Raw genomic sequence first — 49,558 nt, forward strand, 5'->3', positions numbered from 1 at the left:
CGGAGTTGTCGCAGAAGGGGGTACTCTTCTCCGGCACAGGACGTGGAGCCACAGTTAAGTCGCGAGCGGCCAAGGTCTCTCGCGCACATGGCAACGAAGCGTCAAAAAAGACACGGCAGAGGCGTGTAGGCTTTGCCGTAGAAGCCTTACCCCTTTAGGGGGAGGTAGATCACCCTGTGGCCCGAGCAGAACGTCCTTTGGGTGGAAATTGGGATGACATATATTGGGATGACATATCATAAGAGCCAGTGGATGCGGTCCCGAGATATACAGCTGGAGTGCAACGGATGCAGATAGCAATCATCGGCAGTGGAATGGCAGGCCTCGTTGCAGGGTATTTGTGTCGTCAGGCCGGTCACGATGTCACCGTATTTGAATCCGCCGCCTCCCGTGGCATGGACGCTCATACTCTAGAGATCGCGCGTGAAGTCTCGAACGGCGCCGGTAGTGGCTGGGTCGATGTTCCTTTGCGTATCATGAGCTCCGAGGCCTGGCGCACGGTCCTGACACTCTGCCGGCAACTCAAGGTCCCCACGTTTGATATCGACGTCGACCTTTCGTTTAGTTCGCTTGCAGGCGCCACCTGGCTGTCGACAGGGAGATTCATGCGCGGTGATCGTGTGGTGCCGCTGGTTGGGTCGTGGCGTTATTTCAATCTCGATGCACTGACGGTATTTCGGAGCATGCTGCGCCTAAGGCGGGATATCAAAGACAGCAATTTGCTCGCTAGTATCGGTGATATGTCGATCAATGAGTTTTTTACCTCGCGGCGTTATCCACCGCGGTTCTGGAAGGGCTGCCTCCTGCCGGTGCTGGGTACCATCACAACTTGTAGCCGCGAGCATTTGGGGTCCTATCCCGCGCGCGATCTGCTGGCATCCGTCTGGCAGATGATGTACGGCGATAAGCTGCGGCGGCTGTCAGCCGGGACGAGAGATCTGGCGCAGAAGCTCACTCCTGGCCTGCGTTTTATTTCAGGAGCAAAAGTAGTGTCAGTTGAGGCCGCAGGTCAAGGCTTGCGGATCCGCAATGCTGCTGGTGCAGAGCTGCTCGCTGATCACGTTGTAGTGGCAACGCAGGCGAATCAGATCGATTTCCTCCGCGGCGAGGTTGCAGATCTAGAGCACAATGTGCTGCAGGATCTCACTTTTGATGAGGGTGAGTTACTGGTGCACACGGATGAACGCTCGATGCCGCGGCGGCGCAGCGATTGGAAGGCGCTTAATTTTTTGATGGATGACGCGCTCGATCACGACATGTTTACAGTTTGGGTCAATCAGGTTGAGCCCTCGATTAAGCACGAGCCCCCAATATTCCAAACTTGGAATCCGATCGTTCCCATCGATCCCATTAAGATCCTCAGTCGCGTGACCATGCAGCGCTCAGTCGTGACGCCCAAAAGTCGCCACGCCTGGCAGGCACTTGCCGACCTCAGTAAAAAGCCCGGACGGCGTGTTCACTACTGTGGTTCGTGGTCATTTCCCGGTGTGCCATTACTGGAATCGGCAGCAAGGTCAGCGATTAGGGCTGCGGGCGAAATCGGTGTGCAGTGGCAAACTTAAAGGCCGATGCCTTTGATGTCGACACGACGTTGCTTGACGGTTGCGGCCAGTGGGCCAATCTTGGTGATTGGCGTGATGCCGGCTCCTATGATGAGGCTTGCATCGCACTAGCGCGTCGCGTGGGTGAGGCCGCTGCCTTGGCACCGCCGATGTCGGTGCTTGATGTTGCCTGCGGCTACGGTGGAAGTGTGCGGCTTTGGGTTAATGCATTCGGTGTGAGTGTAGTGGACGCTGTTGATCTCAGGCCCGCATGCATCACAGCGCTGCGTGAAGCATCACCGCCAGGCCTGCGTCATGTGTTTACTGCGCATGTTTCGGAGACATTGGAGCTACCAGCCACGGTCCGCTACGACGCTGTCGTGTCGGTCGATGCCGCCTATCACTTTGCTAGTGCCCTCGATCTCGGGCGATTAGCAAGGCGATGCCTATGCCCAGGTGGACGTCTAGCCTATACTACTCTAATCTGGGGGAATCCTGATGCTGCGCGCCCCAATTGGTGGTGCAAATTATTTCTCCAAACGGCGCTTATACCGCAGGCAGCTGTGATGACACCCGGGGCATTGGGGGCTGCACTCGCGGATCTCGGATTTAGTGAAATGCAGATCTCCTACTTAGACGATGAAGTCTTGAGCGGATTTGCACGTTATGTGACCCAGCTCAGCTCTAAACTGAGTTTGGCTCACCGCCTCCGTCCAGCTTGGTGGAAGATTTGGCTCACCGCTCAGGCCTGTCGGCAGCTTCGAGCTTGGGGCCTGCGTTATGCATTAGTGCGGGGAGTGCTTGGAGCCCAGTGATTTACAATTCTGTCATTAGCTCACGATAGTCAATGGATCGGCGTCGCACTCGCTCAGCATAAACAACGTCTCCTTATGCAGATCCTTGAGCCTATTCATAAGTGGCGTGAGAGCCTGTCGCTCGCTACAGGAGTGCCGCGTCACGATCACGGTAAGACCAGCAGCCGCGGCGGCAAGGGCGTCATGGTGACGCAGCTCACCGCAGACTAAGGCATCGGCGCCCACTCTAATGGCCAGGCGCAGGAGGTCGCTAGCGGCGCCGGCGGCGACAGCTACTTTTTTAATGACCACGCCCTCGGTAGGACCCGCGACGAGTACATGGCTGAGACCAAGCTGTGCCTTGACGCGGGCGATCAACTCTTGTGCCGTGGTGGGTGCCACATGACCTACACGTCCCATGCCGACACCTAGAAAGTCACTTTTCGTCCCGGCAACTTCTTTAAACGGCTTAATGGGGATCCGGTCCGTGAGTCCTACGGCGTCTGCTAGTACGTCATTTGTACCACCAATGGCAGCATCTAGGGCCGTGTGCGGTGAGTAGAAGGCGATCCCGTGCCTGAGAGCAACACCCACTGCCGCGCGCGCATCGATTCTCTTCAGTCCGTTGAATATCGGTGGATGATACGCAATGATGAGCCCGGAGCGATGCTGGATCGCTTCGTGGACCACCGGCAATGTCATGTCTATGGTAAGCAGCACCCGGTCGATATCGTCATCAGGATCACCCGCCAAAAGTCCCACATTGTCCCACTCCTCGGCAAACTTCAGAGGAGCGATGGTTTCAAGTGTGCGTACAATTTGGTGAACCTTCATAACTGGTCTACTTAATTGTTGGTGGAGGCGCCGAACCTCCCAGTTTTACTGGTGAATTAGTCGATAAGCGCGGCAACTTCCGTCGCCGTTCTGTAACAGTCTAGGACAATTATTAAATTTGTCATCTACCAACAATTAAGTAGACCAGTTTCAGCGCATTTCATCCAAAGGCTCCCGCGTCAGCAACCAGACCCCCGTCAGCAGGCTGGCGACGAACACGAAGCCAAGATCCATGGTGATGCTGATTTGGCAGTCATTACTGGTAATGGCCCCGAGCATCCTGCGAAGTAGGTCCATGGCATTCTTGCTGGGATTAGTGCCGATCATTGACGCTGTTTGAGCAGTGACTGTGACGAAAATGGCGACCGCCAGAATTTTCAGCCAAGTCCACAGTGTGATGCTACGTTTTGCAAGTACCTCTGGCGTGGGGAGCAGAGCTACGACCAGGAGTAGATGCACGGCGAGCAGGATGGCCGCGTATGCTACCGAATTGACATCAAACCAAGGCACAGCAGCGATTAGAACCACAGTCAGCGAAATGGCTGTGGCTGGTATGAGGCCCATCGTCAGGCGTTCTACACGCAGTAAGGGATTGATCCAGGGATTCTCCTCGTCGTCCTCGTCCTCGTCAAATGGCAGCTGCGTTTGACAAATCAGGTAAGCGATAAAAAAGGCGAGCGACACGCTGATGGCGCCCAGAAATCCCAGTAGTGCCCACCATAGAGCTTCACGGCCAAAGGCGCTTCTGAGAATACTGACATAGCCGCAGGCGAAGAGCAGGAGCTGCGACGACCAAAACCACTGCTCCGGCGTTTGACTCACTAGGCGATAGGCCTGGACAAAAAGATCGGCGTTGGCCACCCACTCGTGCCAATTGCCGGCGGACTGAGTTGTGTAGGTCCAGACAAAGAACTTAACGACATAGAGCCACGTGCCCACTCCCGCCACGGCGCCCGTCGCAATGAGCATGGTGGCGACGGCGAAGGCCACCTTTTCTGTCGGAAACGCTCCCGAGAGGCGCCTTAGCACGCGCAGATAGGGCGCCAAGGTACGGGATCCGACATGCCACAGGGCGTACCCAAGAGCGCCGAAGTAGACGAGCATGGATACATAGCCGATGAGAATACGCAGAGTCATAAACCTCCTCTGATGGCCAACGCAACCTTGAGGGTGGCCAGGAGTGGGGATGGTTTTGGCTTGCAAAACAACTAATTAGTAATAGTAGCAGATTAAATGAGAAGGCGTGAGCTCGTACGGCAAGAGATAAGACAAACAAAAAACCCTACCGCGAAAGAGTCGAGTAGGGTCTTGTATAAAAAGTGGCGGGAGCGAATGGACGATTTTAGAACCTGGTGCCGCGAGGGTATTGGCGAGGTTTGAAATCTGGTTCAACTTGTGTCCATGCGCGTGACATAAAAAAGGTTCGCAAATACAGTATGTTGATTGCATTTGTAAAGTTAAATATAGAAAATTCCGATAATTAAATTGACAATACGAAGGTAGGTGGCGTATCACGCCGCTTAGGAGTCTCACTATGGCGCGCCCCACCATCTCTCTAAAAATTGATCCGAAGGCATTAAGAGCAGCTATAGACGCTCGGAAAATGTCCATGACTGATCTTGCTACCGCGCTTGGAGTCGAGCGTGCGACGCTACACGGGTGGGTAAGTAAGGGCTCGATTCCACCTAACCGACTCTCGTCTTTGGCCAGATCCTTGAGCCTTACCGGCGCCGAGGTTGAGTCATTCAAACCTCGCAAGCAAATTGATGTCCGATTCCGCACACTGCGAAACCTCGAAGTCGAGACCGGTATAGTGAATCAGGTCACCGATCTGGCGCGCACCGTATTCCGGCTCGAGGAACATTTTGGCGCACCGCATATCGATAGTTACAAAAAGCTGCCTAAAGTCGGGTATGAGCACCCACGGAACGTCGCTGAATTCCTTCTGAAGCAGTTCCAGCTTCCCTCTTATCCCTTGTCACTTGAACAGCTAACTCGTGCCTTATTGGTTCGCGGTATTCCTGTCGTCTTCTTGCCTTTTTGGGAAGAGGTCCGTGCAGCCAAAGTTAAGGCATTCACAGCATATCAAGATAGGCTAGGCCTGATTTTCATCGACTCAAACTCTGCCTTTGAAGATGTGCCCTGGTTGATCATTCACGAGTTGACTCACATTGTTAAAAATGACGGTGGCCACGTCACCGCGGCAGAGGAAAAATTTTGTAACCAAGTAGCCATCGAAGTCTGCACTCCTTCTGAATTTTTCGATTCCCGGAAGGATGAATTACGCAATCTATTGACAGGGGTGAGCTTGCCTGCGGCTGTTAACATCGTGCGTGAAATCGCAGATCTACTGGGTGCGAGCTTCAGGGGGGTAGTGCTCAGGGCGAAGGATGCCGGGATTTTTGATTCAAAATCAGGGGTGTGTCGTTACCTGATGACCGCAGCTAGAAACAGCGAATCTCGTCGTGTACTAATTTCTGATTTAATTTGTCCTAAAAACACAGATGATGCGTGTGACTGGGACGCCCTTCTCAAAGACCCCTCCAAGGGGTACCTTATGCATCTGCAAGCATTGGTTAGAGATGGGCTGTTCCAGGGCAAGATTTCTCAAGGTAAGGCCGCTGAGATGCTTGGCATCGATGAGTCCGTGATCGCTGCACTATACGAACGTTGGATGCCAGCAGAAGATGATTCAGCTCCTCTCTGATACCTGTTCCGTCATCAAGTTGCTCGCACCTGGTCTCGACTTGTTTAGGCCGGGTCTTCTCACTGTTGGAGATCTGGTCGTTCACCCTCTTTTGCATCAAGAGGTGAAAAAATGGTGCAAGGAGAAAAAGCAGCGATTGAAGGTCGAGATCGACAGGATCAAGGCGATGCGAGCGCCACCGGGTATCCGGCTGGATAAATTGGCCTTGGATGCGCAATGTGCCATCATTCGATTGGTAGAAGTTCACCTCGATCTTGATATTGGCCACAAAGACCGCGAGTATCTAGCGACTGTCCTTTGTAACGATCAGATGGAGCTCGTCACGAACGATGTCGCGTCGCTGGGTGCGGTAGCCAAAGAGCTAGATGTCAATATTCGATGCGCTGAGGAAATTCTTGTGATTGCTCACCGCGAGGGTGTGGTTAGTAAAAAGCTTATGAATGCTACTATCTCCCATTGGCTCGCTATCCGCGAAATACCTTCGCGGAAAGGTCGCGCGATACTGGCGATGGCTGGCTTTCGGATCTAATTTGCCTTGCGAGATATTTAAAAATATTATTGTTAATTTAAGTGCAGTAGCGCAATAAATAATAAATAGATAGCGATATTGATTTTTTTGTCTTTGCCTCGACCATTATCCGGCTGGTGTCACGACCTAGCTCTTTAGTCACCTCCAGGGAAACGAGACTGTTAGTGTTCGACCACCACGCGATAAAATTTTGGTGACTTCTGCTTCCGAAATTGTTTGACGCATCTATCAAGTGCTGATCATTAAAGATTTTGCAGTCGGTTCAATGGTCAAATAAAATTTGATCATTGCGTCGGCAATATCACTCTTAATTCCCATATCAATTGTACTTTTTCGGCTCTGGCTTACAATAATGTAGTCCTCCGCGTTATTGGAAGTTACGCGTGAAAGCATTGGTTTTTCTCATTCCAAAAGCTTGTATTCATATGCGGGGGATTTAGATAACCGCGAGATTGGTACACAGTTGGTCGACCTGCTAGACTGAATAGAGGGACTCTACGATGCAGTTGATCTTAATTACGTCATTCCCATCGACAGCCTCCAGCTCCTGGTACATCGTCTGTGTGTCTGGGCCGACCTTGGGGATGCCGAAAAGATACATGTCATTCTTGTTGAGCTGAGTGTTGGAGCTCACTATCTGAAAATACCTCTCAAAAAGATCGCTCCGCATGATGCGGTAAAAAACTTTTAAAGACGGCGCCGTCGGCGATGGCTTCTTAGCGACGATGTAGTTCAATCCGTTTTCCAGAAAAAATCCGTTCGGGAGTTCTGATGAAAGGTAGATTCCAACGAATCTACGTTTGTCGCCTTTGTGGCTCCGCCTCCGGCAAATGATGATCTCTTTGAAGCGGTTGCAGTAGGTTTCAATGCTCGACTCAGTCGCGGCATAGCCCTTTTGGGTCCGTCTGCCGTCAAAGTTCTTCCGACCTTTCGTAGTGGCGTAAGGAAAGCGATCTTTTTTAACAGCGACCTCTTGCTGAAACGAGTACCTATCGCCTTCGTTTAAAATGTCATGGCCATAGATAATGCGATAACAGCCAGGCGCACTCTCAGCTTTGAGATAGTCCTTAACACGGTGGAGTACTAACTGACCCGTCGAGAAGGCTAATCCATGCTCCTCGAAATTTGGAAATGCTGAGATCTTCTTAATCCAGCCGAACTCTTGCTGATTCCTGGCTAGCAACATCATCAGGTCGTGGTGACTGAAGAGGTCGGTTTGTCGCACCTGAAACGCTGATCCATCGTGGAAGTCGTCGATGTCCACACATGGCAGGCACGACACGAGATGGTCTTCTGCGGGGGGCAATTTCTCCAGGGAAATGACAACGATCTCTTGGAGGACATCGCCACCGTAGAATTCCTGATTGCGGTTCGTGTAGTAGGAGATCTTCTGGATGCTCGTTTCCTTGCTTAAAAGCTCTCGGAGCCTAAAAAAGTAACGTCCGCCGGTGAAGCTGCGAGGGACAATATACGAAAGTGCGCCCCCAGCTTTAAGAAAGTTAACGCCCTGGATGACGAATGCGCCGTACAAATTGGACACGGAGTAGATTTCTTGGACGGCTTCCTTTATCCGGTCAGGAAGCCTCTTTACTTCGACCCATGGAGGATTGCCGATTACGTAATCGAACTTGCCGCCAAAAGCATCGGTGGCTTTCTCGTCTTCCAGATCGAGGGAGTCTATTTCGTGAAATACAGGAGGGCGGATCTTCCCGCCGAACTTCTGTTCGAAGTTGAGACAAGCAGCTCGGAGAAGTACAGGGTCAATTTCTGCACCTGCTAGATTCGGGATCACCTTCTCGTTGACAGAATTGATTGCTTCCTCCGGAGGGAGACCCTTTTCCTGGAAGAAGGCAATGGCCCTCTCGACAACGTGAATCAGAAAGTTCGCAGTCCCGCAGGACGGGTCAAGGAGCTTGGCGCCGCTAGCGATCCGTTCGATAAAGTTAATTGGAAGGCTGTCGAGAACGATGTCGACGATGTTCTCCTTGGTATGGAACTGCCCAAGGGTCCCCTGCTTTACGTCGAGATCCTCAAGCAGACTAGGATACACAGCGAGGAAGTCATCTGCACATTTCAGTGAGGCTTCCGCCTTCGCGTTAAAGTCGAGGACTTTAGGCAGCACTAAAGCCTGGTCAAAAAAGTCCGAAAAACCAATCGCCATCTGTCGTATCCCCGGTTCTGGATGCGTATGAAGATGGGATTCTAGCACAAACCGCTAGAAGGTTCAATAAAATCGGAGTCTTAAAATGACGCGCGCAAGGACGCCATCCGAGCGAAAACACGAGCAATACTTCGAGCACCTCGTGGCTGAGGGAGAGCGGCCCCCTGCGCGACCGGGTGGGGTAGCGAAGGACACGATCGCTAAGGCCCTGGGCATCATCGCGTTTGACCAGCCAGATCTGATCGACGTGGTCGCCTGCCTGCTGGATACTTCGTTTCCTAGCCTCCTCGTGAAGGATTCCACTCTGGGTCTCACTCTTGCGGATGGGGCGACGACAGCTCACATCGGTTGCTACGTTGGTATGTATATGCGCCATGGCAACAAACTCGATAGAGAAGGCCGTGACTACTGGATCAAGCCGCTTGTCCAAGTCGGAGTTATCCAGCTGGTTACATTTAGACCTGAGAGAGGTGTATTTGTCGATGGCCATCTTCACGCGAAGTCGCCTTACTCTGCGTACAGACTCGAGGCACGCTTCGTAGCGCTACTTTATAGAGCCGACTTCGTCGGCTTACGAAATTTCTTCATTGAGTCGGAAACAGCTAAGCGCCTGACTCTCCATGCTGAGTTGACTCGTCGGTCTATAGCTACCCACGGCTCCAGTCCTCACACCGAGCTAATTCGTCTGGCGTGCGAGAATTACGTTCCGCACTTTCTCCCTGGATACGAAATAGTCTTCGTCGATGATGCAGACGGCGAGCGAGTGTCAGACGAAGAAAAGGAAAAACTCGGGACGCATGGTCTCACCCTTACAATCGAACACTCTTTCCCCGACGTATTACTAATCAATCCTAGCCAATCGGCTCTTTGGTTTATCGAGGCTGTAGTTTCCGATGGCGAAGTCGATGTTACAAAAGTCGAGCGTTTCGTTGTCTATTGCATTCGGCATGGCAAATTGTACGGAGGAGCGACGACCTGCTACCATTCGTGGAAGGCATGTGCAGCGCGCCAGGCAGCTCACAAGAACGCAGCGATTGATTCCAACATCTGGATTGCTGACGACCCTTCTCGACAGATGATTGTGAAAAAAGGGGCGTCCTAGGACTTAATGCGTGTCCAAGTTCTTCCACACATTCTCTGTGGTGGATTTCACCGAAACTGACCAATTGTTATCTACTAAATTAAACTCATTTCACCGCCGCAAGCGAGCTAATTTAAGGGATTTACCTCATGACGCATACGGGCTACTTTTTGACTGCTGAAGACGTCCGCGAACTGGAGGTCATTCGAAGAAATGCTTGAAGAGCCACTTAACCCATATTCTGATGACAACAAGCACGGCAATTGCTGCGATTAGCGCCGCCGCGAATTCGCCGATCGCTAAGGCCATGTTGGGTGGCGCAAAGTCCTTAATAGTCAGGCAGAGACCCTCGTCCGTCAGCAGGTACCCTTCCCCTGTTAGGCAGGTTTCCCAGTCATCGGGGTTGGATTCAGAAGGTCTAGGTGTCTTTTCGTTATTGGCGCTGTTTTGCCCGCCCTTCGTTTTAACGGCAGTAGCAACATTTGCTTGAGCCGTCGTTCCCGTAGCAACGCGTCCGCTACTGACGCCGACGGCGGCGAGCTCGTCCTTAGCCGGTGGCACTGATAGATTCTTTTGGCTTTCGCTGGCTGCTACAGCGTTGCTGTAACGCTGAGCTTGCCTCTTTTCTCTATGAATAGTCACGTCATAAGAGGCGACGGCGACAGTTACTAGGGCCACTACGGCGCCCGAAAAGTAGAGCTTGTCCAGTGTCACGAGGATCTTTCGGGTTGCCGGTTTCACCATGCTTATTGCCTAGTCTTTTTGCCTACAGGTCCGATCTACTTGGTGATCGGAAACTTATGTCTAATCTTTAGAGGGTTCATTTCAGTTCGAGCGTCCGGTGGGCCGACATGGCAGATTTGAGCTACTTTTTAATGGGGGACCCGCAGTCCCCCCACCCCGCACACATGACAACGGCATCCTAAAGCACCTCCACCGCCAACGGGACTCGGTCAATTTCTAAAAAATTATAACTATTCGTATTTACAGGACATTATCAAATCAAATCCCATGCAACAATGCGAAAGATAGTGTAATTCTGCGGGGTAAACCCTTTTAGAGGTGCTAACCCATTGAAGTCATTGAAGCCCCCATTGAGAGAGAACAAGCTGGCAGCACTTTTTATCCCAGGCCCAACCGATACGGATGCCCTGAAGTGGCGATTGTGGCTGATTAAGAAATGGCGTCCCGCGGATTGCGAGCAACTTATAAATTTACTCAAGGCAGGGAAAAAAGATTGGCAGCCTAAGCATGCGCGGATGGCAGAGTCTCTTGCTGATTCGATAGTGATCGACGAAGTTGATCGCGTTGAAATGCTAGCTGGACATATGATCAAGGATGCTGAAAACCTACCCACCAAATCCGTGCAGTATATGCATCGGAATTCGGGTTTATTCGTGAATCCCAAAGACCCCAATCCAGAACTGACCGTGAAGAACTTCCGTGCTAATTTGGTCGACCTACGGGATTCAATTTTCACAGAGTATCTCCCGCGTATTCGCGCAAAATTCGCTGTGCTTGAAGTATTGGCGATTTTGCCCATGAGGCCCACCATCATCAGACTCATCCAGGAAGATCTGACCTATTTGGGCTCAGGTTTTGTTATCAATTGGATCAAAGCCAACCAATATCTTGTGCAGCACGGCAGCAAATCCGAGCAAATTCGGGCTAAGTCAGCCCTTGATAGGCTTGCGAGCGTGATAACCGTTGACCAAAGGAGGCGTATCAAAGGGACAGTAAACCAATGGTTCGTCTATTTTCGGTTCCTTAGAATGTGTGAAGAACTAGATGCCTCTCGGCGCGGTTATCGTCAAACGCTTACGATTGCCCATCGTAGAGCCAAACTGCCAGCCTATGATCGAAAGTATTTTGACAAGTTTTGTGAGGTATTCCGGATCGGTAAAATGCACCAAAATCGGGTACTGAGCCGCCCACCGTCCCACGGAATCAAAGAAATTGTGATCGATTGCCTAATCGAGGACGGCTTGGTGGCCTCCCCCAAAGCTTTTCGTGTTCTTTACACTAAACTAGGTAAACTAGCGAAAAATCACGACTGGATTGGTATCTCTGTCATCGAGAGTTTGCTTGATGCTCGGAGGGTTGCACCCAAAATCAAAATGGTGCCCACTGGAGAAGTGTTTAAATTCATCAATTAAAACAGATAGTTGATGGATTCGCTTTTGCCTACCTAAATCGTCATTTAGCCCGGGAAGATTTTTGAGCCGCTGCAGGTTTCAATACCTGCATGATGATTACTTACACTTGCACAATGTGTGGATTAAAAGGTCCTGGATGCGGATGCCTGGATGGCGTGACCGCATTTTTTGAGATCATGCTGAAGGCGAGTCAGGCCGTATCAAGTACGAAACTTGCGTCAAATCATGTCGGGCCAGATCGGGCTGAAGGTTGTTTAGATAAGCTGATACTGCTGTCGAAAGTAGCCGTGCCACGCGAGAACTTAGAGCGTCGTTTGGCCGAGTCGGGTGTCACGCCACGAGTCTGTACTCTCAAAGATCGCAAGTGGTATTTATTGGGCCGAGACGGAGTCCAGTTTTATCTCGGCCATCCTGAAAATACTCGGATCCACAAAATCATTACCCGTCCCAGCGCCTTCGTAAGCTGGGATGCGTATATTAAGCATCTGAAAGATCTTTGCGGCGACGCTGCCCTTAGCGCCAAGATCCAAAGAATCGATCTGACGGTCGACTACCATACCCCTTTCGCAAATATGCTGCGTTGCTTGGATGTTACCCATAAGCGCATACGTACAGAATATCAGGAGCATTCCGGGATCAAGACGGGCCTTTTGATTGGAGCTGGCGCCAATAAAATCGTTGTTTACGACAAATCTAAAGAACGTGGTGAGCAGTTAGACAGGAGCCGAATCGAAATTCAATTATCAGGAAATGCCGCGCCCAAGGTAACTATCGACGATCTGCCTAGGGCTTTGATCGTGCCTGAATTCAGGCCGTTTAAGTCGCTAAGACTCAGCGATGTGCGGATCGATGTATCTGCAGCCACCCATCCCGAAGCGGTGGTTCACCGCATGGCGGAGTTTGAAACGTTATGGCGTCACAACGGTTTCTACGGTGCGCGCAAGGCGCTGAATGGGTCGCGCAACTTCCAGCGTGATGTGCAGCAACTGCTGACTTTGCAACGTTGGTCTATAGAACCGGATGACGTGTTACGTGAATCATTGAACCGATTTTTTAATCAGGGAGTAAGCCGATGAAGGCGAAGGAGATGCCGAAGATGTCACCGCAGCAAAAGCCCAAGCACAGTTATTTTGCAGGATTGAAAACGGAGTACGATGCGCTTGAATTAGAAGACGTGTACCAGGAGCTTGAGGGGGAGTTTAGCCCAGCGACATTCACGGGCAGAGTCCTACTTCAGCAACTCAGCCTTGATATAGTCCGACTCGGGAGGCTTCAGCGATATGAGGCTGAGGCTTTGCGAGAGGAGTTAAATCCGAGGCGGTATTTTGACGCCGCAGAGTTTGCCGCTGACTGCTCGCGGATTGTGATGGAGGAGGGAGTAAAGGCCCAAGTGTCCGAAAACTTTCTAAAAAAAGTGGACTTAATTTACACCCGCTATGAAACGAACGTTTTCAATCGGATTTTACGGCTCCTTGAAATCCTTAAAGCTCTTCAAATTTGACTGCTTTGACTAGGTCACAATCTGCAAAAGCATAACCATTACTGGGGTTTCAGTATGTTGAATAATGTTGAGGCAAACCGTGCTAAAAACAGGTCCCTTGTCCAGATCAAGGAGGCCGCGAAGTGCCTGGGGATCCATCCCGATACTTTGCGACGCTGGGTAGCTACGGGCAAGTTGCCGTGCCGGCGACATCCCATCAATGGTTATCGGCTTTTTGAATTAACTGAGATTTATAAATTGATCGGGCAAATATACGGAAATGAGTCATAAAGCAGTTTTATACGTCAGAGTGAGCTCGAAGGAACAAGAAGAGAGTGGATTCTCGATACCGGCGCAACGCAAGCTGCTACAAGGCTACGCCCTTGACCATGGGCTGAGTGTCGTAGCTCAATTCGAGGAGGCTGAAACCGCCAAGACTGCAGGGCGAGCAGCATTCAATAAGATGTTGAAGTTCTTGGCCGACAATCCCGGAATCAGGCATATCCTCGTAGAAAAGACGGACCGTCTTTATCGCAATTTTAGCGATTACAGTGCTCTCAATTTTGAGGCGATGGGGCTTAACGTACATCTTGTGAAGGAAGGGGAGGTACTTCATCGTGACTCCAGGTCTCACCAGAAGTTCATCCATGGCATCAAGGTGCTCATGGCCAAGAATTACAGCGACAACCTTAGCGAGGAAGTGCGTAAGGGTCACACGCAAAAGGCCGAAGAGGGTGAGTGGCCTAGTTGTGCGCCGATAGGGTACGTAAATCAGCTGCACGACCACATTATCGTCCCTGATACCCACACGGCACCGCTGATACGCCTGGCTTTTGAACTCATGGCATCAGGTGGGTATAGCTTGGCGAAGTTAAAACGCCATCTATATAACAAGGGGCTACGCTCTCAGCGCGCCAAGACGGAACTCGGTAAGTCAGCCATGCAGCGGATTTTGACTAACCCAATTTACTACGGTGGCTTCATTTGGAACGGCAAATACTACAAGGGTAAACACACCCCAATCATTGATAAAATCCTGTTTGATCGAGTGCAGGCTGTACTCGGGCTCAATAGTAAACCCGGTCTAACAAAGCGTGAGTTTGCGTATACCGGTCTAATGACATGCGCAGTTTGCGGGTGCGCCATCACTGCCGAAGAGCACCGTAAGCCCTCAGGCAAGATTTATGTGTATTACCGATGCACTAATGGCCGCGGACTATGCAAGAAGCTCGTCTATCTGTCGGAGGGAAAGTTAGAGAACCAGTTCAAACGGGTCATCGAGCGCATCAGTATCCCGCTTGAGATTGTCGAACTTACTCGCCATTCGCTGCTGCAAAGCTCCAAGCAGGAGCAAGAAATACAGGCAGCATCAATTGCCAAGCTCCATGCGCGCTATGCCCGGATTCAACGACTCCTGGGCGCTGCTTACGAAGACAAGTTGGAGGGGAAAATCGATGCTGAGTTATGGGAAGCCAAGACAGCTGAATGGAAGCGGGAGCAGGCGGACATCCAAGCTCAGTTGAATGGCCTGAAGGCCGCAGACACGTCGTACATGCTCGAGGGGGTCAGGCTTTTAGAACTCGCGCAAAGGGCTGCTGAGTTGTTTCCCGGCATGTCTTGCGATGACAAACGCCAGTTGCTCAAAACGATACTATTGAACCCGAAGCTTGATGGCGCAACGTTGCAATATGAATACAAAAAACCCTTCTCAATGTTCGAGAAGGGTCTTTCATTTGAAAAGTGGCGGGATGGACGGGACTTGAACCCGCGGCCTCCGGCGTGACAGGCCGGCGTTATAACCAACTTAACTACCACCCCGCATTTGGTGGTCCGAATCACTTGTTATCGCGTCCGGTTGCAGGAAAGTAGCAACCTTCCCCCAAGGTGTCAACGGTCAGTTGAAAAAAAATTAAGATCTCCTTTTCGCCCCGCCACGACAAATGCCGCTAGCATGCGTTAACCTAATGATATAAGTGGACTGCTTGCAAAGGGGAGTGGGTCTGTGAGTACACCGCGTACTGTGTTTATCGTCGATGATCAGGAGTCCATACTGACGACCGTGGCATCGGTCCTTGGCGATGAGTCCTATCGGGTGGAAACCTTTGCCAGCGCCGAGGCTTTAGCCATCGGGCTGCGTGAGTCGGTGCCGGACCTGATCTTGCTTGATATCTGGCTACCGGGTATCGATGGCCTTGAGGCACTGGCATCGTTGCGCCAGAAACATCCGCGTCTTCCGGTCATTCTCATGAGCGGTCATGCTGGCGTTGATATCGCCGTCAAGGCGATGAAGATCGGCGCCAGCGATTTTCTCGAGAAGCCGCTCAATCTCGATCACCTACTCGACAAGATTGCGACGCATTTGCCGCCAGTTGAGGGGGGCAAGACGGCGCCGTCCAAGGCCGAGTCGGCGCCGACCTTAGGCACGGGATCCTTCGGTGCGGTGACTCTGAGTCCGTCGAAGCAGCCTCAGCGCACACTCAAAGGCAACGCGGTTCTTAATGGTGTGGGCCTACTCAGTGGGCGGCCTACAGGGATCATCATCACGCCAGCACCGCTTGATAGCGGTATCGTCTTCCGCACGCTCGATGGTGTGGTGATACCTGCTCATATCACGGCGCTAGAAAACTTCGAGGCGATGACGGGCGCAAGTGCGCGGCCGTTCACAGCCAATTCGACGACGCTCGCCAAGGGCGGGCGCCATATCCGTACAGTAGAGCATCTGCTTGCCGCACTGCATATGATGGGAGTGACCAACGCCCTCATTAAAGTCGAGGAAGAAATCCCCAACGTCGACGGCTCGGCGATGGATTACTGCCGCATTATTGCCGCCGCCGGGATCGAGGATCAAAAACGCCCACGCATCGATATCGTTGTTAATAAAAAGATTGGCGTCGGTGCCGAGAGTGTCGGCGAAAAGCACGTATACGTCGAGCCTTTTGATGGGTTCGAGGTCGTGCTAAGAGTCGACTATCCAGCTCCCATTGGCGAGCAGCGCTTCCACTTTAACGCTGCAAAACAAAGTTTTGTTGACGAGATAGCCCCAGCGCGGTCCTTCAATACCTTTGAAAATATCGACATGGCCCAACAAAAGGGTATGGTCGGGTCGGGATATCTGAACTCCCACATCATCATTCATGAAGGCAAAGTCATAAACACTAAGCTTAACTATCCCGATGAATTCGTTCGTCACAAGATGCTGGACCTATTGGGGGACCTCTTCCTGCTCGGTCACAATCTCCGGGGCAGGGTAGTCGGTAACATGACCTCTCACGGTCTCAATCAATCGCTCGCGCTGAAAATCCATCAGGAGCTATCCCAGCGCTGATGGACGGTACGGTATGCTTTTAGTTCAGAGTCTGGTGTTTACGGCGATTGGCGTGCTTGGTGCGGGAGTGCCGCTTTTTCTGGGGCGTCAGCGCGGTATTCCGCTGTGGCTTCTGCCTTTGGCGACGGGACTTATGGTGGGTTTGGCGTCGTTTGGTCTTTTGCCCGAGGTGATCCACGAGGGCGGTAAACTCAGTGCCACCGTGGTCCTGACGGTGGCGGTCGTTTACTCGATCTTTCACCTGCTGCATGTCAGTCAGCATGCGCACCTGACCCACGATCATTCGTCGGGGCATTGTGATCACCATCATGACGGTGACGATGAAATTGCCTCGGGTGATAATCGTAAGCCGCTACTTCTCTTCTTTTCGTCCATCGTGCTGCACTCGCTATTTGACGGTGCTCTTCTCGTCATCTCGAACAATCTGGTACAGGCAGCATTCGTCACCGTCATGGTGTCGCTGGCTATTCATAAGCTCTTTGAAGCCATGTCGGTGTCGTCCATTCTGCTTGGACGACAGGGCAGCGTGCAGAGGGCGATACCGTTGGTGGCGCTTTATCTGGTGAGTTTTCCGACGGGAGTGGTGGTTGCTAGTGTGCTTAGGACCTTTGTGCGCGATGAGCTACTCCACCCTTTTGCCTTATTAGTCATGGCAGCAGCCATAGGAAATCTGGTGAGCTGTCTACTCTATGACTTTGTCTTGCCAAGTTTGCGGCGGTTTAAACACGCTAAAGAGGAGCTGGCTTGGCTAGCTCTCGGCGTTGTCGTCGCAGCAGTAGTCTTAATTTGGCTCTAGCTTATCAATGAAATCAGCCCCAACCACGCTGTGGTCGGGGCCTTGAGAACCATATGTCTTTGTCAGGAGCTTTACCTGGCCCCGCCGAGGCAGGACCAAATCCAGTTTGTTTACTAACTCACTTGGCAATCAGCGGCATAGTTTGGCGTAGACCTTGGGCGAAGATCGCTTGTGCCTGCTGATTAGCTTGCTGCTGGGTCAGGCCGGTGATTTGTTGGATCACGGTAACTTCGAGTAGGCTGCTGTTGCGATATGGGTTGTTGACCGCGTCACAATCAGCTACACCCCAGCCGGTATTGAAGCAGGCGATATTCGGGAGAGCTGCAGCACTGACGTAGAATGTCGTGACGTAGGCATTAACCCAAGAGGATCCAGCTTGTGTTAGGCCGCCGATCACTACTTGCGCCTGGCAGCTCAGCATAATCGTGTGCACGATACCACCCCAGAAGCTGGGCATGATCGGGATCACCGGAGTTGCTTGCACGAGCTGACCGCCGCAGAGGAAGTCGAATTTGCTCATCCCCTTCTTGCCGTCGTGCTCGTATGGCAAGACGTTATCGAACAAGTTCAGTTCCAGGCTCATAAACGGATTGGCTGGATTGGTGGCCGTCAGTAGGTGATTTAAACCCTGGTAGTTCGACTTAACCCAATCGATAGGTTGCACGAAGTTGGTGGGTGGTGTCGTGTAGCAGTATTGGTACTGCTCACTCACGGCGTTAGGTATGATCGCTGCGAGGTCAAAAGGACCAGCGCAGAAGTAGTTGCCGATGTAGGTTGGATCGTTGCGCACCATGTAGAATTGTTGCGCACCCTGGGTATTCCAATTAGTAGCGTATTCTTGCATGTGCATGTTGGCTGGCAAGGTAAACGCGTAGTATTTACCGACGCCAAAGGTCTGCGGCACGACGGGCGGTGGTGTGGCTGGCTTGGCCTCAACCGGGGGCACCGCTGCGCCGCCGCCAGCTACGATGGCTCCACCAGTTGCAACTTTTTCCGTTGCGACTACAGTCTTCTCGATGGCGACGGTGGTGTTTGCCTGATTGAAACCAACAGGTGGTACAGGTTGTTGAAACGGCACGCCAGGACCGACCGGTGCTGGTGCCTTGGCTTGACCAACGGCGTCACCGTCAGTCTGTTTCAGTGGTGCAGCCAGGGGCGCCGTTGCTGGAGCCGGGCTACTGCTCTTGCTACCGCAGCCGATGGCTAGGGCGGTAAATCCGACGAATACGGAGACGCGAGAAATAGTCGAGGAGAGACTCATGATAGGCTCCTTTAGTTTGGAAACTAAGACATGGTTCTGAGCACGTATTTCATCAACGAAAGTGATATTAATATAGCTTTTTATTAAAAGCAATGTCTTTTTTATAAAAATTAAAAAATAATAAATAAAACAAACCATTATATTAATAATGGCATGGATATTAGGTTGTTACGATAATGGTTAGGGTGCCTCGGAAGGCGTTTCCGCCAGGGTGGTCGCAGCTAACTGGCGGTAAAAACCACCAGCCGCGTAGAGTTGCGCATGGTTACCGCGCTCGACTATCTGGCCTTGGTTCATAACCAATATTTGATCACAGCGGCGCACCGTCGATAGACGGTGGGCAATGACAATGACTGTGCGGTGAGCCAAGAGGCGCCCTGTGGCCTCCTGGATGATCGTCTCTGACTCAGGATCGATGGACGATGTGGCTTCATCGAGCACAATCACCGCGGGCGAGGTGACGAGCGCGCGGGCAAAGACGATCAGCTGCTTTTGCCCCTGCGACAGATTGCCACCTTGCTCGCGAATCTCGTAATCATATCCACCTGGAAGGCGATCGATAAATGCCGCTGCACCGATCTCTTGCGCGGCCTTGATCATGTGTTGGCGCTCGACTCCAGGGCGTTCGAGTCCGATATTAAAAGCTATCGTCCCGTCAAAGAGGGCGATGTCTTGTGGTACCACCGCCATGTGACTACGCAGCGACGTGGGCTCAAGATCCTTGAGATCCAGCGGGCCGATTTTGATAGCACCCGAGTAACCATCATATAGTTTAGTGAGAAGCTTGATGATCGTGGACTTACCGCTGCCAGTGGCTCCGACCAAGGCAAGCGAGTGCCCAGCTTTTAATGCAAAGCTAATGCCCCGCAGGACTGGCGCCTGGACCGCGTCCTTATGATAGCTGAAGCTCACATCGCTAAAGACGATGTCTCCAGAGATTTTGCTTACTGCTTGGTTGCCCTCGATGCGCTCGTCTCTACCGAGCACCCCGAACACCCGGTCGATTGAGGTGAAGGCGCCCTGCAGCATGGCCATCTTGTTGCCGAGTTGTTTGAGGGGTTCGAACAGTTGCTGAATGTATTGAACAAAGGCAACCAGGACGCCAGCCGTAATCACTGATGCCGACGCACCACTAGCGCTATCCGCGATGAAGCCGCTGACGATTAGCCACAGAACCAAACCCAGCGTGATGGAAGCAATCCCGTCCAGAACGGCAAACATCGCAGCATCGAGTATGACGCTCGACATCTGCGCGTCACGATATTCTGTGTTCAGCTTGTCATACGTTGCGGCGACGGTCTTCTCGGCGCCGAGCAGTTTCAGAGTGGTGTGGCCGTAAAAACACTCCTGCGTGTAGGCATTCAGAGTCGCAATCTTCACACGTGCTCTGGTCATGGCTGTTTTAAGTGCAGCCGAAAACCACTGCACGACCCAAGTCACGAGCGGCAGTATGGCCAAGGCCACGAGAGCCAGATGCCAGTTGAGGAGAAACATCCCGATCACGCAGCCAATCAGGACGGCGACGTCGACGATCGAGTTGAGCACACCTAGATTGAGAGATTCGCTGAGATTGTCAAAATCGCTGGTAGCGCGTGTCACCAGCGTGCCACTCAGCGTGCGGTCGTGATAGGAAGCTGGTAAATCAAGCACATGCCGCATGACTTTGTCGCGCATGATCTTGATCATGCGTAGCACCGCTAGGGACGAAGCTATCGTTTGGCCAGATCTTGCTAAGTATTCGGTCGCTACTGCCACCAGATAGAAGGCTGATCCGATCAGGAGCTTACCGCTGTCGCCCTTGATCACTCCCTGGTCGATCGTCTGCCGCAAAATCAGTGGCAACGCGGACTGCAGGGCAGAAATGATGGGAATCAGGGCGGCAGCCAGCCAAATGAGCCGACGATCCTGGCGCAGATAAGGCCAAAGACGACCTAGACCGCGGAGGTCGCCCAGAAAGCCAGTTGACGTAGCATGGCTATCCCCGGCAGAGGCATGGCTTAAAGATCGTGTTCTCATGACTCGTACGCTAGCAGATCACGTGGCGTCGCGCCATGGTCCTATGCGCAGAAGATGCGCCATCATGCGACCTCTTCTAGGCTGTCCGATTTACGTCCAATGACCATCAGGCAAATATCGTCCTCTGCTGGGACATCACTCGTGTGGCTACGGAACTGCGCAAGGATCTCGTCTCTGAGGGCCGTGGCCGAGCGCACGCTACTAATTTTGCCGAATTGCCGTTGGAACGGCCTGTAGAATCCGCGGCCATCTTTACTCCGGGCCTCGGTGAGACCGTCGGTGTAGAAGACGATGAGATCGCGTTTACCGATGTTATACGTGGCATTGACATAGCCTTGCCCCGTTTTATCCCAACGATCCTCACCGCCAAGCATGTTTTGCTGCAGCCTCGATAAGGGCTCGGCCTTGGTACTGCCAGCATCAGACTGTCTGAGGAGCAATGGAAAGGTATGGCCGGCGTTACAGATGGCGAGTGTACCAACCTCGAAATTAACCTGCGCGGCGACGCAGGTCATTCGGAGTGTGCTCTTACCTAATAACTTACGCATGACCGTTGCTAGGTGCGTGATGATATCTGCGGGCGTCATAAATGTTGCCGCCTGCTGCCCCTTGATCAAGCCCTCGACGAGCGTCATGGCCCCGGCCATCGCCGTAGTGATGAGTCCCTGCGCTAAGCCGTGACCAGTGACGTCTCCCATAATGACGAAGACGTTGCGGCCGTCACTGGATTCAATCACACTAAACCAGTCACCACCGACACGTAAGACGGGCTCGTAGTGGTCCGCCACGACGACACTCTGGGGAGGATTCGATTTATAGTCGAAGACCATAGACTGTTGCATGGTCTCAGCAACCTGAAGTTCGGTGTCGATGAATGCTTTCTCGCGAATTTCTGAGAGGCGAATCAGGCCCATCGTGGCGAGCGACAGGAGGGATCGCAGCAGCTGCACGGTCATGACGTCGGCCATGGTGCCGAAAGCCACAGTGATCGTGCCGATCATGCGGTCACGGGACTTCAAGGGGAAAGCGAAAACTTTACGTTCATCGGCGACAAGTTCATGAGTTGCGAGAGAGGCGGCGTCAGCCTCGAATACTTGTCCGTGCATTCCGATATATGAGGTCAATCCGCGGTCGGAGAGTCCGTTGCCGTTAGCTGCATTAAAGGCGAAGGTGACCGTTTCGCAATTGGTGACTCGGAACGCCTGAACCATGGTTTGCCGGATGAGAGCGTCGGTTGTGGCGCAAGAAAATATATCAAGGATAGCGACATTGAGGGTCTCTAGCTTGGTTTGATTTTGCTGGAGCACCTCTTCCCGGCTCTGGATCTCTTTGGCCATGAGCTGTACTTTATCGGCGATCATGGCGATTTCGGCCTGGCGCGCTGGTAGCATCTTGTACTGATAATTGCCGGCTGCTATGTGGCTTAGTTCGGCAGAGAGAGCGTCTAGAGGTACGCGCAGAAACCGTTGCAGTATCCTGGTCGTGGCTCCGAAGAGGCTCACCGATATGGACGCAAACACCAGCACCGAGTAGAGAATGGACTCGATCTGTTTGCGCCGGCTTTCGCGGTCGGCAAATCTAATCTGAATCCGTCCAATGAGCTGCGGGCCGTCTCGTTCGTCCTGCCGCACGATGTCTCGCGTCAGCGTTAGCGAGCTTGAGTGCGAGTTGCTTTGCCATGGCACACGGATGGTCTGGGATATTTCTTTATGCTGGGCTGTTTCCTGAATTTCTGTCAACTCAATGTCGCTGACAATTCCCGATTGGCGGTAGATCGCGATAATTTTTTCAAGTTCCTCGCGATTGATGTTCCACATTGGAGTTACTAAGACCGACGCCAAATTGTTGGCTGTCTCTTCCGCCTTTTCACGCAAAGCTAAGTTGTCGCGGTTAAGGGTGATGATGTAGTTCGTTGTCGCTGCCAAGACAAAAACTATGAGCAAAACCCGAACGAGTCGCACGGTAAGATCCCGAGCAATCGTTGGGCGTTTGTTTTCTGGTTCTTTACGATTCTGCAACATCTAGTCCGCGCATGTTCGTCAATCAAAAACGGTCTAGGCGACCGGAGTCCCCTTAGGAGGGGATCGGCAGAATTGTGCACGGACTGAATGATCTTGCAGGAGCGGATTAAGTAGCAGCCTGACTATTTGGTGGAAAGTAGCTCGGGATGAGTTTTTACCAAAGCGTCAAATGATCCCTGTGCGGTGATCCGACCGTCATCCAGGATCAGGATTTGATCGCAGCGCATGAGGGCGCTGGTCCGGTGGGAGGCTATTAGCATCGTCGTACCCAGAGCGAAAATTTGGTCAATGAGCCGTCGCTCGGTGGCTTGATCTACTGCTGACAACACATCATCAAGTAGCATGACAGGCGGTTGGCGCAGGAGCATGCGCGCAAGCGCCAGTCTTTGCTTTTGACCGCCGGACAGGCGGATACCGCGTTCGCCGATTTCGGTGTCCCAACCCGCTGGCCATGCCTCGATTTCGCCTAGAATTTGCGCCGCCCTGGCTGCCGTGCGGAGCGCTTCGATGCCAGGTTCGGGGCTTAGACCCATGGTTAAATTGGCTTTGATCGTTGCTGAGAATAGATGAGCCTGCTGCAGTGCGTAGCCAATCTCACGTCTGACAACTCCAGGTGCCAAATCTAAGATGTCGTGACCGCGGTAGTAGACCGTCCCAGGCGGTGGATCGTAGAGTCGTGTTAAAACCTGAAATAGAGTGGATTTCCCGCTGCCTATGCGGCCAAAAATGCCGAGCCGCTGCCCCTTTGCGACCTGAAAGCTAAGGTCCTTCAAGGCGACGCTCGCGCTGCCTGGATAGCTGAAGTTTAGTTGTCTCACCTCGATTTCGGGAGAGGGTAGTGGTCCAGGCAGGACAGAGATCTCGACCGTATCGCTTGGCTCTGCCTCGGGTGTGGCTTGATCGATAGCGCCGATCCGAGCCAGAGCAGTGCGCGCCCTTTGGAGTAGCGAGAGAATAATACCGAGCGCCGTAAGAGGGAAGGTCAGTAGGCCGATATAAACGTTAAATGCCAATATATCACCGACGGACAGGCGGCCGACCATGACCTCATGACCACCGTAGAGAAGCACCACAAGCTGCGAAACTCCAGCTAAGCAGGACATCAAGGGCCAGATGAAAGTACGTATGTAGACGAGTTGCATCGAGGTTTTAAACACGTCTTCGTTTTGCTGCGCAGCGCGCTGACAAAATGCCGCTTGCGCTGCGTTTGATTGAATCACGTGAACATTAACGAAGGCCTCGGTCACCCGATTAGTCAGGGATCCGACGGCGTCCTGATTAGCCCTGGAATAGGCGTGAATTTTGGGCATGGCATATCTCGTGATGACAAATGTCAGCACGAGTGGGATCAAAAGGAGCACGGTGAGCGTCAGGTGGATTGCGCTCATTTTGGCGAGGGTGAAGACGGTCAAAAAGAGGACGTTCAGGACCTGCAAAACGCCGAAGGCATAAAAGGCACGGAGTTGACTAACGTCGTTTGCCAGACGTGAGATCAGATCCCCGATGCCATAATCGTTAAAGAATCGCTCCCCTAAGCGGACGGCCCGGGAGAATAAATAGGACTTGGTCCGCATCTCGACCTGGCGACCCGGCCAAAAGATAAGAATACGCGATAGCGTGCGGATGAGTATGGTGACAAAGCCGAGTCCGACTATAGTGAGAGCCACGCGACTTTGGTCGGTCAGTGCGTCGTTACTGACCAGCTTGTTAATGATCTCTTTAGCCAGCTGCGGGATTTCAAGATTTATGATGTTGATGGCTGCTAGCAGTACTGTGCCGCTAAGGTACCAAGGCCACAGCGGCAAGACGAAGCGTCGCGTAAAGGCGCCAAATCCCATGGATCCCGCAGATCCGCCAGATCCCCCAGATCCCCCAGCTTTCATAGATGCGATCCCACTTGAGGTGGGACTTGCCGGCGCCGTCGTCAACTTAGGTCTCCTTGGGCGAAAAAGCAGCGTTCAATGGCGGCCTCGCGTGCCGTGGCACCCAGTTCGTGCCATGGTTCAACCACCGTCAATTGACCATTGCTGAGGACCTGCACTTGGTGACATAGCTTCGCACAAAAGCTGAGGACGTGGGTACTTAAAATGGTGCATAGTCCGGCCTCGGCCCGTGCCGCAATGGCCCGTTCTAGTGTCTTGATGTGCGAGAGATCAAGGCCTGAAAATGGCTCGTCCAGAATCAGCAGTGGTGGGCGGTTCAGTGTTGCCAAGGCTAGACCTACGCGCTTTTGCATCCCGTAGGACAGGGTTGCAAGCGGCTTGCTGCGGTAGCTGGCACAGTCCCAAAGCTCCTCTTGTTGCGCGACGGCAAGCTTGGGGTCACTGATACCGTAAAGCTCCGCTGCATAGGTCAGCACCTCATGACCAGTCGCCCAACTGGGTAGAGTTGGATCCTGTGGCAGATAACCAACCTGGCGCTTGAGTTCAGCGCTATCTGGGGTCATTTTGTGCCCGAGCAGCCTCACCTCGCCCGCACTAGGATCGCTATTACCGGTGAGCAGTTGAAAGGTCGTAGTCTTGCCGGCACCGTTTTTACCGACAAGCCCAATGGTCGCGCCTTTAGCCACTGTGAGATGCAAGGGGCCGAGCTTAAAGCCGCTCGCATAAGTTTTAGTCAGGCCCTCGGTCACTAAGGCGATCTCACTAGCATGATTTGCCGCTGTCTCAGTCATGCGCGATAAAACCTCCCTGCTTGACTACCCCGTGCAGTGCTGATGAGTAAAGGAACCAAAGCCAGACCCAGCCAGTGGGCGATGACGGCCGTACCCACGAATAAACAAACGATCAGACTCAAGGGTAGGGTGACGCTCAATCGTCTTCCATCCACTTGTAACAGTAGACTAGGTGTGATGAGGGCGGGAACCGCAGCAACGACGGCGACGCGTGAAGCAGCCACCATGGTCAAAGACCAAGGCATGATTTGGCCGGAGCAATTTTGCCCGAGTAGATAGACGATCAAGGTGACACCCCCGATCATCGAGGCTATGTAAGTGGCGCTGCGTTGGTAAGCGCGCATGAAGTCATCGTGACTGACCCCGAGTCCCCGCTCGAGCCAGGCATGGCGTAAATCCGCAGCCATCTGCACATTCATGGTGGCTGCCAGTAGATAACCAGAGGCTAAGGCCGAGACACAGGCGACAAATAACGGGGCCGCGTTGACGGCGCTCAACATCACGAGGCCAGTAAACGGGACCGATAACACCATCAGCAGACGGCAGAGGCGACTGCGAAAAACAATCTGCGTTAAGCGCCACCGGGTCAGTATGTCGCGCGGCGTGAGAGATCCCAGGCTTAATGCGCGTAGGCTGTTTGCTATCTGATTGTGCTCACCCCGACTTCGACCTTTGCGCTGTTGCGCGAAAGCCAAAATGATGACGCTGCTTACTAGGAGCAGCGCCAACTCCACCGCGGCCGCGCGGGCCAACGACCACCTGGCGAGATAGGTACCCGATAACCACCACGCGGCTCCGTGCCAGAAGATGATGATGGTGGTGGCCCGCAGCCAATGATAGGTGGCTAGGATGCGAGGATCTTCGCCCAGGTATGCCGCCATGGTGGCGACGCTTTTGGGGTCATGACGTAGGATCCAATAGACGGTGACACCGCCCGCCAATACGAGACTGGCTATGGTCAGAGTTTGCGCGAAGGCGGCACGCATCGCCACGGCGATGCTGGCAATTTGCACATTGAGAAAATCGTTGAAGACATAGAGGAACGTGCCAAACATCACTCCGCTGGCGGCGACCACGGTGAGCTCACGCCCCAGATCGTGCCGCAGACGATGGTACCACGCCAGCAACCAGATTCCATATAATGAGAGTCCACGCCTCATGGCATAAGTCCCGCCTGACAATTAGGTCAGGGTTAATCTACAATCGTATGCACAACTTCCCTAGTCTTAGTTCACAGTCGGAGGCTCGATCATGCTTAAGGCCCTAGCTGCCGCACTCATCGCTACGTTGGCACATGGCAGTGTCGCCACGGCTGAGGCCGGCATCGCCATGCGCGCGGAGCCCAAATACAAGCCGGGATTTAAGGCCTTCGACTACGCTAATCCTGAGGCGCCTAAGGGTGGCACCCTCATTATTGGTATGGAGGGGGGCGTCGATACGCTTAACCCTTACGCCCTAAAAGGTGATATCGCCCCCGAGGTGGCTACCCTGGTGTTCCAGGAGCTCGGTGATAACGCGCTCGACGAGCCCTTCAGTCGGTATCCTAGTGTGGCACAGAGTTTTCAGCTCGCAGCTGACCAGTTGTCGCTCACGGTTACGTTACGACCCGAGGCTAAATTCTCCGACGGGAAACCGGTGACCGCGGCCGATGTCGCGTTCAGTTTCGACACCTTTCAATCAAATAAGGTGGCCCCTTTTTACAAATCCTATTGGGCCGATATTAAGTCGGTGAGTGTGATCGACGCCAAGACCGTCAAGTTTGTCTTCAAAAGGGAGAATCCGGAATTAGCCCTCATCACTACGGAGATGGCCATATTCCCCAAACACGTTTACGCCAGCGGTGATTTTGCCTCCCGCGCTGTTGGCTCTGGACCATACACCGTCGCAGACCTGCGTCCTGGGGTATCAATCACTTTCAAGCGTAATCCCAACTGGTGGGCTAAGGATCTCCCTGTCTACCGCGGCCGTTTCAACTTCGACACCATCGTCATCAAATACTACAAAGACCCTACGGCGATGGTAGAGGCGTTCAAACGCGGTGATTTTGACCTCTACGACGTCCGCATGGCTAAGATTTGGTCCAAGGAGATGAATGGCCCCAAGTTTGATGACCTCCACTACATCAAGAAAGAACTTCTGACCACGCGTAATGCGCAGGGGGGACAGGGTTTTGTCTTTAACTTGAGATTGCCCATCTTCCAGGATCTACGCGTGCGCCAAGCGCTGGCCTTGGCCTTTGATTTTGACTGGTCCAATAGGAACCTCTTCTACGGTCAATATGCCGTCAACGAGAGTTTCTTTCAAAATACAACGCTCGCGGCTACCGGCATGCCGACGCCCGAAGAGCTGGCAGTGCTGACGCCACTAAAGGCTGATTTGCCTGACGAGGTGTTTTCAAAGCCGATGGGTTGGCTCGGTAAAGGTCAGCCGATCCAAGACCGCTTGAGAGCGGCGATGCAGCTCCTGAAGTCTGCAGGTTACCAGATCAAGGACGGCGTCGCGACGGGTCCAGGGGGGCAACTTGCCTTTAAGTTTTTACTGGAGCCAGGTGGCCTGCAGCGCGTCGTCGAGCCTTACTTGCAAAATTTACGTAAACTCGGCGTCAACGTGACGATGGAGGAAAAGGAGCAGAGCGTCTACATCCGCCGCGTAGATCAGCGTGATTTCGAAATGACCAGTCTGATCTACGGCCAGTCGCAGTCTCCTGGTAATGAACAAAAAGCCTACTGGACCTCGGCCGCCGCCGACGAGTCGTACTCCCAAAATTACAGTGGCCTTAAAAATAAGGCCGTCGACGTACTCGTATCAAAGGTCATTTACGCACAAAGTCGCAGTGAACTGGAGCTGATGACGCGCTGTCTGGACCGTGCCCTCTATCATACGCACCTCATGGTGCATAACTGGCATTCCCCTAACTACCGGCTCGCATACTGGGATAAATTTAGCCATCCCAACACTTTACCCACCTATTACACCACGCGTCAGTTTTACGAGCTCATGTGGTTTGACGCCGCTAAAGCACAGCGCCTCACGGACGCTCAAGCCAAGGGAGTACCGCTACTGTAATGCAGAGCTATATCTTCAAACGTCTGCTCCTCATGCTGCCGACGCTGCTTGGTGTAGTACTGATCAATTTTGCCATCATTCAATTTGTTCCCGGTGGTCCGATTGAGCAGTTTATCGCAAAATCAAGGCACCAAATGGGGGGGGAGGTTGCCTCGGGTGATATGAGCCGCGCCATGCGCAAGGGGCTCGACGAGGAACAAATCAATGAGCTGAAAAAACTCTACGAGTTTGATCAACCCTGGCCGGTACGTCTTGGGCGTTGGACCTATAAGCTCTTCACCTTCCAATTTGGCGAGTCCTACTTTCACCACAAATCGGTCATGGAACTAGTGCGTGACAAGATGCCCGTATCCCTGTGGTTGGGAATCACGTCGTTCTTCTTAACCTACGCGCTGTGCATTCCCTTGGGAGTAGCGAAAGCGGTACGGCAGGGTACGCCTTTTGATGTGACCACCAGTGTCTTAGTCCTCGTCGGCTACAGCATGCCTGGATTTGTGCTCGGGGTGCTTTTGATCTGGTTACTTGGGGGGGGAAGTTTCTGGGATGTATTCCCTATAGCTGGACTCCATAGCGACGACTATTTAACGCGTGATCTTTGGGGCAGGATCAAAGATACCTTGCATCATCTCGCACTGCCACTCATCTGCCTCAATATTGGCAGCTTTGCCGTTATGACGAGTTTAACCAAAAATACGGTCGTCGATAATATGGGCCAGCAGTACGTCCTTACGGCTCGGGCCAAGGGTGTCAAGGAAACTTGGGTGATCTGGCGCCATGTGTTTCGTAATTCGATGATTCCTCTGGTGACGGGCTTTGCAGGGAGCTTCCTGACCATGTTTTTCACCGGGAGTTTGCTGATTGAAACCCTGTTCAGTCTGGATGGCCTAGGGCTACTTTCCTACAGATCGGTCATGGCCCGCGACTACCCAGTGGTGATGGCAACGCAGTTCTTTTTCTCCATCCTATTTGTCGTCGGTAACCTTCTGAGTGATATGATGTACGTGATGGTCGATCCACGTATTAGTTTTGAGCAGGTAGCGGAGTGACAGGATGGCTTTAAGTCCCCGCGTAAAACGCCGGCTACAAATTTTTCGCGGTCTGCGCCGTGGCTACTTTAGCCTGCTTGCCCTGACAGTTCTGATCGCTGTGTCGCTCGCGGCCGAATTACTTTGCAATCAGCGTCCCTTGGTCGTGCGCTACGAGGGGCATTGGTATTGGCCGGTATTTGTGAGTTATCCGGAGACCGCCTTTGGTGGTGTTTTCGATTCCGAGGCGGATTATCACGAGCCTACGGTGGCCGATGCCCTAAAACGAGACGGGAATTGGGCTATGTTTCCGCCCGTTCAGTATGACTACCAGTATATCGATACGCGGCTGAGTCAGCCCGCGCCATCGCCTCCCGACGGAAGCCATTGGCTCGGGACCGATGATCGTGGGCGCGATATTGTGGCGCGTCTCGTTTATGGTTTCCGCTTGTCAGTGGTGTTTGGCCTAACATTGGCGGTCTTTGGCTCACTGATGGGCATCGTGCTCGGGGCGCTTCAGGGTTATATCGGCGGTGTCTTTGACCTGATCAGTCAGCGCGTCATCGAAGTGTGGTCGGCGCAGAATGAACTCTACTTGCTGATCATTTTGAGCTCCATATTTGAGCCTTCTCTGACGCTGATATTTGTACTTTTGTCGCTCTTTGGCTGGATGGGGCTTGCCGCCTATGTGAGGGCTGAGTTTCTGCGGGCGCGGCAGGCGGAATACGTGCAGTCAGCGATCGCTTTGGGAGGGCAAAGATGGCGCATCATCCTGAAGCACGTCCTGCCAAACGCACTGACGCCGGTCATTACCTTTTTTCCCTTTCGCATTGCCGACGGTGTTATGGGGCTGACGGCACTAGATTTCTTGTCACTTGGTGTACCACCACCCACGCCCAGTTTAGGCGAGCTACTTAGTCAGGGTAAAGCCAACCTGACAAGTTGGTGGATTATCGTCTCCGTCTTTGTTGTGATCAGCGCGCTCATCCTCATGCTCAACTTCGTCGGTGAAGCCGTGCAGAAGGCTATGGATCCACGCTCGGTGGCTTAGTGGCGGTGTTTGTGGACGTCGATGGCTTGGTCGCTGTCACAGGCGTCGGTCCAGGCGGCGGTGTGACTTTAGTGGGACGTGCAGCCTCGCAATTTTGCTCGGCGTCTACCGGGATCACGGCATTTATGATGGCAGTTATAGGTGAGCCTGCTTGGGCTCCAGTGGGTTGAGAGCACTGTGGCTCGTCTGCGGCAGCGCGTCGATTCTCGAGAGCTTTCGCTTGTCTTTGTTGGAGTTTGCGCTTCTCTTCCGGTGTGAGATCGTCGCGGTTACTTGGTTGGTCGCTGGTCTTGGAAGTGGGCGACTGGGAATTAGAACTGCCGGAGACAGCCCCGCCGCCACCACTGACGCCGTAGCCGCTGCTGCCGAGGACAATGCCGCCAGCGCTAACCTGCTTAGTGTTTAGTCCTGGGACAAATTCGTGTTGGGCCTTTAGGCCAATCAAACGGCCACCGTTAAAGTTTTGATTTTCTGCGCGCGCAATGTCGTCGCCGACGGGGCCGCCAATATCGCGGGCGATCTGCTGCATCAGAGGGGAGTTAGGCGCTCGCGTACTCAGCCCCTGGGGCGTGCTGGATGAAGCATCGTCGGCATAGGCCATTTGCTGCTCCTGCATATCAGCTTCGATGTCGAAACCCTCCTGCGCATTTGACTGGGTAATGGTGGGTATCGACTTAGCGAACAGAGCCCGACGGCCACCTTGGTCACTGAGGCGCCACTGCACCTGACAGGGTAACTCCGATGTTAGGATGGCGAATTGATTTTGTAAGGTTTTGGTACTAGCTGCTTTGGTAGAGACCGATCGTACGGTTTTGCGGCCGCGGCAACTCACGGCCGTCTTACTCTGCAGACCAGTAATATTGGCGAGTTCTGGTTTTTTCTGCTGTTTGGTCGCGCCGCGTTTGTAGAGACCACAGCCGATTTCGATATTCTCGCCGTTGCGGCCTTTGGCCGCCACGTTTTCTGCTGCATCAATAAAGGCACAGGTCAAATAAGCCCCCACGATCTGCTGGGGTGGGTCGGCGGTTTGCGATTCGGGTTGGTCGTTGCTACGTCCCTGGCCGAGATCGAAACTGAAGCCCGGCAACTGGAGTGGGCCACTGCTGCTAGCGTCGCATGCTGCTAACATGCTGATCCCTAAGGATAGTACTGCGAGATGCGCGGAGATCTTGGAGGCATGCATGAGGACGCCTTAAATTGAGACCGGGGCCAATTTTTGTCTGGTTTCAACTACTAAATCTAATCTCTTATCGGTCTGATCTTCTTAAAACTTGAGTGATTTCAAATTTAAGACAGTAATCGCAGGCTTATCTTCCGATTTAGGTGCCACTCGATTTGCAATTCCTGGCTGGGTTCGCTATAGACTGGGCTTCGGCGCATCCCGGGGGAGCCATGATTGACGTCCAAGCCAGCAGTGGGGCATCTAAGTTTGCTATTGAGTCGGTAGGTATCACCAGTCTGACCTATCCGATCATTGCGCGCGATGCTGCTACGGGCGAGCACCAAACTACCGTGGCGAGCTGGCAGCTGGGGGTTGATCTCGATGCTTCCCGGCGGGGCACCCACATGTCGCGGTTCATCACCGCGCTTGATGAGATTGCGGCAACCCCCCTCGACCTTGACGGTCTGTACCGCTTTGCCTGCGACATCGCAACTCTACTACATGCCAACTCTTCACAGCTGTCGGCGTCTTTTCGATGGTTTAGGCGCGTGGCTGCGCCGGTCAGTGGACGCTCTGCGCTCCTAGAGAGCGACGTCACGTTTAAGGCCGTCAGCGGGGACCAGGCGCGGAAAAGTTTGACCATCAAGGTTGCGGCTAAATCGCTATGTCCATGCTCCAAAGCGGTGGCAGAGCGTGGGGCTCACAACCAAAGATCCGAGCTCAAGCTGACGGTGCATTTGCATCCAGAGAGCAAGACACCGAGCATCAACGAGCTACTAGGTCTACTTGAACGCAGCGCCAGCTCGCCGGTATATCCCGTGCTGAAGCGCGAGGACGAGAAGTTTGTCACCGAGGCGGCCTACGATCAGCCCGTCTTTGTCGAGGACATCGTGCGCGCCGCTGCGGAGCAGGCATCGAGCCTGGGTCAGCTCGCCGGGTTTGAGGTCGAGGCGGTCAATCGGGAGTCCATTCACGCCCATGACTGCTATGCCCGGATCAGTTTTCCCTAAGCGGACGATGCGACCAAGTGCTTAGGATAAAAACTAGGATTAAAAATTAGGACAAAAAAACCGGCTGCCACGAGCTCTCTGGCAGCCGGCTTAATTCGTTGGTTAGCAAACCAAGAATTAGCGAACTAGGAAAAATTACTTCTTCTTTTTCGCTTTTTTCGCGCCGGTCTTCTTCTTGCGGCGAGCTTTCTTCTTGACTACTGCGCCAGCGGTGCCAGCAGCTGCAGCCTTCTTCTTCTTCTTGCCCACTTTTTTCTTAGCGGTGCCAACTTTTTTTGCTTTTGCAGCGGTCTTCTTCTTAGCAGCTTTCTTTTTCTTCTTAACCAAGGCTTATCTCCTCCGACATACGTTAAAGTTTACCCGAACATTCGGGAACCCTATCCACACTCTCAGCAACACAAATGTCGCATCGATTAGTAAAGTGTATCATGACCTGCGACAGTGTTAAAAATTTTTTACCGAATCTTGCTTGCCTTTTCAAACAATTTCGCAATCCACTTGTGACTCTCACTCCCCAACGCTGACATTTTTTGCGTCTCACTTAAATCTTTGTACGCATTGGCGCTCATGAGTTTAACGCACGGCGGTAATGCACGTAGTCGTTATCGGCAGCATGGCAAAAAAAAATTATAGTCAGCATCAAAATTTCACACCCGAGCCTGCACCGACCATGAACAAACTGCTCGTTGCCTGACTAAAATTTTGACACGCAGCGATCTCGCAGCTTGCATCGGCATTGATCCGATACCACTGCCAAGTCATCGTCAGATCGGCTGTCCAATGCGCGGAAAGCTCCCACCGCAAAAAGGTGTCACCCATGGCGCTCAGGGCTTTCAGCTTGCTGTTAAAAGCTAGCGGTTGATAGCTGATCAGACCAAAGGCGTTCACTTTTTCAGACAGATTTTTTGCCGCTTCGATGGCAATCGCTGGTCCTGTGGTAGCCTCGAGTCGCAGTGATGCTGTGCCTAGATTTACGTCCGTGATTCCCATCACTGGTAGCTTTGTATAGACCGGTCCCGCACCTATAGCGAACGAGGAATCATCGTCACCCATACCGCGACTCAGCTCGTAAAATAGGAAAGATTTGCCCGTTGCTCGTAAGAATTTAGCGGCGTTGTGATTGCCACTCGTGACGGTCGTTAGGTTGTGGGCTTCGCCTTGCGCATAGACTAGCCAGGTGGCGTTAGCTGGTTGCCAGCTAAGGGCAAGACTGGTGCTACCTACATCCGAATTACCGCTGTAGGCATCCACACCTGCTTGGGCACTGAATGATTCACGCCCTGCTGCAAGTAGCAGGGACATCCGGAAACGGCCTGGATGCAGCCTCAGTGTGTGCCCCGAAAAGGTAACGATGGAATCAGCCTCGTCCTCAGCAAGGGGATCGTACTCCTTACCCTGCGCAAGCTCGCTGACAAAACTATGATCGTCCGTACCATCAGACTGCATACTTTGCTTAGTCAGCGGAGCAGCCTTGACCGGCAGTTCACTAATGAGCTGACCTTGGTCGGATATCGCCTTGACCGTGATGTCTGAAACAGTCTTGAGCATCAGCCACGTGGACTTGGTCCGGAACGCGACATCGACTCCGCGAAATTTGTAGCGACCTCGGTAATAGGAGGCACCAGGAATAGGGTCCCAACGATAGACGGCGGTTTTCTCAGCCGCGCTGGCCGGCCCCTCAGAGCTCGACCACAAAGCGCCCACCAAGCATAGTCCAAAAAAGTGGCTCTTCAACGATTTGCCCAACATAGCGCGTCACCACAGTGGAAGTGTTTTTGATGGCAAAACATGCTTCAATCATGTGGGAATCGGCAGTTGATAGCAAGTCAGTAACCTACGATCATTTTAGGCAACCATACTTTTCAAACACCTGTTCTAGGTTGACTGCTGGATCCGTCACCGCGAGACCGTAACGGACGGAATCCTGCTTGCCGAAGTCCGGCGTGCTCCATGCCACAGTCAGAGCAATCTCACCGTCGGAGACGACCAAATGGAGTTCGAGACCCACAGGTAAAATCTTTTTCTCGCCGATGATCACGATCCCCAACCCATGCGCGGATACGTCGACCGGGCGACAGGATACGGCCCCCTTACCGTCCGTGCGGATCAAGCTGCCTGGAAGCACGCCCGACAGCTGGCGCCGTTCGGTAAAGCGTCGCTCCTTGAATAAGGCCAAGCCCATAACACATCCTCCTGGAATCCATGCACACACATTAGCTTCTTGCCAATGCCTTCGGCATTTCCTGGAAAAACCTGAGGGTATTCCTGAATATGTTCTTAAATTAGGGGTTTAAGTATGATCATTAAATTGCCCCCACAAGCTGCCAGAGTTCACTCCAGCGCTTGGCGACCTGCTCGTTGCTAAATTGACTGTGGGCTTTTTGATGACCGAGGTGGCGCAGTCGTTGGCGCAATTCTGTACTGTCAAAAGTTTTGACAATAGCATTGGCGAGGGCACGCGCGTCGCCCTCGGGAAACACGAGTCCTGCATCACCGATCACACGTGGGATTTCGCCAGAGGACGAGCCAATCACGATGGCAGAAGCTGCCATCGCCTCGACAAGGACGCGGCCAAACTGTTCCTTCCAATTGGGTCGCGTCAGAGACGGGAGACACAAGATATCGGTGGCCTGCAGATACGTTGCGACCTCTGAGGAAGGCACCTGGGAGCGCCAGTCAATGCGATCAGCGACACCGAGAGATGTTGCCATTGCTGCCAATTTAACCTGCTCCGGTCCCCCTCCCAGAATTAAGAGACGCAGTTGGGGTATTTGGTGGCTCAGCTGCGCCAGCGCAGCCACCATCATGTCCACGCCCTTCTCCTCAACAAGCCGTCCAACAAAGGCGACATAGTAAGCGTCAAGGTGCAAACCAAGACGCGATCGTCTACTTTGCCTGAGGACAAGGTCGTCGGGATCGGCAGCAAATGTTTCGAAGTGCACCCCCATTTGTGGGATTTCTGCGATCGGCCCGCGAAAACCTTTGGCCCGCAAAACCTGCGTTGCCTCGTCATTACCCGTAGCGGCAGCAGCGGCATCGCGCAAGACGCGTCGCTCCATCCACGAAAATGGTGGCGGGTAGGCTTTCAGGATATTTTGCCAGGTGTGAAAAATAAATTTGGCGCCGACATCCTGGGCAACACCGAGACACTGCCGTGTGACCAGCGAGTAGTGCTCCTCTTCGCAGTTGACGATGTCAGGGCGGAACTCCTTAACCGCTTTTGCTAACCCGATGTAAACATGAAAGTGATTACGTCCATTCGCCAAAATGGGAAGCTGTCGCAACCAGTACTGAGCGTCCGTAGCATCAGGCTCAAAACGCTGCGATCCCCAAGCCGGAGGGCAGATGAGACCGATGGTGTAGCCGGCATTGGCTAGCAGGCTCAGTTTTTGACGGTAAGCTGCTGCCACATATGGTTTTGAGATCGTTAAAACGCGCAACGCTGCTCCGCAAAAACTTCAAAATAGCGTATAATAACTCCAAAGGCCACATGCTAGTCCGAATCCCCAGTCGGCGGGATGGTGGATGGGGCGGAGGGGGTTCGTTCATGATTGCGATCTTTCCCGAAATCGTTGCTACTGCAGCCGCCGGTGATAGCGAACGACTAGCCATACTGGTGCGCCAATATTTCGGTGCGGCCGAGTCAAGGGCTCCGAAGCTCGATGTTTCCAAGTTGGCTGAGTCGGCTGGCCTTGCTGTGCGTTCGCTTAAGATTGATGCCCGCGGCGCTTTGCTGGCAAAAGATGAGCGTGGCTCCTTCCAAATTGCCATTGTGCTCCATCCGCACCTCACGGCGGGCGCATCCCAGTTTATGCTGGCACATTTGCTAGGTCGTTATCTGCTTGAGGTGCAGCCCATGATTGCGCGGGGTGACTGGCAGGCAAGCGGCTTCCAGGAAAGAGATTGCGCCCTCACGCGCTATGCTCAGGGAGGTGCCGGGGGGCAGCAGGGATCGCAAACTCTACGTGCGGTGGCGGCAGCCGATGCCTTCGCTGCGGCACTGCTTTTACCCGCGGCTATGCTCGAAAGGGCGCTCGAGAAACTGCAAGACCATGGGCGTGTCGCTAGTTTCTTCGGCGTGCACCCGTCCTTAGTGCGCCGTCGGCTAGATGATCTCAGGGGCGCCAGCGGGGCACCAGTCAACTTTCTTGACGCCGAAACTCGGGCCGGGTTCACCCCGCCGGAACCGACCGTCGTCGAGCCGGAATCCGCTGCCAGTCAGATCATTCCACCCGAGCCGACGATGCCGCGCGCCTATGCGGCCTCTACTTATGGCAGCACGGAAAAGATGACGCGGCAAAAGAGTTTCAAGGATGAGACCCAGGCCACGCCTCAGGCAGCGGAGCGATCAGCCAGTGGCATGGAGAGGCTGCGCGCGATTGCCCGTAAGCTCGATAAAGGTGTGTGACTGGCGGTCGGTAAAAAAACTGTTTGCCCCGCGGCTGATTTAAGCTTAGATGCTCGGTGCATGACCGCTTACGGCGACATTCTTTGGACCCCGAGTGCGCAGCGTTTGGCAAGTAGCCACATGAGCCGTTTTGCGGCCGCCATGAGCAAGCGCAGCGGCTTCCATTTGTCCGAATTTAGCGCCCTGCATCACTGGTCGGTGACGGAGCCAGGTGCATTTTGGGGCGGCGTGGCTGATTACTGCGGCGTCAAATTTATGACACCGCCTAGATCAGTTTTCGTGGCGCCACCGGCGGGGCGTATCCTCGGGGCACAATGGTTCGAGGGGGCGACGCTCAATTACGCGGAGCACCTTTTAGCCGGTGATCCCACGACTGAGATTATCATCGCCTATGCCGAGGGCGCCGCGACGCGCGTTTACACACGCGCAGCGCTGCGACGTGAGGTGGCGCGCTGTGCCGCTGCTTTAAAGGAGCACGGCGTGAGTGCTGGAGACCGCGTGGCGGGTGTGGTGGCTAATGTGCCTGAGGCGATTGTGGCGATGCTTGCCACGACTTCGCTAGGTGGCGTGTGGTCGTCGTGCTCGCCCGATTTCGGTGCCGCCGCCGTCACGGACAGATTGCGGCAGATCGCACCCAAAGTCGTCTTTTTCACCGAGCGTTACCAGTACGGTGGCAAGGCTTTTGACTGCGCAGCGCAGATACAGGCCACACGCGAGGCGCTGCCGCATCTACGCGCGGCCGTGGGTATCGATCACTTAAGCGGCAGTGCGCATGCCAGGGCACCAGGTCTCATCGCTTGGGAGGAGTTTCTCTATGCAGAGGATGCGGTCCTTAGCTTTGTTCCACGCGCTTTTAATGACCCACTCTTCATACTGTTCTCGTCCGGTACCACGGGGGTGCCCAAGGCTATCGTGCATAGTGTCGGCGGCACGTTGGTACAGCACCTAAAAGAGCTGATGCTGCATGCGGATATCGGGCCCGGCTCACGATTGATGTTTTATACGACCTGTGGCTGGATGATGTGGAACTGGATGGTCTCCGCCCTGGCGACGGGAGCTTCGCTCGTACTTTTTGAGGGCTCCGTGGCGACGCCAGATTTAGGCGTATTCTGGCGCACGGCTAAAGAGGCCCGTGTGACTGCGCTGGGTACAAGCCCGAAGTTTGTCGCCACATCAATGGCCCAGTCATACGATGTGAGAGCCGTGCTTTTCGATTATGCTCCGCGTACGGTGCTGACGACGGGAGCACCACTCTTGCCTGAGCACTTTGCGTGGCTTTACCAAATGCTTGCCCCTGCCGACGGCGATCTCCACGTGGCGTCGATTAGTGGCGGTACTGATATTGTTTCCTGCTTCATGCTTGGCACACCCACGTTGCCTGTTAGGGCGGGTGAGATTCAATATGCCGGACTTGGGATGGATATCGACGCCTGGGACGATGCCGGCAGATCATGTCGCGAGACTAAAGCGGAATTAGTTTGTAAGACGCCTTTCCCTTCCATGCCCATCGGATTTTGGAACGATGAGGGCGGCAAGCGTTATCATAGTGCGTACTTTGAGCACTACGATCACTGCGAAGTGTGGCGCCACGGAGATTTCGTCGAAATAACGCGGCACGGCGGCATAGTTGTCTATGGGCGTTCCGATGCGACGCTCAATCCCGGTGGCGTGCGCATAGGCACGGCGGAGCTATACCGCCAGGTTGAGACTATTCCAGGCATTGTTGATGCGATTGCGGTCGCGCGTCGCCAAGATGGTGATGAGGCGATCGTCCTGTTCGTTAAGTTAGCTCCAGGTGTGGCCCTGGATGAGCAACTCCAGAGAGAGATCAAGCGCACCTTGCGCGAGCGTCTCACTCCCCGCCACGTGCCGCACAAGATCATGCAGGTAGGCGACATTCCCTACACACGCAGTGGCAAAAAGGTCGAGCTGGCAGTAACCCAAGCAATCCATGGTGAACCAGTGACAAACTTGGCGGCTCTGGCCAATCCGGAGGCAATGGCAGAGTTTCAGGCCTTGGCTTTGGCATGGCCAAAGTAATGGTTAATAGCCAGCTCGCGCGGAGTTTACGCTCATGGCGGTGACGGCAAAGAGTTTATATGTAGGCGCCCTTAAGACGCATTGGGTATCGTACCTATTTGGTACGGTGGCCCTTTTTTCGTGCAGCATCTCCGAGGTCCTGATACCCAAAGTAGTGCAATGGGCGCTCGATCTTATTGGACGCAAGGGATCTGGCCTGCCCCTCTGGTTAAGACGCGGGTCCCCTGAGAGTGAGTTGCACCTACTGATTCTCATACTACTTATAGCCTTGATCGTCGGCTTATTCGGGCGTCTAGGTTGGCGTCAGCTCTTAGCAAGGCAAACACATGTAGCGGGCAGGGAACTCAAAGTTCGGCTATGGGGCGTCTTGCGCCATGTGCCTCTAGGTACCTTCCACGATTATTCTCTGGGCGATCTCATGAACCGGGCCACCGGCGACTGGAATGCCGTGCGCGCCATCCATGGCTTTACATTGGTGCAGACGCTCGATCTTATATTCTTTTCGACGCTCAGTGTGGGCTGCATCTTGTGGATCCATCTGCCGCTTGGGTTGGCGTCGCTGGTGATTTTGCCGTTTTTACCGTTGCCGATTTTGCGGCTAGCGCGACGCGAGCATGATCTTCATGCCGTGGCTCAAGATCAACTTGGCAAACTTTCGGATGCCGTCACGCAATCACTTAGCACCATCCGTCTGCAGCGGGCGACAGCCAGTGAGGGACCGTGGGAAGAGCGCCTCAGTCACGAAGCGAAACTTTACTCAGAGCAACGATTTGCGGTCGTTAAGACCGGGTGGAAGATCTATCCCTTGGCTGCAATGCCATCGCTTTGCGCCTACGCAGTGATGCTCGTTTGGGGTGTAAGTCTAGTCCAGAGTGGCCAGTTAACAATCGGTCAGTTTGTGGCAATGCAGTCCTATGTCCTGATGTTGCAGGGACCTCTGGCCGACATGGGCGAATGTATTGCCGAGTGGCAACGCGGTTTTGCTAGTTTTGGACGGATCGTCGAGATTTTCAATCTGCAGGCCTTAGCCGAAAGGTGGCGCGGCAAAGATATGCGTCCTACCAGTGACGATCCCACGATTCGCGTTGATCATCTGCATTTTGCTTATGCTCCCGGGGGACGTACGATCCTCAGTGATGTGTCGTTAGACATCGACCCAGGGCGCCATATTGGCATATTTGGACCAATTGGCAGTGGCAAGAGTACGCTCCTCTCACTGATAGCAGGGTTGACTGAGGCGCCCCGCGGTGCGGTCAGACTGGCTGGTGTCGATGTTGATGCGCTTGATCGCACGTGGCTAGCACAATATGTGACGATGGTGCCGCAGCGGGCTTTTCTCTTCGCCGGTACCATCCGCTATAACTTGGAGCTAGACCAGAGTCTGGACGACGACGCTCTGTGGCGTGTCCTTGAACTTGTGCAGCTTGCCAGTGACGTGAGGCAGTTTAGTGACGGTCTCGACAGCTGGGTGGGCGAATGGGGAATTAACCTATCGGGTGGACAAAAACAGCGGCTCGCCCTGGCACGCGCACTCCTCAGACGGCGCCAAATCATCCTTCTAGATGATTGTTTAAGTGCTGTAGACGCGGTGACGGAAGAGTCTATTTTGCAGGGATTAAAGGCGCAGCTCTCCGGGGCAACTGTCATTTGGGTGGCACATCGGTTATCGACTCTGAGGCTTTGTGATCAAGTGTACAAGCTTGATCAAGGTAGACTGTCAGTGGTGAACGAAAGCACCTTGGCGCAGGAGTTGGAGGGACGTCATGAGTGACGCAGCAGCTGCCTCGCGTCGCGAGACTCTCACTAAGGTGAATCCAGCCTTTGACACCGAGGACAAGATCCTGGCAGCAGCCAGTGATTTGATCGGCATGGTACAGATCCTGCGCATGGGATCCCATGTTTACCTGCAACTCCTGAGTGCACTGGCTCTCGTGGTCATAGCATCGGTATCGGTCATGACCGCGGCGCGTACTCTGGGGTTGATCGTCGCTGCCTTAGTCCATGATGGATCGGGCGCCCAAATCACTGGGATGGCTGTTGGTTTTCTGGTGCTTGAGGCCACGGCGGTTGGTTGTCAGTATGCGGGTCGGGTGCTTCTCGCTCATGCCACGATCGCCATCACTTATAAAGTGCGCAGCGAGCTTTTCGCTAAAATGAGGCGCCTGCCCATCAGTTACTTCGACACGCAGCCGCTTGGGCGCACGATTACGCGCCTCACGGCTGATATCGAGGGGATCGAAAACTTTTTTACCGGTACCTTGGCTCGTGTGCTTATAGCCGTCATTAACATCGTCGTCGTCTTAGTAGCGATGGTGGTGACTGATCCTGGGTTTGGCCTTGTGATTGTTGCCGTGTGTTTACCAGCACTAGCGTTCTCTGTCGCCTTGCGCCGGCCGGTGATTTTTTGGCTGCGCACCTATAAACGTCGCTCGGCTCACCTCAACGCCAAGTTGGCTGAGTACCTGAGCGGTTTACCGGTGATCCGAATTTTTGGCCTGGAAATTTGGACCCAGCAGCAATTTGACGAGGCCGCTGGTGAGTTGCTGGACGCAGGTGTCGCTACCCTTAATTGGAATAGTTTCATCAGGCCAGTCACCGTATTTCTGTGCTCACTCCCGACACTGCTTGTACTTTGGTACGGCGGGCATCGGGTCCTAGCAGGCGCCATGGATCTTGGTCTACTGGTGGCTTTTGTGCGCTACAGTGAGCGCTTTGTGTCGCCGATACGCGTGATATCTACTGAGATTCAAAATATCCAAGAGGCCGTCGTGTCGAGTGAGCGCGTGCGGCGGATGCTGACCGAGCCGGAAGAGGCTGACGTAATCGGCGTGTCGGGCGCACTAAGGCCAGTTGTACGCGGTCAGGTAAATTTTCGTGACGTGTGGATGAGCTATCGCCCAGGAAAGCCCGTGCTCAGAGGCCTCAATTTTATGGTCGCAGCCGGTCAGAAAGTTGGGCTCGTTGGTGCCACTGGTTCTGGCAAGAGTTCCACCATCAATTTGATTCCGCGCCTTTATCCCATGGATAGTGGCGACATCTTTATCGACGGTCATCCGATCGCCGCCATTGAGCCCAAATATCTGCGACGTCAGATAGGCTACGTCAGTCAGGACGTCATTGTTTTTGGTGGGACGATGCGCGCTAATCTACTGGCCGCGCATGGCGCGGGGCAGATTTCTGATGAGACGATCCTGGCGGCCTGTCGTCGTACGGGGCTATCCGACGTTATCAGCAATTGCGAGGGTGGGTTAGATTACGTCTTGGTTGATGGTGGCGAAAATTTAAGTGCCGGCGAGAGGCAGTTAGTGGCCTTCACGCGCATGCTGCTCAGGGATCCAGCGATCCTGATTCTTGACGAAGCGACGGCCAATATCGATGAGCGGTGCGAGCGTCTGATCCAGAGCGCGACCTTCGAGCTGATGCAGGGGCGCACCTCATTTGTCATCGCTCATCGCCTCAGTACTATTATCAGTTGCGACCGTATCTTTGTGTTTCAAGCAGGCCAAATCGTCGAGCAGGGCACGCACGACGCCCTGATGCAGCTCGGCGGTTATTATTCGCAGCTTGCCTCAAAACAGCTTGCTGCTGTCACTGCTGCTGGCAGTGGTGCCAAGTAAAACGCGCTGTGCTCACAGCGCACTGCAAGTGACACCTCACTCCCAGGTAAGCACCAATCACCAGCGATGGCTGCTGCCGGTACCATGACAAAAGCGCGCCTTAGCATCTCGGGGTGGGGAATGGTTAGGGTGGGGGTACTGCGCGCGCGCGCTTGCCAGCGGCCCTGGTCGTCGCGCGCTTGCCACAGCAAGATGTCGAGATCGACGGTGCGATTACCCCACCGGACCTGACGGACGCGACCGAGCGTCCGCTCAATGCCCAGGAGTATATCTAGGGCGTCATCTGGCGGGATGTCACTGTGGACGACTATTGCCGTGTTAATGAACGGCTGATCAGCGGCACCGATGGGAGCCGTCTCGAAAAATGGGGCCACAGTGATGACTGGCCCCAGCTCTTTGTTGACAGCATCTATGGCGCCGCGTAATTGGGCCATGCGATCACCGAGATTACTGCCGAGGGCGACCAGATAGCGGTTGCTCTCACGGCCATGCCACGGAGCGTCAGGGGAATCATGTCCAGGTCTAAACGTCATGCGGCGCACCATAACCGTAGTCCAAGGGGCAAGTCAGCTCCAAAATTAACCTTACTCGGTGGCCTGACGGCGGCTGAGTTTTTGGCTGACTATTGGCAAAAGCGTCCGCTACTCATCCGGGGTGCAATCCCTAACTTCCAGACATTACTGACACCAGATCAACTCGCAGGACTGGCCACAGAGGATGGGGTCGAAGCACGGCTCGTCATGGAAAAAGGTGGTGCGCGTCCTTGGCAGGTAGAGCGCGGGCCGTTTCCACGTGAGCGGCTTGAATCTTTGCCACGAGCCCATTGGAGCCTGCTCGTCTCTAACCTGGAGCATTGGCTTGAGGATGCCGGTAGGCTCCTTGATGAATTCAACTTTGTCCCCCTCTGGCGTGCAGATGATCTCATGGTGAGTTTGGCGCCGCCGGGCGGCAGTGTGGGTGCCCATGTTGATTCTTACGATGTATTCCTCCTTCAAGGATTCGGCCGGCGCACATGGCAGATCGCCAGTGGTGGCGACCGGGCGCTGCGGCCCGGGATCGACCTGCGGATTCTCAAGAAGTTTGTTCCTGACGAGAGCTGGGACCTAGAGCCAGGCGATATGCTTTACCTGCCACCTGGGGTGGCCCATCACGGCGTGGCCGTGACGGCCTCTATGACTTATTCGATTGGGTTTCGCGCACCGTCACAGCGCGATATGCTCGCACATTTCTTCGGCTTACCTGAGGCGCTCACCGCGCTCGTCGCAACAGACGCGATGTACCAAGACCCTGGGCTCCCGCTGCAAGCAAATCCCGGAGCTATAAATCCGGATGCTGTGGATGCCGTCACCGCGATGCTGCGGGCCCCACTGGAACATAAGGATGTCGTCGGTCGGTGGTTTGGCCGCCATGTGACGCGGCTGCCCTCGGGGATGGAGGTTGCACCTTCAGGCCGCCGCCTACCGAGTGTCGCTACCGTGCAGCGTGCACTCACAACCGGGCGTCAACTCTGGCGCAGTGATCACGCGCGCTACGCGCATTACACCGCCACCGATGGCAGCCTGTACCTTTATATCGACGGTGAGGAATATCCCCTGGACCCGAAACTGAGCCCTTTGGTTGAGGCCCTGACGGCGCGGCGCAGTCATCATGGTCGCGCGCTCAAGGCTCTGATGCCCCGCAGTGGGCGGGCCGCGGAGGCGGCACTGACCTTGATGCGGCAAATGTTGCGCGATGGCTATCTCTACTTCGCCAAGTAATTGGAGACGACACACACCTTTGGCGGCGCTTCCGCTATAATAGCTAGGTCCAACCTTTTCATCACCTAGTCCTTAGCCGATCATTCGGGAGCGCCCACATGGAACAGGCTGTCGCCGCAATCCGTCCCCATGCGAGTTTCAAGGCATCGAAACCGCGCGATCTCCTATCGCCCGTGTTAGATGTGCTGCTGATTGGTGGGGCTTCGGTCGTCCTCTTTACGCTCGCCTACTTTGGCGTCGACAAGAACGCCGACACGACGCAAATCTCGTGGGCGGCGTTCTACCTGGCCTTCGCGGTCAATAACCCGCACTTTATGGCCTCGTATTTATTGCTGTATCGAGACAAAAGACGCGAACTTCTAACCACTCCACGGTTTTTCTGGGCAGGCGTGCTAGCGCCGACCTTGATTGCGGGATACATGGCCGGCTGTATTTTTCTGAAATCGCCAAAGTACCTGAGTTATGCCGTCAACTTCATGTACTTTACCGTCGGCTGGCACTACATCAAGCAGATCTATGGCACCGTGGTCGTCACGGCAGCGCGACGGGGCTATTACTTTACGGGCCTTGAGTCACGGCTACTTAAAGCCAATCTCTTTCCCGTTTGGTTTATGTCACTCATCAACGGCAACTTGGGTATCCGCGAGCTCATGCATTACGGAGTTGGTTACCATACTTTTGATCTGCCGCCCTGGCTCATGACGGTCAACTACGGTTTCCTGGTTATCAGTCTCGTGGTGGTGACAACCATCGTTTATCGCAAATGGCTGGCGACGGGTAAGCTACCTGGATGGCCGGCTTGCGCCTCGTTCGCAGCAATTTATGTGTGGTATTTGCCGTCATTTTATCACTCGGTATTTTGGTACTTGATCCCATTTTTTCACTCGCTACAGTATCTATTATTCGTGATGGCGCTGAAAAAAAACCAGTACACCGCCGAGGCCGAGGCGGCGACTGCTGACGCTGTCGGTCAGCGTGCGTTTTTTGCCAAGCACGTGCTTGGCTTTGCCGCGGCAGTATTAGTCCTCGGATTTTTGATGTTTGACGGCATCCCCTTTATGCTTGATCAGGTGATGCCTTATGACCGAACACTGTTCGGACCCCAGCTCGCCATGTTTGTCTTCATCACTTTTATCAACATCCATCATTACTTTATCGATAACGTGATTTGGCGGCGCGACAACCCAGCGCTCAAGGCGTATTTGTAGCTTTGGCTTGTCGTCCCACCTGCGGCTAAGTTAAGCCTAAAGTCCAGCAGGTGGAGGACAGCGATGACGGCGATGTTAGTATGTTAGTGGTGACCCTCGGTGACCCCTATGGCGTCACGATTGAGCTATTGGCTGACGCGCTGCGTGCGGGAGGCCTCGCGGGTCCGTGGCCTGTGGTGCTCGTCGGTAGCAACTGGCATTGGCAGGATCAGCTGCGGCGTCTAGGACACTCCCTTGGGACTGAGATCGAGATCACGGTGCTTCGTGGTGCTCAAGCTGCTAGCGAGTTGCTTAGGGTGCGCGGCAGTGGTCTTTATTTTGTCGACGTCGGGTCCCAGGCGGGAGAGGCACCGGCGGAGACTTTAACGCCCGTGATTCGTGGTGAGCTCGCCGTCGGAGCCCTGCATTGGTTGCGGGAGCTTGAGGCTGCACGTCGTGCGACCAGCGTTACGACGCCTCTGGCCGTAGTAACAGGACCGATCGACAAATATGCGGCGGGGGCAGCCGCCTTTGGCTATCCAGGTCAGACGGAATTTTTTGCCGCTTTGTGGCAGAGCCAAGCCATCATGATATTGGCTGGCCCTAAACTGCGCGTTGGTCTGGTGACTAATCATCTGGCGCTGCGTGACGTAGCAAAGACGCTAAGTAGCGATTTGATTTGTGCCAAAGCTATCTTGCTGGCGCGAAGTATCCGCAGCACTTACGGGATTGAGCGGCCGCGCCTTGCCATCACGGGTCTCAACCCCCATGCTAGTGACGGTGGACTATTTGGTGACGAGGAGCATCAAATCATCGCACCGGCCGTGCAGAGAGCCCAAACGCAACTGGGACTAGAGGCTACTCTGACCGGCCCGTTACCAGCGGATACGGCCTTTTACCGCGGTTACCGCGGTGATTTTGATGCCGTGCTCGCCATGTATCATGACCAAGGGCTGGGGCCCCTAAAGACCGTTCATTTTGATGACGCTGTGAATGTATCGGGAGGGCTTAAGCATTTTCGTGCCTCCCCAGATCATGGACCAGCAGCAGATATTTTCCTGCGCCGTCAGGCTTCCCCCGCTAGCATGACGGCTGCCATCAAGCTTGCTGCTGATTATTTGCATAAATTTGGGGAGAACACACGATGACAGAACCCGCAGCAACCATCGAGGTCCGTGGCGCCGCCGCACATAACCTGAAGCAAGTCGATGTCACCATAGACCGTGGGACACTCACCGTGGTGACTGGCGTGAGTGGCTCCGGTAAGAGCTCGCTCGCTTTTGATACCGTACTGGCCGAGGCCCAACGGCGGTTTTTTTACACCCTGTCGCATTACTCGCGGCAGTTCTTAGATCTTTCGTCGCGACCTGCCGTGCGCTCGATCACGGGACTTTCGCCGGCGATCAGTGTGGCACAAAACGAGACGCCGCCATCCCGCCGGGCAACCGTGGGCACCATCACTGACCTGAGTGAACTCCTGGCGGTGCTGATGGCCCGCTTTGGCGCGCAACTCTGTCCGACGCATAATCTAGCGACGGCGGCTATGACGCCAGAGGCTATGGCCACGCATATCATGGAGGACAGCAGTGGTCAGACGATCGCTATCTGTGCTCCTGTGGTCACGGCTAAGAAAGGCGTATTCAAGGCACAACTCACGCAGTTTGCCGCACGCGGCTACACCAAGGCCAGCATCGATGGCGCGTTGGTGTCGCTCACCCCTGTTCCGCAGCTTAATAAAGAGCTCAAGCACACGATCAAAATCATCATCGATACGGTCAAGATCAAGCCTGAAGCGGCGAGTCGACTGAGGCGCAGCATTGAGACCGCTCTTGCCGAGGGGCAGGGCTTTGTCGATGTGGCCCCCTGTGACGCGCGGGGCAAACTCGACGAGAGCTCGCTACAAACTTTTGCTGCCGCTGGGGGCTGTCCGCAGTGTGGTTTTAGCTGGCCACGACTTGATTCGCGCCATTTTTCAGCCAATTCCCTCGGTCAGTGTAAAGCCTGCCGCGGCCTTGGGTACGATACGACCGGACTCGGGAGCAGCGGGCTCAGTGATGAAGAGGCGGAGGCAGATAGCAGTGGGGATTTAAGTCTGCGCGCCAGACTTGGTCTCGATGCTCCGTGTCAGGCCTGCCGCGGGACTGGGCTCTCCCCTGAACTGAGCGCGATTAGGTTAGGGGAGGCATCGCCGTTAGATTTGCAGCAGTTGACGCTACTCAAGCTCGAAGATTGGCTGACCCAGCTCATCGCCCATCGTGGCAGCAACCCTGCTCTCGCTCGGGTGGCCGACGAGGCGTTGGCGACTGTGCGGCGTATTAACGGTATCGGTCTTGGCTACCTAACTTTAGCCAGGCGTCTACGCAGTCTGTCTGGCGGAGAATCGCAGCGTCTCAAACTCGCTGGTATCCTGGTCGAGGACTTGCGTGGGGTACTCTATGTGTTGGATGAGCCGAGCCAGGGTCTGCATGCTAGCGAGCTAGATCAACTCGTGATGTCGCTAAGACGGCTGACTGCTTCGGGCAACACCGTGCTGATGGTGGATCATGACGAGCGGTTGATGCGTGCGGCCGATTGGATTATCGATCTTGGACCCGGCGGTGGCATGCGGGGTGGGCGACTTATGGCCAAATTCAAGCCGACGGAGGCCGCCCGGTTTGCGCGCGAGTCGCTGACTGCCAAATATTTAGCGAGTGCTAATAGTCAGACGATAGATAAACAAAATAACATTACAAACAAGTCACCAGCGATCATCATCGAAGGTGCTCATTGTCACAATTTAGCGATCGATAGTGTAAGATTTCCGCTAGGTGGCTGGTGTGTTGTGACTGGGGTCTCGGGTGCTGGTAAGAGTTCTCTGGTACTACAGACGCTTTATCCAAACCTGGTCGCACTACTCTCCGGTAGCAAGAAGCCGCCAACTCACGCCAAGAAGTTTACTGGCGCTGACGCAGTGACGGCCGTGCACCTCGTCGACCGCCGTCCGATCGCCAAAAGTGGCGTGAGCATGCCCGTGACCTATTTGGACGTACTGGGCGAGCTGCGCGATATCTATGCTGCGCAGAGTGATGCCCAGGTGATGGGACTGACAGCTAGGTCGTTTTCGCTGTCGGTGGAGGGTGGGCGCTGCCCCGAATGTAAGGGGCGCGGTGAGCTGAGTTTGACGATGCGCTTTCTAGCGGATGCGCGCGTCCGGTGCCCGGTCTGTAAGGGGCAACGCTTCCAAACGAGTGTGCTGGGGGTTCGCTACTTAGGGTTATCGCTGGCGCAGGTTCTTGAACTCACGCTAGATGAGGCCTTAGATCATTTTAAAAATCATCGTAAGATCGTGCAGCGCCTGAGTCCTGCCGTGGAACTAGGGCTTGGCTATCTGAAATTAGGACAACCCAGTGCCAGTCTTTCCGGTGGTGAGGCGCAGCGGCTGAAACTAGTGCCCTACCTCGGTCGTAGAATCGATGCCGGCACGTTGCTGATTCTGGACGAACCAACGACAGGATTGCATTTTGCCGACGTAGATTTACTGTTGGGTATCCTGCGACGCCTGGTCGCAGCTGGTGCCACGGTCGTCACTGTCGAGCATAACGAGTCGGTCATAGCGGCCGCAGACTGGGTGATAGAGCTCGGGCCAGGTGCGGCGCATGCGGGTGGCAAGCTCGTCAGGCAAGGCCAAACTGATCTACTTGAGTGTTGTTAAGCATTATGCCATTTGCACCTCCCAATCGGCCCCATCTAGGTGCTGATTGTGGATCCAAGCATAGATGGATAGCAGGTATTTGAGCCTGTCGATACGCTTAGTAGTGGTCCAAGTACGGCGACTCATGCGCTTAATGTTGTCCCGAATCATGGCGCAAGTATGGTTCAA

Annotated in this window: 40 protein-coding genes, 1 tRNA gene and 1 pseudogene; 25 read left to right on the plus strand and 17 right to left on the minus strand. The window is 54.1% G+C overall.

Translation table 11 applies throughout. The features are described 5' to 3' along the window. Positions 1-287 precede the first annotated feature (287 nt). Entirely contained in the window at positions 288-1,562 is a 1,275-nt protein-coding gene (locus FJ146_12260) for an FAD-binding protein (protein MBM4252739.1), read from the plus strand. Then, positions 1,550-2,356 carry a methyltransferase domain-containing protein gene (locus FJ146_12265; GenBank protein MBM4252740.1) on the plus strand — a complete coding sequence of 269 codons (807 nt, stop codon included), beginning with the start codon at positions 1,550-1,552 and terminating at the stop codon, positions 2,354-2,356. The genes FJ146_12260 and FJ146_12265 overlap by 13 nt, the downstream gene beginning before the upstream one ends. Positions 2,357-2,371: 15 nt before the next feature. Here FJ146_12265 and FJ146_12270 read toward each other — a convergent pair whose 3' ends face one another. Together FJ146_12270 and FJ146_12275 are read right to left on the minus strand one after the other, a co-directional pair. After that, positions 2,372-3,169 carry a Nif3-like dinuclear metal center hexameric protein gene (locus FJ146_12270; protein ID MBM4252741.1) on the minus strand — a complete coding sequence of 266 codons (798 nt, stop codon included), beginning with the start codon at positions 3,167-3,169 and terminating at the stop codon, positions 2,372-2,374. Positions 3,170-3,319: 150 nt separating this feature from the next. Further along, positions 3,320-4,306 carry a hypothetical protein gene (locus FJ146_12275; GenBank protein MBM4252742.1) on the minus strand — a complete coding sequence of 329 codons (987 nt, stop codon included), beginning with the start codon at positions 4,304-4,306 and terminating at the stop codon, positions 3,320-3,322. A gap of 397 nt (positions 4,307-4,703) precedes the next feature. On the opposite strand from FJ146_12275, the gene FJ146_12280 reads away from it, so the two are divergent. Further along, the gene (locus FJ146_12280) at positions 4,704-5,876 is read left to right on the plus strand and encodes an ImmA/IrrE family metallo-endopeptidase (protein ID MBM4252743.1); all 1,173 of its coding nucleotides are present in this window, start codon (positions 4,704-4,706) and stop codon (positions 5,874-5,876) included. Beyond that, positions 5,857-6,405 carry a hypothetical protein gene (locus tag FJ146_12285; GenBank protein ID MBM4252744.1) on the plus strand — a complete coding sequence of 183 codons (549 nt, stop codon included), beginning with the start codon at positions 5,857-5,859 and terminating at the stop codon, positions 6,403-6,405. The genes FJ146_12280 and FJ146_12285 overlap by 20 nt, the downstream gene beginning before the upstream one ends. 475 nt (positions 6,406-6,880) lie before the next feature. On the opposite strand, the gene FJ146_12290 is transcribed toward FJ146_12285, so the two are convergent. Further along, positions 6,881-8,566: a hypothetical protein gene (locus tag FJ146_12290; GenBank protein MBM4252745.1), complete on the minus strand. Its 1,686-nt coding sequence runs from the start codon at positions 8,564-8,566 to the stop codon at positions 6,881-6,883. An 85-nt stretch (positions 8,567-8,651) separates the two neighbouring features. Here FJ146_12290 and FJ146_12295 point away from each other — a divergent pair, with 85 nt between their 5' ends. Then, positions 8,652-9,668 carry a hypothetical protein gene (locus tag FJ146_12295; protein MBM4252746.1) on the plus strand — a complete coding sequence of 339 codons (1,017 nt, stop codon included), beginning with the start codon at positions 8,652-8,654 and terminating at the stop codon, positions 9,666-9,668. A gap of 180 nt (positions 9,669-9,848) precedes the next feature. Here the strand turns inward: FJ146_12295 and FJ146_12300 are convergent, their stop codons facing one another. Continuing rightward, positions 9,849-10,391 carry a hypothetical protein gene (locus FJ146_12300; protein MBM4252747.1) on the minus strand — a complete coding sequence of 181 codons (543 nt, stop codon included), beginning with the start codon at positions 10,389-10,391 and terminating at the stop codon, positions 9,849-9,851. 329 nt (positions 10,392-10,720) lie between these two features. On the opposite strand from FJ146_12300, the gene FJ146_12305 reads away from it, so the two are divergent. The 6 genes and pseudogenes from FJ146_12305 (at position 10,721) to FJ146_12330 (ending at position 15,066) form a co-directional block, all read left to right on the plus strand. Beyond that, entirely contained in the window at positions 10,721-11,803 is a 1,083-nt protein-coding gene (locus FJ146_12305; protein MBM4252748.1) for a hypothetical protein, read from the plus strand. Positions 11,804-11,958: 155 nt separating this feature from the next. Next, positions 11,959-12,879 (plus strand): hypothetical protein, encoded by a 921-nt coding sequence (locus FJ146_12310; protein MBM4252749.1) that lies wholly within the window; start codon positions 11,959-11,961, stop codon positions 12,877-12,879. After that, positions 12,876-13,304 (plus strand): hypothetical protein, encoded by a 429-nt coding sequence (locus FJ146_12315; protein ID MBM4252750.1) that lies wholly within the window; start codon positions 12,876-12,878, stop codon positions 13,302-13,304. Before FJ146_12310 ends, FJ146_12315 begins: the two co-directional genes overlap by 4 nt. Positions 13,305-13,358: 54 nt before the next feature. Then, entirely contained in the window at positions 13,359-13,574 is a 216-nt protein-coding gene (locus FJ146_12320; protein ID MBM4252751.1) for a MerR family DNA-binding transcriptional regulator, read from the plus strand. Next, positions 13,564-14,025, plus strand: a pseudogene (locus FJ146_12325) (recombinase family protein). Before FJ146_12320 ends, FJ146_12325 begins: the two are co-directional and overlap by 11 nt. 375 nt (positions 14,026-14,400) lie before the next feature. Next, complete coding sequence (locus FJ146_12330) at positions 14,401-15,066, plus strand: hypothetical protein (protein MBM4252752.1); 666 nt, start codon at positions 14,401-14,403, stop codon at positions 15,064-15,066. On the opposite strand, the gene FJ146_12335 is transcribed toward FJ146_12330, so the two are convergent. Continuing rightward, a tRNA-Asp gene (locus tag FJ146_12335) sits at positions 15,025-15,101 on the minus strand. The two genes, FJ146_12330 and FJ146_12335, sit on opposite strands and share 42 nt — an antisense overlap. 184 nt (positions 15,102-15,285) lie before the next feature. Here FJ146_12335 and lpxC point away from each other — a divergent pair. Both lpxC and FJ146_12345 read left to right on the plus strand, forming a co-directional pair. After that, complete coding sequence (gene lpxC, locus FJ146_12340; protein ID MBM4252753.1) at positions 15,286-16,608, plus strand: UDP-3-O-[3-hydroxymyristoyl] N-acetylglucosamine deacetylase; 1,323 nt, start codon at positions 15,286-15,288, stop codon at positions 16,606-16,608. A gap of 13 nt (positions 16,609-16,621) precedes the next feature. Further along, a complete protein-coding gene (locus FJ146_12345; GenBank protein MBM4252754.1) occupies positions 16,622-17,404 on the plus strand; it encodes a hypothetical protein in 783 nt (260 codons plus the stop codon). 118 nt (positions 17,405-17,522) lie between these two features. On the opposite strand, the gene FJ146_12350 is transcribed toward FJ146_12345, so the two are convergent. The 6 genes from FJ146_12350 to FJ146_12375 form a co-directional block, all read right to left on the minus strand. After that, positions 17,523-18,665: a hypothetical protein gene (locus tag FJ146_12350; protein ID MBM4252755.1), complete on the minus strand. Its 1,143-nt coding sequence runs from the start codon at positions 18,663-18,665 to the stop codon at positions 17,523-17,525. 180 nt (positions 18,666-18,845) lie between these two features. Continuing rightward, positions 18,846-20,681 (minus strand): ABC transporter ATP-binding protein, encoded by a 1,836-nt coding sequence (locus FJ146_12355; GenBank protein MBM4252756.1) that lies wholly within the window; start codon positions 20,679-20,681, stop codon positions 18,846-18,848. A gap of 62 nt (positions 20,682-20,743) precedes the next feature. Then, entirely contained in the window at positions 20,744-22,702 is a 1,959-nt protein-coding gene (locus FJ146_12360) for a serine/threonine-protein phosphatase (GenBank protein MBM4252757.1), read from the minus strand. A gap of 122 nt (positions 22,703-22,824) precedes the next feature. After that, positions 22,825-24,630, minus strand: coding sequence for an ABC transporter ATP-binding protein (locus FJ146_12365; GenBank protein MBM4252758.1), 1,806 nt, complete (start codon positions 24,628-24,630; stop codon positions 22,825-22,827). After that, positions 24,627-25,376 carry an ABC transporter ATP-binding protein gene (locus FJ146_12370; GenBank protein ID MBM4252759.1) on the minus strand — a complete coding sequence of 250 codons (750 nt, stop codon included), beginning with the start codon at positions 25,374-25,376 and terminating at the stop codon, positions 24,627-24,629. Before FJ146_12370 ends, FJ146_12365 begins: the two co-directional genes overlap by 4 nt. After that, positions 25,373-26,536, minus strand: a complete 1,164-nt coding sequence (locus FJ146_12375; GenBank protein ID MBM4252760.1) for a hypothetical protein — start codon at positions 26,534-26,536, stop codon at positions 25,373-25,375. Before FJ146_12375 ends, FJ146_12370 begins: the two co-directional genes overlap by 4 nt. A 91-nt stretch (positions 26,537-26,627) precedes the next feature. Here FJ146_12375 and FJ146_12380 point away from each other — a divergent pair, with 91 nt between their 5' ends. The 3 genes from FJ146_12380 to FJ146_12390 are packed head-to-tail and all read left to right on the plus strand — an operon-like array spanning position 26,628 to position 30,518. Beyond that, positions 26,628-28,442 (plus strand): ABC transporter substrate-binding protein, encoded by a 1,815-nt coding sequence (locus FJ146_12380; GenBank protein MBM4252761.1) that lies wholly within the window; start codon positions 26,628-26,630, stop codon positions 28,440-28,442. Then, positions 28,442-29,488: an ABC transporter permease subunit gene (locus FJ146_12385; GenBank protein ID MBM4252762.1), complete on the plus strand. Its 1,047-nt coding sequence runs from the start codon at positions 28,442-28,444 to the stop codon at positions 29,486-29,488. The genes FJ146_12380 and FJ146_12385 overlap by 1 nt, the downstream gene beginning before the upstream one ends. Before the next feature lie 4 nt (positions 29,489-29,492). After that, the gene (locus FJ146_12390) at positions 29,493-30,518 is read left to right on the plus strand and encodes an ABC transporter permease (protein MBM4252763.1); all 1,026 of its coding nucleotides are present in this window, start codon (positions 29,493-29,495) and stop codon (positions 30,516-30,518) included. Here the strand turns inward: FJ146_12390 and FJ146_12395 are convergent. Beyond that, positions 30,493-31,647, minus strand: a complete 1,155-nt coding sequence (locus tag FJ146_12395; protein MBM4252764.1) for a hypothetical protein — start codon at positions 31,645-31,647, stop codon at positions 30,493-30,495. The two genes, FJ146_12390 and FJ146_12395, sit on opposite strands and share 26 nt — an antisense overlap. A 263-nt stretch (positions 31,648-31,910) precedes the next feature. On the opposite strand from FJ146_12395, the gene FJ146_12400 reads away from it, so the two are divergent. Further along, the gene (locus FJ146_12400; protein MBM4252765.1) at positions 31,911-32,690 is read left to right on the plus strand and encodes a GTP cyclohydrolase I FolE2; all 780 of its coding nucleotides are present in this window, start codon (positions 31,911-31,913) and stop codon (positions 32,688-32,690) included. Positions 32,691-32,825: 135 nt separating this feature from the next. Here FJ146_12400 and FJ146_12405 read toward each other — a convergent pair whose 3' ends face one another. The 4 genes from FJ146_12405 to FJ146_12420 form a co-directional block, all read right to left on the minus strand. After that, positions 32,826-33,017: a hypothetical protein gene (locus FJ146_12405; protein ID MBM4252766.1), complete on the minus strand. Its 192-nt coding sequence runs from the start codon at positions 33,015-33,017 to the stop codon at positions 32,826-32,828. 312 nt (positions 33,018-33,329) lie between these two features. After that, positions 33,330-34,439, minus strand: a complete 1,110-nt coding sequence (locus FJ146_12410; GenBank protein MBM4252767.1) for a hypothetical protein — start codon at positions 34,437-34,439, stop codon at positions 33,330-33,332. Between the two features lie 91 nt (positions 34,440-34,530). Then, positions 34,531-34,872 carry a PilZ domain-containing protein gene (locus FJ146_12415; protein ID MBM4252768.1) on the minus strand — a complete coding sequence of 114 codons (342 nt, stop codon included), beginning with the start codon at positions 34,870-34,872 and terminating at the stop codon, positions 34,531-34,533. 121 nt (positions 34,873-34,993) lie between these two features. Further along, positions 34,994-36,130 (minus strand): glycosyltransferase family 4 protein, encoded by a 1,137-nt coding sequence (locus tag FJ146_12420; GenBank protein MBM4252769.1) that lies wholly within the window; start codon positions 36,128-36,130, stop codon positions 34,994-34,996. Between FJ146_12420 and FJ146_12425 the strand changes: the two genes are divergently transcribed. Genes FJ146_12425 through FJ146_12440 form a run of 4 tightly spaced genes read left to right on the plus strand, consistent with a single transcriptional unit; the run spans position 36,103 to position 42,755 of the window. Then, positions 36,103-37,098: an ImmA/IrrE family metallo-endopeptidase gene (locus FJ146_12425; protein MBM4252770.1), complete on the plus strand. Its 996-nt coding sequence runs from the start codon at positions 36,103-36,105 to the stop codon at positions 37,096-37,098. The two genes, FJ146_12420 and FJ146_12425, sit on opposite strands and share 28 nt — an antisense overlap. 60 nt (positions 37,099-37,158) lie before the next feature. Then, the gene (locus FJ146_12430; GenBank protein ID MBM4252771.1) at positions 37,159-39,138 is read left to right on the plus strand and encodes an acetoacetate--CoA ligase; all 1,980 of its coding nucleotides are present in this window, start codon (positions 37,159-37,161) and stop codon (positions 39,136-39,138) included. Between the two features lie 34 nt (positions 39,139-39,172). After that, positions 39,173-40,909: an ABC transporter ATP-binding protein gene (locus tag FJ146_12435; protein ID MBM4252772.1), complete on the plus strand. Its 1,737-nt coding sequence runs from the start codon at positions 39,173-39,175 to the stop codon at positions 40,907-40,909. After that, on the plus strand, positions 40,902-42,755 hold the full coding sequence (locus FJ146_12440) for an ABC transporter ATP-binding protein (GenBank protein MBM4252773.1): 1,854 nt from the start codon (positions 40,902-40,904) through the stop codon (positions 42,753-42,755). The genes FJ146_12435 and FJ146_12440 overlap by 8 nt, the downstream gene beginning before the upstream one ends. On the opposite strand, the gene folK is transcribed toward FJ146_12440, so the two are convergent. Next, positions 42,692-43,300, minus strand: a complete 609-nt coding sequence (gene folK / locus FJ146_12445) for a 2-amino-4-hydroxy-6-hydroxymethyldihydropteridine diphosphokinase (GenBank protein MBM4252774.1) — start codon at positions 43,298-43,300, stop codon at positions 42,692-42,694. The genes FJ146_12440 and folK overlap by 64 nt on opposite strands. Here folK and FJ146_12450 point away from each other — a divergent pair. From FJ146_12450 to FJ146_12465, 4 genes are all read left to right on the plus strand, one after another. Further along, positions 43,268-44,512, plus strand: a complete 1,245-nt coding sequence (locus tag FJ146_12450) for a cupin domain-containing protein (GenBank protein ID MBM4252775.1) — start codon at positions 43,268-43,270, stop codon at positions 44,510-44,512. The genes folK and FJ146_12450 overlap by 33 nt on opposite strands. Before the next feature lie 98 nt (positions 44,513-44,610). Further along, the gene (locus FJ146_12455) at positions 44,611-45,720 is read left to right on the plus strand and encodes a hypothetical protein (GenBank protein MBM4252776.1); all 1,110 of its coding nucleotides are present in this window, start codon (positions 44,611-44,613) and stop codon (positions 45,718-45,720) included. A gap of 80 nt (positions 45,721-45,800) precedes the next feature. Then, positions 45,801-46,847: a 4-hydroxythreonine-4-phosphate dehydrogenase gene (gene pdxA, locus FJ146_12460; GenBank protein MBM4252777.1), complete on the plus strand. Its 1,047-nt coding sequence runs from the start codon at positions 45,801-45,803 to the stop codon at positions 46,845-46,847. Beyond that, the gene (locus tag FJ146_12465) at positions 46,844-49,390 is read left to right on the plus strand and encodes an excinuclease ABC subunit UvrA (protein ID MBM4252778.1); all 2,547 of its coding nucleotides are present in this window, start codon (positions 46,844-46,846) and stop codon (positions 49,388-49,390) included. Before pdxA ends, FJ146_12465 begins: the two co-directional genes overlap by 4 nt. Positions 49,391-49,558 lie beyond the last annotated feature (168 nt).

The sequence above is a fragment of the Deltaproteobacteria bacterium genome (genome assembly GCA_016874735.1).
In the GTDB taxonomy this organism is placed as follows: domain Bacteria; phylum Bdellovibrionota_B; class Oligoflexia; order Oligoflexales; family CAIYRB01; genus CAIYRB01.

What these genes read in the sequence shown, in the direction of transcription:
- FJ146_12260 (MBM4252739.1), top strand. Translation starts at nt 288, where the DNA reads ATGCAGATAGCAATCATCGGCAGTGGAATGGCAGGCCTCGTTGCAGGG.
- FJ146_12270 (MBM4252741.1), bottom strand. Translation starts at nt 3,169, where the DNA reads ATGAAGGTTCACCAAATTGTACGCACACTTGAAACCATCGCTCCTCTG.
- FJ146_12275 (MBM4252742.1), bottom strand. Translation starts at nt 4,306, where the DNA reads ATGACTCTGCGTATTCTCATCGGCTATGTATCCATGCTCGTCTACTTC.
- FJ146_12280 (MBM4252743.1), top strand. Translation starts at nt 4,704, where the DNA reads ATGGCGCGCCCCACCATCTCTCTAAAAATTGATCCGAAGGCATTAAGA.
- FJ146_12285 (MBM4252744.1), top strand. Translation starts at nt 5,857, where the DNA reads ATGATTCAGCTCCTCTCTGATACCTGTTCCGTCATCAAGTTGCTCGCA.
- FJ146_12290 (MBM4252745.1), bottom strand. Translation starts at nt 8,566, where the DNA reads ATGGCGATTGGTTTTTCGGACTTTTTTGACCAGGCTTTAGTGCTGCCT.
- FJ146_12295 (MBM4252746.1), top strand. Translation starts at nt 8,652, where the DNA reads ATGACGCGCGCAAGGACGCCATCCGAGCGAAAACACGAGCAATACTTC.
- FJ146_12300 (MBM4252747.1), bottom strand. Translation starts at nt 10,391, where the DNA reads ATGGTGAAACCGGCAACCCGAAAGATCCTCGTGACACTGGACAAGCTC.
- FJ146_12315 (MBM4252750.1), top strand. Translation starts at nt 12,876, where the DNA reads ATGAAGGCGAAGGAGATGCCGAAGATGTCACCGCAGCAAAAGCCCAAG.
- FJ146_12320 (MBM4252751.1), top strand. Translation starts at nt 13,359, where the DNA reads ATGTTGAATAATGTTGAGGCAAACCGTGCTAAAAACAGGTCCCTTGTC.
- FJ146_12330 (MBM4252752.1), top strand. Translation starts at nt 14,401, where the DNA reads ATGACATGCGCAGTTTGCGGGTGCGCCATCACTGCCGAAGAGCACCGT.
- FJ146_12345 (MBM4252754.1), top strand. Translation starts at nt 16,622, where the DNA reads ATGCTTTTAGTTCAGAGTCTGGTGTTTACGGCGATTGGCGTGCTTGGT.
- FJ146_12350 (MBM4252755.1), bottom strand. Translation starts at nt 18,665, where the DNA reads ATGAGTCTCTCCTCGACTATTTCTCGCGTCTCCGTATTCGTCGGATTT.
- FJ146_12355 (MBM4252756.1), bottom strand. Translation starts at nt 20,681, where the DNA reads ATGAGAACACGATCTTTAAGCCATGCCTCTGCCGGGGATAGCCATGCT.
- FJ146_12360 (MBM4252757.1), bottom strand. Translation starts at nt 22,702, where the DNA reads ATGTTGCAGAATCGTAAAGAACCAGAAAACAAACGCCCAACGATTGCT.
- FJ146_12370 (MBM4252759.1), bottom strand. Translation starts at nt 25,376, where the DNA reads ATGACTGAGACAGCGGCAAATCATGCTAGTGAGATCGCCTTAGTGACC.
- FJ146_12375 (MBM4252760.1), bottom strand. Translation starts at nt 26,536, where the DNA reads ATGAGGCGTGGACTCTCATTATATGGAATCTGGTTGCTGGCGTGGTAC.
- FJ146_12380 (MBM4252761.1), top strand. Translation starts at nt 26,628, where the DNA reads ATGCTTAAGGCCCTAGCTGCCGCACTCATCGCTACGTTGGCACATGGC.
- FJ146_12385 (MBM4252762.1), top strand. Translation starts at nt 28,442, where the DNA reads ATGCAGAGCTATATCTTCAAACGTCTGCTCCTCATGCTGCCGACGCTG.
- FJ146_12390 (MBM4252763.1), top strand. Translation starts at nt 29,493, where the DNA reads ATGGCTTTAAGTCCCCGCGTAAAACGCCGGCTACAAATTTTTCGCGGT.
- FJ146_12395 (MBM4252764.1), bottom strand. Translation starts at nt 31,647, where the DNA reads ATGTTAGCAGCATGCGACGCTAGCAGCAGTGGCCCACTCCAGTTGCCG.
- FJ146_12400 (MBM4252765.1), top strand. Translation starts at nt 31,911, where the DNA reads ATGATTGACGTCCAAGCCAGCAGTGGGGCATCTAAGTTTGCTATTGAG.
- FJ146_12410 (MBM4252767.1), bottom strand. Translation starts at nt 34,439, where the DNA reads ATGTTGGGCAAATCGTTGAAGAGCCACTTTTTTGGACTATGCTTGGTG.
- FJ146_12415 (MBM4252768.1), bottom strand. Translation starts at nt 34,872, where the DNA reads ATGGGCTTGGCCTTATTCAAGGAGCGACGCTTTACCGAACGGCGCCAG.
- FJ146_12425 (MBM4252770.1), top strand. Translation starts at nt 36,103, where the DNA reads ATGGTTTTGAGATCGTTAAAACGCGCAACGCTGCTCCGCAAAAACTTC.
- FJ146_12430 (MBM4252771.1), top strand. Translation starts at nt 37,159, where the DNA reads ATGACCGCTTACGGCGACATTCTTTGGACCCCGAGTGCGCAGCGTTTG.
- FJ146_12435 (MBM4252772.1), top strand. Translation starts at nt 39,173, where the DNA reads ATGGCGGTGACGGCAAAGAGTTTATATGTAGGCGCCCTTAAGACGCAT.
- FJ146_12440 (MBM4252773.1), top strand. Translation starts at nt 40,902, where the DNA reads ATGAGTGACGCAGCAGCTGCCTCGCGTCGCGAGACTCTCACTAAGGTG.
- FJ146_12450 (MBM4252775.1), top strand. Translation starts at nt 43,268, where the DNA reads ATGTCCAGGTCTAAACGTCATGCGGCGCACCATAACCGTAGTCCAAGG.
- folK (MBM4252774.1), bottom strand. Translation starts at nt 43,300, where the DNA reads ATGGTGCGCCGCATGACGTTTAGACCTGGACATGATTCCCCTGACGCT.
- FJ146_12455 (MBM4252776.1), top strand. Translation starts at nt 44,611, where the DNA reads ATGGAACAGGCTGTCGCCGCAATCCGTCCCCATGCGAGTTTCAAGGCA.
- pdxA (MBM4252777.1), top strand. Translation starts at nt 45,801, where the DNA reads ATGTTAGTGGTGACCCTCGGTGACCCCTATGGCGTCACGATTGAGCTA.
- FJ146_12465 (MBM4252778.1), top strand. Translation starts at nt 46,844, where the DNA reads ATGACAGAACCCGCAGCAACCATCGAGGTCCGTGGCGCCGCCGCACAT.